The sequence below is a fragment of the Bacillus sp. 2D03 genome (assembly GCF_003946765.1).
Taxonomy (GTDB): Bacteria; Bacillota; Bacilli; order Bacillales; family Bacillaceae_G; genus Bacillus_A; species Bacillus_A cereus.
Map to the genome: position 1 here is coordinate 230686 of NZ_RPSJ01000009.1, position 47809 is coordinate 278494.

Genomic DNA, 47809 nt, shown 5'->3' on the forward strand with positions numbered 1-47809 from the left:
AGCGGAACATCTAGTGCTTCGCCAATTATTGCTGGGGCAGCGACTTTAGTACAAAGCATTGCTAAAGAAAATTTAGGACAACCATATAGACCTAGTGAACTAAGAGCAATATTAAGCAACCAGAGTACAGGAACAAAATCTAAAGATCCATATGCAGATAAAATTGGTGTTTTACCAGATTTGAAGTCTATACTAGTAAACTTAGGCTATGAACAAAGAAAACCAAACGTTGGGAATGAATTACAAGTAACAGAAAATGAACCAAATAATGAGCCGAGACAGGCAAATAAAGTTAACTTTCATACACCGGTGAAAGGAACGCTACATAATAGTGATAGAGTAGATGTATTTACTTTCCAAATTGATTCGCCGGAAAATATTAATATTTCTTTACTAAATGAACAAAATATCGGAATGACATGGGTACTTCATCATGAATCAGATTTAAATAACTATGTAGCATATGGTGAAAATGAAGGCAATGTAGTTAAAGGAACTTATAATGCAAAGCCAGGTAAATATTATTTATACGTCTATAAATATGAGAATAAAGATGGTTCATACGTATTGAACATAAAATAAGTAAAAGGAACTTCAGATGAAGTTCCTTTAAATTTTTCTAATTTAGTATATGTGAATGATTTTTTAACTTTACTTCTATGCAATATTTCATATTGATGAAATGTTATTTATTTTTTCTGAACTAGCTTATATTATATTCAATAAGTTTGATGTAAAAACAGAAAAAGAGAGGGATAATAATGAGCAATAAGAAGTTAATTTTGAAATTATTCATATGTAGTACAATATTTATCACATTTGTATTTGCTTTACATGATAAGAGAGTAGTTGCAGCTAGCTCTGTTAATGAGCTTGAAAATTTATCAAAATGGATGCAACCTATACCTGATAGTATCCCGTTAGCACGAATTTCAATTCCAGGAACACACGATAGTGGGACGTTCAAGTTGCAAAATCCGATTAAGCAAGTATGGGGAATGACGCAAGAATATGATTTTCGCTATCAAATGGACCATGGAGCTCGCATTTTTGATATAAGAGGACGTTTAACAGATGATAATACGATAGTTCTTCATCATGGGCCATTATATCTTTATGTAACACTGCATGAATTCATAAACGAAGCGAAACAATTTTTAAGAGATAACCCGAGTGAAACGATTATTATGTCTTTAAAAAAAGAGTATGAGGATATGAAAGGGGCAGAAGGTCCATTTAGTAGTACGTTTGAAAAAAATTATTTTGTTGATCCTATCTTTTTAAAAACAGAAGGAAATATAAAACTTGGAGATGCTCGTGGGAAAATTGTACTACTAAAAAGATATAGTGGTAGTAATGAATCTGGAGGATATAATAATTTTTATTGGCCAGATAATGAGACGTTTACCACAACTGTAAATCAAAATGTAAATGTAACAGTACAAGATAAATATAAAGTGAGTTATGATGAGAAAGTAAAATCTATTAAAGATACGATGAATGAAACGATGAACAATAGTGAGGATTTAAATCATCTATATATAAATTTTACAAGCTTGTCTTCTGGTGGTACAGCATGGAATAGTCCATATTACTATGCCTCTTATATAAATCCTGAAATTGCAAACTATATAAAACAAAAGAATCCTTTGAGAGTGGGCTGGGTAATTCAAGACTATATAAATGAAAAGTGGTCACCATTATTGTATCAAGAAGTTATAAGAGCGAATAAGTCATTAATAAAAGAATAAAGATGATGAGAGTAAGAAGCGATAAAATATATCGCTTCTTTTTATTTTCCAATAACCAACAATATAAATTGTACTTTTATAATAGAAAAAAATAAAAACATAAGATATAATCATACATATAAAATTTGTACCAATAAATTATAAATGTATCATTAAATTTAATTTGTTGTAATGAAATGGAGGTATATACTATGAAGTTTCCACATGATTTTTTATTCGGAGCTGCTTCAGCTTCTTATCAAGTAGAAGGTGCATGGAATGAAGATGGAAAAGGTGTTACGAATTGGGACGAGTTTTCAAAAGTTCCTGGCAAAACATACAATGGAACAAATGGTGATGTAGCTGTTGATCATTATCATCGATATAAGGAAGATGTTCGCTTAATGGCTGAGATGGGATTAGAATCGTATCGTTTTTCTATTTCTTGGGCAAGAATATTGCCGACTGGAGATGGAGAGGTAAATGAAAAAGGGATTGAATTTTATAACAACTTAATTGATGAATGTTTAAAATACGGGATTGTACCGTTTGTCACTTTATATCATTGGGATTTACCATTACCGTTAGAAAAAGATGGTGGATGGACGAATAAAAGAACAGCAGAGGCTTTCGTAAAATATGCAGAAACTTGTTTTAAGGCATTTGGTGACAGAGTTAAGCATTGGATTACTTTTAATGAGACAGTAATGTTTTGTGGACTAGGTTATTTAAAAGGTGCACATCCACCAGGAATACAAAATGATGTTCCAAAGTATTTTCAAGCGACTCATTATGTATTTTATGCACATGCGAAAACAGTTGCGGTATATAAGCAGCTGAAACAATATGGTGAGATTGGGATTACACATGTTTTCTTACCTGCTTATAGTGTGGATAACCAAAAAGAAAATATACAAGCAGCAAATCATGCGAATGAATATGAAACGTATTGGTATTATGATCCAGTTTTAAAAGGTGAGTATCCGTCTTATGTTGTACAACAATTAAAGGAAAAAGGGTGGACTCCTAATTGGACGGTTGAAGAATTAGAAATTATTAAACAAAATGCAGAAGAAAATGATTTTATTGGTTTGAATTATTATCAACCAATACGAGTAGAAAGATACGATATGGATATAAAGAGTGAGGAACATTCTCGAGAAAACTCAACGCTTGCTCCAGGTAATCCTTCTTTTGATGGTTTTTATCGAACAGTTAAAATGGATGATAAAACATATACAAAATGGGGATGGGAAATATCTCCCGAAGGTTTCTTAGAGGGATTGCATATGTTGAAAGCGCGTTACGGTGACATAAAGATGTATGTAACGGAAAATGGACTTGGTGATGAAGATCCAATCATTGACGGAGAAATTGTAGATGTTCCGAGAATTAAATTTATTGAAGCGCATTTAAAAGTAATGAAGCGTGCAATTGAAGAGGGAATTAATTTAAAAGGTTATTATGCATGGTCAGTGATTGATCTTTTAAGTTGGTTAAATGGATATAAAAAGCAATATGGCTTTATTTTTGTCGATCATAATGATAACTTAAAACGTAAGAAGAAACTTTCGTTTCATTGGTATAAACATGTGATCGAAACGAGAGGGGAAGAGTTATAACAGATAAAAGAGTATTTTAGGAGAAAGTGTATGAGTGCAAAGTATAAACAAATTGCAGATATGTTAGAGCAAAACATTCGAGATGGGCTTTTTAATGAAACGAAAAAACTACCTACAGAAGAAGCGTTGATGAATCGATTTGAAGTAAGCCGTAATACGATACGTAAAGTAATTAGTCAGCTTGTGAATAGAGGTTATATTTTTCAAGTACAAGGTAGTGGTATGTTTTTACGCGAAACTTCTGTAACAGATTACATTAATTTAGGAAGTTTACGTGGATTAACGAAAAATCTTGTTTCACAAAATATTGAAACGAAAGTGTTAGAGCTTGAAGTAATAGATGCGGACGAAGAAATAGCAAAGCGAATGCAATGCGAAGCTGGAACTAGGTTGTATTTTTTGAAGCGCTTAAGAATTGTAGATGCTAAGCCGTTCTCTATTGAAGTAAGTTATTTCAAAAAGGATATTATTCCATATTTGAACGAAGAAATAGCATTAAGCTCTGTATACAGTTATTTCATTGAAGATTTACGATTAAATATTGGTTTTGCTGATAAAGTTATTAGTTGTGAAAAAGTAAATAAAGAAAATGCACAGCTTTTAGAATTAAATGAAGGTGATCCGGCGCTTCTTATTGAAAATACAGTGTATCTTGTAAATGGAACAATTTTCGAGTTATCTCAGTCGATGTTTCATTATGAAAAGACTAAACTTTTAAATCGAATTAATTTTAAATGAAAAATTATCGTGTGAAAAAAGCAACTGATCCTAAGTGATCAGTTGCTTTTTATTTTTAAAGTGGATGAGCAAAAAAACACGAAAGTGGTTGGTCCGCTTTTTACAAACATCTATTATGATAAGAGAAGAAAGGTAGTATGTTATCAACGTTTTAAAGAGGAAGGTTTTTATGTAAGTTCTTTAATTAAAATGGATGGGGCTTAGAGAGGTGAAAAGACAATGAGTTTTGCAATTTCACTAGTCGTTATTATTGTAATTGTATCGCTATTTGGGACTGTACTAGTTGCAAGAAACGTGGAGGATAATTATGGTAAGTCTACAAAAAGAAATGTGAAAAACTTATCTGCAATCTATATTCTTCTTCTTTTTGTTCTACTGCTTGGGGTAACATGGTATGCGGTAATGATCTGATAGTTTGTAAAAGAACTGAAATGAGAGTATGAAGTTGGAATTTTAGAAGGTATCGAGTAATCAGAAAAAGAGCCATTTTGGATATATCTATTTGCGGATAAGAAGATGTGACTAATTAATACTATTTTTAGAGTAAATACTGTTAGTAATAAATTGAGATTAGTTTGTTTTGAGAGGGAGCAACTATATGGAATGGAAACCAAATCGTGCAGATAAGACACCTGTATATAAACAAATCGCGGATTATATTGAAAGAGGCATTTCTTCAGGAGAATTACCTTCTGATAGTAAGTTACCTTCTGAGCGTATGTTAGCAAAGGAATTACAGGTGAACCGGAGTACAATAGTAGCTGCGTATGAAGAATTAAAATCACTTGGAGTAGTAGAACGACAAAAGGGAAGCGGAACACGGGTCAATACGGACATATGGGGTGTCTTACATAAACGAATACCGAACTGGGGTAGGTACGTGGAGGATGGATCGTTCTTACCTAACGTACCACTCGTTCAACAAATTCGAACGGAAACACAAAAAGATGATTTAATTAATTTAGCAAGCGGTGAACTGTCACCAGAATTAATTCCAAGTGATAGATTTCGAACAATTTTGTCGGAGAAAACATTTATGGAAAACCTCGGTTATGACCATCCACTTGGAAATGAGATGTTGAGAAAAACAATTGCAGCACATGTTCAGCAATATAAACAAATTGAAGCAGATTCAAGCTCTATTCTTATTACGTCAGGAGCACAACAGGCGCTTAATCTTATCGTTCAATGTTTATTAAAACCTGGTGATGCGATTGCGATTGAAGATCCTTCGTATTGTTTTTCGCTCCCAATGTTTAAATCGGCCGGTTTAAACATATTTCATTTACCTGTTGATAAGGATGGAATGAATCCAGATGACTTAATCGATTTGCACAAAAAGCATCGCATTCGTATGGTGTTTTTGAATCCAGATTATCAAAATCCAACGGGTACTGTGCTTTCATTAGCGAGACGTAAAAAAATTTTAGAACTGTCTTCTGAGTTCGGTATACCAATTGTAGAAGATGATCCGTATAGTTTAATTTCTTTTAATGGAGAAGTGAACCCGACATTAAAATCAATGGACCAAAATGGAAATGTTCTTTATATAAGTTCATTATCAAAAATTGTTGCATCAGGATTACGTATTGGATGGATAATTGGTCCTACACGCGTAATTGAGCGTTTAGCAGATGCAAAGCAACAAGTTGATTTTGGCCATAGTGTATTTACGCAGTGGGTAGCAAATCAATTTTTAGAATCAAAGGATTTCCATACACATATTACGATACTTCGTGGACAATTGAAGCAAAGAAGAGATGAATTAATTGCAGAGCTTGAAGGAACATTGGGAGAACGAGTTGAATGTTTCGTGCCAGAGGGTGGAATACATGTATGGTGTAAAGTGAAAGGAAAGTTTGATGAATATCACTTATTAGGTGAATCTATACAGAATGGTGTCGCATTTGTTCCGGGCAGTGTTTTAGGTTCGAAAAATGAATATATACGATTTACGTTTGGTAGAGCGAATATAGAACAAATTCAACTTGGAATTAAACGGTTTGCCGACACGCTAAATGAGATTTCATAATATGGATGTGTGATAGTGAAATGAGGGAAAGAAATGAAGTACGTGACGCTTTTACTTCAAGTAGGCGTGCTATATGTATTTAGCCTAGTGGGTACGTGGATTCAAGGAGTATTCCATCTATCAATGCCAGGAAGTTTAATAGGGATGTTAATACTGTTCCTGCTCCTTTCCACTCGCGTTTTACCGTTAAAATGGTTTGAGTTAGGTGCGGAAAAGTTAATCGTATTTTTACCGTTATTTTTAATCCCTTCGACAACAGGGCTCATGGAATACGGGTCTTTTCTTTTCAGTAAGGGGAGTATTATATTCCTTTTAGTAGTTGCAAGTACTGTAGTAACTTTGATTGTTTCAGGGTATATAAGTCAATTATTAGTCACATCAAAAAAATAAAATCGACAAGGTGCACGATTCAAATGGTTTTAATTATTATTACTGTAGCAATTTATTTCTTGGCGACAAAGCTATATAAAAAATTTACGTTTGCATTTACGTTACCAGTGTTAACAGTTACAGCAAGTATGATTTGCTTATTTCTAATTTTGGGTATTTCTCATCATGAGTATAGAGAGAATGGAGGGGATATTCTCTCCGGCTTATTGAGTCCTGCAATTGTAGCGTTAGCGATACCTCTATTTAAAGAGCGAAAAATACTTATGAAAAACTTTTTGTCGATACTTATTGGCGTAGCGGTAGGTATAGTGGCTTTAACCGGTATGAATGTAGTGATTGGTGAGATGTTAAATATAAATAAGGAACTCATAGTAACGACACTGCCGCAATTAGCAACGATGCCAATTGCCATTTCATTATCGGATCAAATTGGTGGTATTCCATCTATGACTTCTAGTTTTGTAGTTGTTGCAGGAATAACAGGTGCTATGATCGGACCAACAGTACTTAAGTTTTTCCGTATAACAAGTACGATTGGAAAAGGAGTTGGAATGGGCTGTGCATCACATATTATCGGTGTGAGTCGTTTAGTGAAAGAAGGCGAGAAAGAGGCGACAATCGGTTCGGTAACGATGATTGTAACTGGAATACTCATTAGTATACTAATACCGTATGGAACGAAATTTATTTTTTAAATGTAATGGAGATGATAACAATGACAACATGGTTTATAGGTACATTATTTGTTTTTGGAGCTATTAAAGTATTAGTTTCTAGCATGCCCACTTCTGTTGTAGAATCAATTATTAGTAGATTTGAATTGCATCAAAAGCTTGAGGCGGAAAATACTTCTATATCGATAGATGGAAAAAATATAGAGGGAGAAATGAAACTACAAGTTATTCATGAATTTAATGAGGCTTTGTTTTTAGATAAACATTATTTCCCGCCGCACGGAGAAGGAACACCGATCGTTATTAACACGAAGAAAGGGAATAAAGAGATTAGATTTTCGCTATATAGCTATGAGGAACATGTTGATGTCATTAAGCAATATAAGAAGAAAGTCGTTGCCTATCGTTTACGCTCTAAAAGCCTTCAAACATTGGCACCATTAGTAATAACGGAAGAGTATGCTTAAGAAGAGACCTATAATGGTCTCTTTATTTTTTTATCCAATTATATACGTTCCAAATAAAAGAATGAAAAATCATATAACCAAATAAAGAATATGTATGGTTCCAATTCGCACTATGTACAAATAAACCTAAACTTTCAGCAATCTGTTCAAAAAGGCTAGCACAAATACCGATTGAAATAATAAATAAAATTCTAGAAACTTTAGATAATTTTTTTGAAATGTGTATAAAGATAACTGTTAAAATCGGCAGTACGAACAATGTAAAAGCTATATTCACCGAAAATGTGGATGAGAAGGGCCTAGCCGGAAAAGAATATATTTGTTTATGAACAAAAAAGGCATCTAAGCAAGTTCCAATAATAGAAGAGAGAAAGATTGTAACTACTAATGCTAGAAACTCATTCTTCTTCTCGGAGGAGGACATTTTTCTTTGCGAGAATGGCGAGTTCAATTTTTTCGAGTGTTTTGCAGTAGTCTTCTGTAATTTGTCCATTTATATTTTCCTCCTTATCAACTAAGTAATTTACAACTTGCCAATCGGTAAACCAATCTTCACTGTCAACTGCTTCATGCTTCATATCTCGCCATGCATAGATGAGTGCAGGGCTGTATATGCGATAAGCGCCATTTCGTAACTGGCATTTCTTTATTCGGCGCTTATAAAACTCACGGGAAAAAGATTCATTTACACTTGAAAATAAATGGGGCCAGTAATCTTTCCTAGATCCTGTATGTGGATGTTGTTGAGCCCAGCTTATTATTTGAGATAAAACATGTGTATCTCGAAATAATAATGAGTACAATCTTTTTCCAATTAATATCCGTTCATGTAAGGAAGTGAAATGTTTCATTGTATCACCAAATAGTAATACTTTTTGTTTCTTATCATTTTCGTAGAATGGGAAAAGGATATGATTAAACTGAAAGAAATCAAAGAGTTTAAATCCAATACTATTTAGTACAGTCTTTTTAAATTGTACATTTTGAATCACTCTTTTTTCTAAGTAGTTTTGTTCATTAATAATAGTTGCAATTGCTAAAGTTTTTTTGTTACCTGTTTTCCAAAAATGGTTCCACATCGTTTCCATAAATGTAGAAACATTTAGGTGAGGGAGAAGGTGAAATAACTTTTGTGATCTCTTTACACTTTGTTCGTAAAGTAAAAATTGAGGGTATACATCTTGGAAAATAAGCCAATTCCCTCTTTCTAAAAAAGAAAAAAATATGAATTGATCTTTCTCTGATAAAATTCTCGTATATAAATCGCCCTTTAAATCAGTCATATTCCAACCGCCGTTACGTGATACCATATGCCCAAGCAGTGCCCAATGTATTTCTGGATATTGAATGTAAAATTGGTAGTATGCGCGTGTTCTTGTAACATTATTTTTATTTAGCTGTTCTGTTTGTATTTTTATTTTGTTGATGATGAGTTGTTCTTCTTTCGTTAATTTATACATGGTGCCAGAAGGAATAAGTTTGCTTTTTTGTTTCAATTCATTTTTTACGTCGAATAGGGAGAGAGGCAGTGCTTTGGAAGGTCCGTTATATGTATGATTTGAATTGCTTCGGTCCATTCCGTTACCTCCCTTTTTCATAAATTTAAACATGATTATTGGCTATGAATCATTCTATTTATTTTATTACGAGTATAAGAAATAAATGAGCGGTGTTTTTTACAAGGAATTTATTTATCATGAAAACCGTATAGAAAATCTTACTGTTGTGAGATGAAATGAAAAACAGAAACTACGTTTAATAGTTTCTGTTTTTTTATTTTGTCAATTAAATGTAACAAACGACGATTATGATTTGAATCAATTGAAAATAATTCAATAAATATTATTTAAATTGAGATGTTTCGTAGGAGGAAAAAGAATGTTAAATAAAATAATTTTAATTACTGGTGGGACAGGTTCGTGGGGGCATGAACTTATAAAACAACTGTTAGAAAAATCACCGAAAGAAATTAGAATTTTTTCAAGAAATGAAACGGTTCAGTTTGAAATGCAGCAACAGTTTATAAATGATGATAGGTTAAAATTTATTATTGGAGATATTCGTGATAAAGATCAACTAGTCTATGCTTGCCAAGGTGTACATTATGTGTTCCATCTGGCAGCTTTAAAACATGTTCCAGTATGTGAGTATTATCCTTATGAAGCTATAAAAACAAATATACATGGTACGCAAAATGTAATTGAAGCCTCTATACAGATGCAAGTTGAAAAAGTTATATATGTTTCAACGGATAAAGCAGCTGATCCATCAAATACGTATGGGATGACAAAAGCAATTGGTGAAAAATTAATGGTTCATGCGAATATACAAACGAAGAAAACAAAATTCATTTGTGTTCGTGGTGGAAATGTTTTAGGAACGAGTGGAAGTGTAGTACCACTTTTTAAACAACAAATTAAAAAATCTTCAGAAGTAGGGATTACCGATGCGAATATGACTAGATTTTTCTTAACAGTTGAGGATGCTGTTGGATTGTTATTTAAAGCCGTATCTCAAGGTAGAGGCGGGGAAATCTTTGTTATGAAAATGCCGGCATGTAAAATAACAGATTTAGCAGAAGTATTAATTGAATATTCTGGAAAAGAAAAAGTTAAGGTAAAAGAGGTAGGGATAAGACCGGGTGAAAAATTAAGTGAAATGCTTCTATCTGAGGTAGAGAGTAAAACAAGTATAAGTTTTGATCAAAATTATTTTGTGGTACTACCGACTATTCCTATAGAAGGACTTCAAGAATATTATTCTAGCTATCCTCTAGTGGATGTGAAGAGTTTTAGTTCTCAACAAGACTTACTTGAAAAACATGAGGTGAAACAAATGCTATTAAAAGGAGGATTTTTGCGATGAAAAAAAATGCGATCCTTTTAATAACTGGTGCAAATGGTTTCACAGGACGCCATGCTTGCCACTATTTTTTAGAGCAGGGCTTTCATGTAATTCCTATGTTTCAAAATCGTGCACATAGAGAAAAAATTAAAAATGGTATTACTTGTAATTTAACTAATAAGAGCGAAGTAATGAAGGTAATGAAACAAATAAAGCCAGACTACGTATTGCATTTAGCAGGAAGGAATTCGGTCATAGAATCTTGGACAGCTGCCCTTGAATATATAGAGATTAATGTAATAGGAACGTTATATTTATTAGAAGCAATTAAGCAAGAAGCCTCGCATTGTAGAACATTAGTTATAGGATCTGCTTTGCAAGCAAATAGTATGAACGAAATAAAAATTTCGAATCCATATAGTTTAAGTAAAACGATGCAAGTCATTATTGCAGAGGCTTGGGGAGGATTAATGGATTCAAATATTATCATTGCAAAGCCCTCAAATTTAATTGGTCCAGGGGTATCGAATGGTATTTGTTCGATTCTCGCAAAGAAAATGATAGATATAGAATCAGGTAGAAGTAAGGCTATTATCGAAGTAAACAGTTTGAAAGATAGTAGAGATTTTCTAGATGTACGTGATGCGGTCAAAGCGTATCATGTGTTATTACGAGATGGAATAAATGGAAAACAATATAATATCGGATCAGGAGTAAAACGATCTTTATTAGATGTACTAGAACAATATAAAGAATTAACACAGCTAAATTTTTTTATAGAGGAAACAGAGAAAAGTGGGAGCGACTCAAATGAGAGTTTAGCAACAGAGGAAATAAAAAAGTTAGGTTGGATCCCAGAAATTGAATTTCATCAATCATTAAAAGATGTACTTGAGTATGCGAAGTGTAGTGACATCTGCATGCAATGAAAAACAAAAAAGGGTGTAAGAAATATATGAATGGTTATGAAGTAATAGATAATCAAAATACGCTATTTCTTTCAATTGTTGATACGCTGGACTGGAGAGATGAAGAAGCGCATGTATTGCTTATTTATGAGGCAATACATAAATATCAAGCGTATGTAGAAGAAAAAAGGGTCAATCGAATAAAGTCAGCATTAGAGACGGAAACTAGGTATGTGATTCAAATCTTTGCTCAATATGAGTGTAGTGAGTATGGAAATGATTTTTATGAACTCATTAACGATCTTTTAAAAGATATAGAGGTGGAGTTAAAGATTTATATAAAAAATAATAAGTTCATTTACATTTAAAAGGTAAATATAAAGCTAGATTTTTAATAATAAAGGTGGGTATAAGTTATGAGCAAAACGATTCTTTTTACTGGGGGCGGTACAGCCGGACACGTTATGATTAATATTGTATTAATTCCTAAATTTATAGAGAAAGGATGGAGAGTCGAGTATATTGGATCTAAAAATGGAATTGAAAAATCATTAGTGCAAAATGTTAAATACAATAGTGTTTCAACGGGAAAGCTTAGGAGATATTGGGATTGGGAGAATTTTAAAGATCCTTTTAAAATTATACGCGGTTGTTTACAAAGTTATAATTTAATTAAGAAAACAAAGCCTGACGTTATCTTTTCAGCAGGAGGATTTGTTTCAGTTCCTGTAGCTATAGGAGCATGGTTAAATCGTGTGCCTATAATTATACGTGAACCAGATAGCACATTAGGGCTTGCCAATAAAATAGCATTACCTTTTGCTACAAAGCTATGCACAACATTTCCTCAGACAGGAGAAAATGTAAATAATGAGAAGAAGGTTTATGTAGGACCAATTGTAAGGGAAGAAATTGAGAAGGGTAACGTATTACGAGGAAGAAGATATTGTGAATTTCAGCAAGATAAACCAGTATTATTAATTATGGGTGGGAGTCAAGGTGCTAAGTGGATAAATGATATGGTAAGGGAATGTTTAGATACAATACTATTAAACTTTAATATTATTCATATATGTGGTAAAGGGAAGGTAGACCCATCTATTGGCAAGGAGGGGTATATGCAATTTGAATATATAGGCGATGAGTTGCCGCATATACTAAATATGGCAAGTGTTGTAGTTTCAAGAGCGGGTTCTACTGCTATTTCTGAATTGTTATTTTTGAAGAAACCGATGTTGCTTATCCCGTTAACTAACAGTTCCAGTAGAGGAGATCAAGTTTTAAATGCTGAATATTTTTCACAGCAAGGATATGCGGAAGTTATACTCCAAGATAGAGTAAGTACGAATACATTTATACATGCAGTAAATAAGTTGTATACAAATAAGGATAAATATATTCAAAACATGAATGGATATAAGAAAACAAATGATGAGGGGATTCATCAATTAATAGATATAATAAATGAAGTGGTGAAGTAATAGAAATGTAAATAGTAAAAAGGAAAGAAGGTATCTTCTTTCCTTTTTACTATATTTGTTCCAATTCATTATTATTTATTCCAATTAGCTATGTACTATCGGTGAATGCCATTTTCTAATAGCTCAGTAAATGCATGAATATGAATAGGTTTACTGTAATAATAACCTTGAATAAACTGACATTTATTTTTTTGAAGGAAATTTACGTGCTCTTTCGTTTCTACACCTTCAGCAATGACAGACATTCCTAATGTATTTGCTAATGTGATGATCGTTTTAATAATTTCCATTCCATCATCACATGTTTCAGACATTGTAATAAATTCTCTCGGGATTTTTAACGTATCAATTGGATACAAAGGTAAGTAGGCTAGCGAAGAATAACCTGTACCAAAATCGTCGATAGAAATGTGAATCCCTAAACTTTTTAGTGTACGCAGTTTTATCAATGTTTCTCGCTCATCCATCATTGCAATTCGCTCTGTTAATTCAAGATCAAGAGAGCTTGCTGGTAAACCTGTATTTGTTAAAGTAGAAGAAATAGATTTTACAAAATCCTCTTGTTCAAATTCCTTAGCAGATAAATTCACACCTATTTTTAAATGTGAATATCCGAGTGCGTGCCAACGTTTCATTTGCTTGCAAGCCTGCTCTAATGTCCATTTACCTATTGAAATAATTTGTAGTGTTTCTTCTGCAATCGGAATAAACTCGTATGGAGAAATAATACCTAATTCAGGATGATTCCACCTAATTAAAGCTTCTGCACCGATAATTTTATTAGATTCACTATCAACTTGAGGTTGATACAAAAGGAACAATTCTTCATTTTGTAGTGCGTTTGGTAAATCTTTTTCTAATCGCAATCGTCTTTCAATTTTTTTAGCGATTACATCGTCATAAATAGATACAGAGTTAAGTTCTTTTGCTTTTGCATCATACATTGCAACATTAGCGTTTTTTAGAAGTGTAGCGGTATCGATTCCGGAATGTGGATAAATAGCGATGCCGATACTCAGTGATAAAGTTAATTTATGCTCATGTATGATAAATGACTTTTTCATGCATTTAAATAATTGGTTACATAATTGGAATAAGTAATCTTCGTCAGTATAGTTTTCAATTATGATTGTAAATTCATCGCCACCGATTCTTGAAAGATGAGTATGTGATGGAAGACATGATTGGAATCGCTTTGCTACTTCTTCTAATATGTAATCTCCTGATGAATGTCCAAGTGTATCGTTAATTGCTTTAAAGCGATCTAAATCTAAATATAATAATGCAAACTCGCTTTCTGTTATTTTAGCATTTTTTATAACTCTCTTTAATTTCTTATGGAAAAAGGCACGGTTCCCAATTTTCGTTACAGTGTCATGGAATGCTAAATATTTTATTTCTTCTTGCTGTTTTTTTAGTGCAGTAATATCTTTCACCATAATATAGCTTCCTGAAATTTGTCCGTCTATTATAATAGGAATGATTGTAACGTATAAAAAATAAGTAAAGCCATCTTTATATTGAGAACTAAGTTGTAAGAATGCCGATTCTTGTTGTTTCACTTTTTCTAATGCCATTGCTAGCTTATGCTTATCTTCATCTAAAATGATCGAAAAACAAGTTTCACCTAGTAACTCATCTGTTGGTGCCCCAAGTAGTACACTCCCAGCCTTATTTACATTTAAGAATATTCCATTTAAATCAATGGTGAAGATAGGGTCAGGATGATATTCATATAATGATTTAAACTTTTGCTGTTTTTGAGAAAGAGCCTCTGATTTATGAACTAAATCAGACGTCCGTAAAGTAACTTTTTCTTCTAGTTGGGCATTAAATGCCTGCAAACGTTTTGTTAAGGAATTGTTTTGCATACGTACGATAGAATGACGAATGAGTACGAAAATAAAAGTAATACAATTTCCTGTAATGAGAGTTGAAGATGATGTTTGTTCTTTTAATGTAAACCCGATTAGTATTGCAACAGCAAGATAGGGAAATACAACTAAAGCTTTTTTTCCTATTATAGGGTTTACAAGGAAATAATTTTTATGGCTATTATGATCTTCTGAAATAGAGCCAGCTATTGCAATAAGTAATATAGGTATTCTATATAAAAGACGTAATAATATTATCGTTTCAGTTGATAAGTGGTTATTTAAGTAAAAATAAATATAGTTAAAAGTTGCAGAACTTATTAATACAAAAATAAAGATATAAATTTTCCGTTTGGAATTAAAAATTGTTGGACGGAAAAAGAGACTAACACCTAGTAGTAGAAATAATAAATCTGCAATTGGGTATAAAAATGAAAGGAAAACATCTCCTAGTGAAAGAGCGAATATATTTAAATTTGGTTGATTAAATAAATACCATTCTAATGTAAATATGGAAGTAAGCACTATGCATATATCACAAATAAAGAACGCTTTTTCCCATTTATTGCATTCCTTTAAGATTTTATAGCAGAAAGCGATAAGACAGAAAAATAGAAAAAACATATAAAATACATCAGAAACCGTAAAACGATGTATTGGAATTTCGAAGAAGCTATCTTGATATGTATATACTATTTTCCCTAATAAAAAACTACCAATTGCTATTGTAATACATATCCAAAACGGATTTGAACTGACTTTTTTAGAATATATAGAGTAAATCAGTGATACAAATGTAATGGCTTCAACGACAAGTGAAGCGAAGCGTACATCTGAATTTGAAAAATGAGTAGGGAACAGATAGAAAAATATAAAATAGATTGAATAGCATATTAATGTTCCGATTAATATACATAATTGTAAATTTTTATTTAATTTCAATGAAATCACCTTCTTTAATTATGCACTATGTTCGTTATATCTATACATAATAATATTATTTAAGAATTGTATCAGATTTCCTTATAAAAATCATGTTTATAAGGAAAGTGTTAAAGAGTGTAAGTATTCTTAAGGTTTAAAAAATATTGCGGTTGATAGTATAGACTGCATCAAGACTTTAAATAGAAATTGTATATTTAGTCATCCTTTGAATTGTAAAGTTTTTTTAGTGATTTGTAAGTGGAGATGCAAAATTGCATATAAAATGATGAGTATCCTTTTTTGGGGAGCTTTTTATTTTTTAATCTGAAAATTAACATTTGTGAAAATGTTGAGAAAGGATATAAAATAAGAACGTGTATTCTTACAGAGTGGAATAGTATTGCCACTAAATAGGGAGGCTTTTTTATGATATATCGAATTAAAGATGCAGAAATATACTATGAAATTGTGGGAGAGGGTAAACCGGTCATTATCATACATGGCTGCGCCCCTGACCATAGGTTAATGATGAAATGTATGGAATCAGTATTTCAGAAATATGAAGGTTATAAGCGAATATATATTGATTTACCTGGAATGGGAAAATCGAATGCTCCAAATTGGATAAATAGTTCAGATCGTATAGTAGAAGTGCTTATCACATTTATTGAGGAAATCATTTCTACTGAAAAATTTTTATTGGTAGGAGAATCATATGGAGGCTATTTAGCTAAAGGTATACTTGCAAAGATGTTTGAGAGAGTTAGCGGATTACTATTAGTATGTCCTGTTGTTGTAGCGGAGCCAGAAAAAAGGATTCTTCCAGATAAACAGGTAATTGTACAAGATGAGGAATTTTTAAATACGCTCACTTCCACAGAAAGAGAGGAATTTTGTGAGTTAGCTGTAATAGCAAATGAATATACATATAAGCGATTTAAAGAAGAAATTAAGCCTGGGTTAGATGTTGCTAATGATGAATTTATTGAAAGGTTGCAAAAGAATTACTCTCTTACTATGGATTTTCAGCGTGAAAAATATGAAAATCCCGTTCTTTTACTGACTGGAAGACAAGATATATCAGTAGGTTATCAAAATATTATAGAAATTATTGAAGAATATCCAAGGGCAACATTAGCAGTGTTAGATATGGCAGGGCATAATTTGCAAATTGAGCAGCCTGAATTATTTGAGAGTTTAGTAGGAGAATGGATTAGACGAACAAATCAGCACAGTTTATAAAGTATTTTAGTATTACGCCTAAGTGTTGAAATGGGATAAATGAACGTGATTTATTAACTTATCTCGCTATTTTCCTGTAAAAGCCCGATTAGTAAGGGCTAATTAAAGTTTCACTTTATAAAAAATTTTAAGGAGAAATTATGAGCACATATATTTATATGGTTAGACATGGTGAATCACCAAAACTAGAAGGAAATGAAAGAATGCGCGGGTTAACTGAGAGGGGACATATGGATGCCCGTAGAGTAACTGACATATTAAAAGCGGAGAGGATTGATACTTTTATTTCAAGTCCTTATAATCGGGCTATGCTAACGATAGAGGAGTCAGCTAATTTCCATGAAAAAGAAATAGTAGTATATGAAAATCTTAAAGAGTGTATGTTTTCAAGTGAGGATCAGGTTATATCAGACAAAGAGGTGTATCCACTTGTACAGAAGATGTTCTCTAATCCGGACTTTGCACGAACGGAAGGAGAGTCATATGCAGATTGCCAGAGAAGAGTAGTGAAAGTATTAAAAGAAATCTTAATGGATTTTCAAGGATGCAAAATTGTAATTGGTACACATGGGCTTGTCATGACATTAATGATGAACTATTTTGATAAACAATATGGTTTTGAATTTTTAATGAATACGTCAAAACCGGATATATATAAGATGGAGTTTAAAGAAGAACAATTAATGAATGTAGAGAGATTATGGAAAGAGGAATAAAATTAGTTGCATGGATTTTGTTGTAAAAGTTACTTTTATAGCAAAGTCTTTTTTTTGAATAGAAAGCATCTTTATCAACTATTTTTAGAATGTTAAATCAATAAGTAATTATTCAGTCTTTGAATAAATTATGGAGAAATTGGTTTAGGGAAACAATTTTAAATGTGTCAAAACTCCAAACGTTGGATTTATATTCAATAGGAGAAAAAGATGTAGAATTTTGTCTTACAGTCCCCGTTTACTTTTCATTTCATTACATATAGGCTTTGTGGTGTAAGGGAGACATTGCCTTTACGCAAAATCTATAAGGAGGTCATTGTAATGAAACAGATTAAAAAGTTTGCGGGAGTTGCTTTAGCGGGGACGATTGGATTAAGTGGACTACTGTTTTTAGAACCAAGTGTAAGCGTTGCGGAAGCACAGCAAGTGAAAGTAGAAAATTTCAATACAATTGATGTAACGATGAATCTAAATGAATTGTATGTATTAAGTGGCAGAAGTATTGATATTCTTTCTGGAGATAAAGAAGCAATTCAGTTAAATAAATACACAATTAGTTTTAATAAACCTGGGAAGTATGTGATTAAAGTAAATGGCTGTATTTATGATGATGTATATACTTTTATTGTAAATGAGTAGTATATATTCTTAAATTGCGAGATAAAAACAGAAACACCCTATTTACGGTGAGAGTCGTAAATAGGGTGGATTTATTTGTATTAAGCTGTACTTTAAAGATGTTCACTAATTTTCTTTTTGCCATGTAAAGTATGTAAAAGTGTTTGAAACATCTTAAATGATTGCTGAAAGATTGGACTTTGAATAAAGGTGTACAGAAAAGTTACGATGAAAACAGGACCTCCTAGCATAAATCCAATAACTAGTACAATACATTCTACTATGATTCTAGCACGGCTAATAGAAAGTCCTGTTTTGTCTGAAATAGTAAGCATGAATCCATCACGGGGTCCAGCGCCAATCCCAGCTGCAACGTACATACCTCCACCGATACCTGTAATGGCAATACCAGAAAATAAAATGAGTAAGTTTATCCATAAATAATTACTAGCTTCTGGAAGCATGTTTGATTGTAAGAAAAAGTTCATAATGGGACCGATAAGTAGTGCATTCAAAAATGTCCCCACATTTATATATTTTCGATCTACTAGTAAAGATATTAGAACGAGACATAACCCACATATGACACTCCACGTACCGATGGTCCATCCAAACTTTTGGTAGAGAGCCATCTTTAAAACTTCCCAGGGGTGCAAGCCGAGAAATTTAACTTTGACTGCGAGAGCGTTTCCAAGGCCAAAGAAAATTAATCCTAAGAAAAAAAGAAAATAGCGAAAGAGAGTTAGCCTCATCTTTAAAACCTCCCATATTTTATAATTATGTATGTTACCTGTTACGGTCTTAATGTACAAATATTATGTCTTTTTATCATGCGTTTAAAAGTGTTAACAATGTAAATGAAATATACATCTTCACAGTCAAAAAAGTTAAAATATTTCGTTTTAAGGATTATAATGGAGGGAGAAACATAAAAGGGAGTGAATGAACTTGAAACAAGAACTTATTGAAAGATTTACGAGATATGTAAAAATTGATACGCAATCAAATGAAGAAAGCCATACAGTACCAACAACACCAGGACAAATTGAGTTTGGTAAGTTATTAGTGGAAGAGCTAAAAGAAATTGGTTTAACAGAAGTAACGATGGATGATAATGGCTATGTAATGGCAACACTTCCAGCTAATACGGACAAGGATGTTCCTGTAATTGGATTTTTAGCCCATTTAGATACAGCAACAGACTTTACAGGGAAAAACGTCAAACCACAAATTCATGAAAATTTTGATGGTAATGCAATTACGTTAAATGAAGAGCTAAATGTTGTGTTAACACCAGAGCAGTTCCCGGAATTACCATCATATAAAGGACATACCATTATTACAACTGATGGTACAACACTTCTAGGAGCAGATGATAAAGCTGGTCTTACAGAAATTATGGTTGCAATGAACCATTTAATACATAATCCGCAAATTAAGCACGGGAAAATAAGAGTAGCATTTACACCGGATGAAGAAATTGGTCGTGGGCCAGCGCATTTTGATGTAGAAGCGTTTGGTGCATCATTCGCTTATACGATGGATGGAGGTCCATTAGGTGGTTTAGAGTATGAAAGTTTTAATGCTGCAGGTGCTAAGTTAACGTTTAACGGAACGAATACACATCCTGGAACAGCGAAAAATAAAATGCGCAATGCTACTAAACTGGCTATGGAGTTTAACGGGTATTTACCAGTAGAAGAGGCGCCAGAATATACAGAAGGCTATGAAGGATTCTATCATTTACTTTCTTTAAATGGTGATGTTGAGCAAAGTAAAGCGTATTATATTATTCGAGACTTTGATCGTGAAAATTTTGAGGCGCGTAAAAATAACGTTAAAAATATTGTGAAGACTATGCAAGAAAAGTATGGCGAAGATGCAGTCGTTTTAGAAATGAACGATCAATACTATAACATGCTTGAAAAAATTGAACCGGTAAGAGAAATTGTTGATATTGCATATGAAGCAATGAAAAGTTTAGACATTGAACCAAATATTCATCCGATTCGCGGAGGCACAGATGGATCACAATTATCATATATGGGATTACCGACGCCGAACATTTTCACTGGTGGTGAAAATTATCACGGTAAATTTGAATATGTTTCGGTAGATACTATGGAAAAAGCCGTTCAAGTTATTGTGGAAATTGCAAGACGTTTTGAGGAGCAAGCTTAAAAAAGAACCAAGTAGTACGAATGTGCTACTTGGTTTTTTTAATATAGTACTCGCCACAAATAAAAAGTCGCATAAGACTCCCAATTAGCCCAGTTTGCCGCGAAACCTTTTATTTCATTTTTAGTCGGTTTATTTTCGGAACCTGTTATAAATTTAATTGCATTATGGAGACCAACATCATCAATTGGAAAAGCTGAAGGAAATCTTAAACAACGCATTAAAACATAGTTGGCAGTCCATGGTCCTATACCATGGATAGCGGTTAATTGTTTCTCAGCAACCTTTACATCTTGTGTTTGCAGTAAATCCTCTTTTGATAGTTTTCTCTCTGTAATAAGCTTCGCAATACCGATTAAATATTCACATTTTCTAGTCGTCATTTTTAATTGTTGGAGATCTTCTACATGTAGATTTGCAATTGTTTCAGGTGATGGGAATATCCAATGCTTTCTACCGTCCCATTCTACATAACTGCCAAATTGCTCAACTAATCTTCTTTTTAGCGTATAAGCATATGTTAAGTTAATTTGTTGACCGATAATTCCCCAGGAAAGTGCCTCAAATAAGTCTGGAATACCTAAATTACGAAGGCCATAATATTGTTCAATTGGTCCTTGAAGGAGTAAATCATGTTTAGCTAATGTATAAAAGGGAGCTAAATCAGTAGTTAAATCAAACCATTCTTTTACATAGTTAGCTACAGCATCGCTTACCCATCTTTCATGAGTATATAACTCTCCTAAAAAACGTATTTGAATATTGCCATCAGTATTCAAACTAATTTCAACTAAAGGATTTACATCTTGAACAGGGATAACTTTATAAATTTTATTGTCTTCAATATGAAACATACATTCATTGTTAGAACGTGATAGATAACGTAAATTTTCTTGGAAACAAAATTCTTTTGGAACTGCTATAGATAATGCGCTATTATATTCTGCTGTCATATGAATTCCACCTATAACTTTTCTAATGTAAGCAATTTTTTCTTCATTTCTAATCCACCCCTAAATCCGGTTAGTTTCCCATTCTTCCCAATAACACGGTGACAAGGAATAGTAATAAGGAGAGGGTTAGCAGCAATAGCAGAAGCAACGGCGCGCACAGCTTTAGGTTTTTGAATTTTTTCAGCAATTTCTGTATAAGAATATGTCTTTCCATAAGGAATTTCACGTACCGTATTCCAAACAGATAATTGAAAATTAGTTCCATAAGCATCGATAGGAAATGTAAAAGTTTCTCGCTTGTTTTCTAAATACTCGATAACTTCTTGCGTATATATTTGCAAGTAATCTGGACTATGAATCAATATATGTTGGGGCAGTTTTTTTCTAGCCCATATATTTAATTCTTCAAAATTTTCGTCTTGTGATCCAATGAAACATAGTCCATTTTCAGTTGCAGCAATATGAAATCGCCAATTTTTATGTGTAAGTAGCGTCCAATATATATAATTATTTTTGTAGGAATTCATTATCGTATCCCTCTTTCATTTCGTTCTTTTTTCGATATTCAGTAGGAGTAAATCCGGTTTTCTTTTTAAATAAAGTTGCGAAATACTCTGGGTTTTCTATCCCGACAGCAGTACTAATTTCTTTAATAGATTGATTTGTGTGTAAAAGGTATTTGGTTGCTTTAAGAACCCTGAATTGTTGTATATATTCTATAGGAGTTAGCCCTATTATTCTTTTGAAAGTACGCTGTAAATGAAAAGGGCTACCGTGACACATTTCCGCAAGCATGTCGAGAGTTAAGGATTCGTCATAATGCTTTTCGATATAGTCTTTAATTTGTTCTACCCACTCTTCATTAGGTAAAGTGATCCCATTTGGCTTACAACGTTTGCACGGGCGAAAGTTTTCGCTTAATGCTTGCTCTGCATGATGAAAAATTCGTACATTGTTTCTATTCGGTATTCTTGATTTGCATGATGGCCTGCAAAAAATTCCAGTTGATTTCACAGCATAAAAGAATTTGCTATCATAGGAAGAATCATTATGAATAATTGCTTGCCAATACTCATTTGTTAATATAACTCCTTCATTATGCAAAGAACATCACCTCTGAAATTAGTATAACCTGAATAAAGTGCGTATGTATGTATTCATAAATGTAAGAGCAAGATTACAAAGGTGAAAATATGATTGTTTTTCTATTTTGTGATAGCATGAAATTTGGAAATAAACATCAAGAGGAGGGCTAAAAGTGAAGTTAATTTCATGGAATGTAAATGGTTTGCGAGCAGTTATCGCAAAAGGTGGATTCTTGGAATATCTCGAGGAATCAAGTGCTGATATATTTTGTCTACAAGAGATTAAATTACAAGAAGGGCAAATTGATTTAAATCTAGAGGGATATTATACATACTGGAATTATGCTGTGAAAAAAGGATATTCAGGAACTGCTATTTTTTCGAAAAAAGAACCGCTTTCAGTTACATATGGTTTAGACATTGAAGAGCATGATCAAGAAGGGCGACTTATTACTTTAGAATTCGAAGATTTTTATATGATAACGTTATATACACCAAATTCAAAACGTGGATTAGAACGATTAGATTACAGAATGAAATGGGAAGATGATTTCAGGTCCTATATCAAACGATTAGATGAGAAAAAACCAGTTATTTTTTGTGGAGACTTAAATGTTGCTCATAAAGAAATCGATTTGAAAAATCCAAAAAGTAATCGTAAAAATCCTGGATTCTCTGATGAGGAGCGAGAGAAATTTTCATGTATTTTAGAAGAAGGATTTACTGATACATATCGTTACCTTTATCCTGATCAAGAAAGTGCATACTCGTGGTGGTCGTATCGTATGGGCGCGAGAGCGAAAAATATCGGATGGCGTTTAGATTATTTTGTTGTTTCGGAAAGAATGAAAGACCAAATAACAGAAGCGAAAATTAATAGTGAAGTGATGGGATCAGACCATTGTCCAGTTGAATTGCATATAAATTTCTAAAAAAAGAAGTATCTCCCTAATATTAGGGAGATACTTCTTTTTTTAATTCAGTTTGTTAAAATTTTTCAAATCATTCTTGAAATAATTTCATATTAAATATATACTTAGTAACGATAATCATTATCAGTGAAAAAGATTATCAAGTGATGAAGGCGTAAAAGAATTATAGTCTAGGGGAAGTGAACGTGAATGAGTTCTGGATAAAATTATTAATCTAATGAAATATATATATGGGATAAGATTCATATAGTTAAATTCTATTGAGAATATAGTTTGAAAATTTGAGAGGAGACATATAAAGATGAACAAGAAATTATTTACTTTAGGGATGGTTACAGTTTTAAGTGTAGGTTTAGCGGCATGTAATAGTGCGGATAAAACTTCAGGCGAGCAAAAACAACAGACAAAAGCTACGGAAACGAAAAAAGATGAAAAACGAAAAATTACATATTTAGGTAAAGAATATACAGTGCCAGCAAAAGTAGATAAAATTGCGACAGCTAGTTTAGAGTCAATGGAAGATGCGGCAGTACTTGGAATTAAACCAGTTGGTGCCATTACTGTAGGTGGTAAACTACCAAAGTACCTGGAAAAAGAGTTAGAAGGTGCGAAATCTGTTGGTGAGAAAATGCAACCCAATTTCGAAACATTACTACAATTAAAACCAGATGTGATTACATCAAGTACGAAATTCCCAGCAGAAACAGCTGAAAAGTTTACGAAAGTAGCTCCTACATTCCCGGTATCACACGTTTCAACAAATTGGGAAGATAACTTAAAGTTAATGGGAGAATTAACTGGTAAAAAAGATAAAGCAGAAAAAATTATTAAAGACTACAATTCAGACGCTGAAAAAGCAAAAGCAAAACTAGGAGATAAGTTAAAAGATAAAAAAGTACTTGTCATTAGACTAAGAGCAAACGAATTATTCCTATATCCAGAAGGAGTATACTTCAACCCTGTAATTTATAAAGATCTTGGACTAACTGCTCCAGAACAATTGAAAACTGTAAAAGCACAAGAGAAAATTTCATTTGAAAAACTTGCTGAACTTAACCCAGATTATATTTTCTTACAATATGAGGCAAGTGAAAATAAAAATCCAAAAGTGTTAGAAGAAATTGAAAGTAATCCAATTTGGCAAAGTATGAATGCTGCGAAGGAAAAGAAAGTATTTGTAAACGTTGTAGATCCAATGGCACAAGGTGGTACTGCTTGGAGTAAAACTGCCTTCTTAAAAGAAGCAGTGAAAAATTTATCTAAATAATACAATAAGTAAGGTGCGTTGAATGATATGCAGAAAACAAATGCAGTACCAGTAACTATATTATGTATAGCACCCATACTCATCTTATTTACAGTTATACTTTCGATTTTGTATGGGGCGAAAAGTATTGATGCTGAAACAGTGTGGAACGCATTATTTCATTTTGATTCAAGTGATGTAAATCATAATATTATTATTACTTCACGTTTACCAAGGGTAGTTGCAGCTCTTTTAGTCGGAGCATTTCTAGCCATATCAGGAGCACTTATGCAGGGGATGACAAGAAACTATCTTGCATCCCCTTCTATTATGGGTGTGACGGATGGTGCTGCCTTTCTTATTACACTTTGTATGATTTTTCTTCCAGGAATGTCATCAATTGGTATGGTTGTATGTTCAATGATTGGTTCTGCACTCGGAGCCGGTATCGTGTTTGGTTTTGGTTCGCTCCTTCAAAATGGCTTATCACCAGTTAGGTTAGCAATTATCGGAACAGTTATTGGAACATTTTTAAGCAGTGTATCGGCTGCCATGGCTTCGTATTTCCAAATTTCTCAAAATGTTAGTTTTTGGTTTAATGCAAAGTTAGATCAAGTAGATCCTAATATAATTAAAATTACGATACCGTTTGGGATAATTGGAATAATTTTAGCATTGTTAATATCAAAATCTATTACCATTCTTTCATTAGGCGAAGAGGTTTCTATTAATTTAGGACAGCGTACAAAACTAGTTAAAGCGATGGCAATTTTATCGGTAATTTTTTTAACAGGAACAGCAGTTGCTTTAGTAGGAAAAGTTGGTTTTGTAGGTTTAATTATTCCGCACATTACCCGCTTTATAATTGGAGTAGATTATAAATGGATATTGCCATGTGCAGGCGTTATTGGTGGGGTTTTCTTAGCGTTATGTGATGTTTTAAGTAGATTTGTAAATTATCCATTTGAAACGCCAATTGGAGTCGTAACATCTTTAATTGGAATTCCTTTCTTCCTTTATTTAATCCGTACAAGAGGAGGAGAGAGACATGCTTAAAAGTTCAAGTCAACGTTTCGGAATGACGATGGGGATTATTATATTTTTAATACTATGTGCTATTTATATTAGTTTAACAAATGGTACGTTCGACATTACGATTACAGATGTGTTTAAAACACTTTTTAGAATTGATCCAGTACCAGAACATGATTTAGTTATTTTTGAGTTTCGTCTTCCACGTATCGTAATTGCTGGATTAGTAGGATTAGGCCTTGGTGTTGCGGGTGCCGTTATTCAAGGGATTACGAGAAATGGATTGGCAGACCCAGGTATTTTAGGAGTAAATGCCGGTGCGGGAACAGCGATCGTCATTTTTATGTTTTTCTTTCAAGGACAATTAAAAAGCACAGACTGGGTTTCTATTATGATGATGCCAATGTTTGGTTTAGTCGGCGGATTAGGTGCTGCTATTATCATCTATCTTTTTTCTTGGAAAAACGGTAAGTTAGATTCGCAGCGACTTTTATTAACAGGGATTGCAATTGGATCAGGATTTGGGGCCTTTTCTATGTACTTATCACTCAAAATGAAGTCAACTGATTTCGAGATGGCTGCAGTGTGGGTTTCTGGAAGCATATATAGTGCGAACTGGAAGTATATTGTGGCTATGTTACCATGGCTTATTATTTTAATTCCACTTATACAAAAGAAAGCATATTTACTAGATTTATTTCAATTGGAAGAAACGAGTATTACAAGTTTAGGTGTTTCAGTAGAAAGAGAGAAATCGATTTTATTATTAAGCAGTATCGGGCTTGTGAGTGCATGTGTTGCTGTTTCAGGGAGTATCGGTTTTATTGGCTTAATGGCACCGCATATAGCGAAAAGACTTGTCGGTATTCAACATAAGTATATAATTCCCACGTGCGGCGTAATCGGAATGTTTCTTGTAGTTGCCTCAGACTTTATTGCAAAAACAGTTTTCACACCTGTAGAGTTACCAGTTGGAATCGTTATTTCTATTGTCGGTGTACCGTATTTCTTATATTTACTTTATAAGGCGAAAGCGTAAGAGGAGGAATAAAAGTGAGTATTTTAAGTGCAAAAAATTTAGAAACAAGTTATGAAAAGCTTACAGTGTTTCGCGATTTAAATGTGGAAATACAAGAAGGAAAAGTAACGACAATTATAGGTCCGAACGGTTGCGGTAAATCAACATTGTTAAAAACAATGGGAAGAATTTTAAAACAAAAAAGCGGAAAAGTATATTTACAAGGGCAAGATTTACATACAATTTCAACGAAAGAAATTGCGAAGCAGTTAGCTTTACTCCCGCAAACTCCAATTGCACCAGGTGAACTTAAAGTGGAAGAATTAATTTCTTATGGACGCTATCCACATCGAAATAACGTAAATAAGTTAACGACAAAAGATAAAGAAATGATTGATTGGGCATTAAATATAACGAAAACTTCTGAATTTCGAACGAGACAAATTGCAAATTTATCAGGTGGTCAAAGACAAAAGGTATGGCTAGCGATGGCATTAGCACAAGAGACAGAAGTGTTGCTATTAGATGAGCCAACTACATACCTTGATATGTCTCATCAATTAGATGTATTACAAATTGTGGAGAAGTTAAATAAAGAACATAATTGTACGGTTGTTATGGTATTACATGATATTAACCATGCAGCAAGGTTTTCAGATGAAATTATTGCAATGAAGGAAGGAGAAATTGTTACAACTGGTAGCCCAGAAGAAATCATTACAAATGAAGTGTTAAAAGAAGTATTTCATATTGATGCACGTGTCATGATAGATCCGTATAACGGGGCTCCTGTTTGTTTCGGTTATGATAGCGTTGTATCTCAAGAAGAAAAAATCGAAATATATGTAACAAGTTAAAAAGGGGGGGATAGGGTGAATACTACAGTTGAAAAACAGCAGATTATAACATCTAATACAGAACAGTGGAAAATGTATTCAAAATTAGAAGGTAAGGAATATCAAATTCATATTTCAAAGCCGAGGCAACCAGCACCGGATTCAGGATATCCTGTCATTTATGTATTAGATGGCAATGCCTTTTTTCAAACATTTCATGAAGCAGTTAAAATACAATCAGTAAGAGCGGAAAAAACCGGTGTTTCACCAGCTGTTATAGTAGGATTGGGTTATCCAATTGAAGGCGCATTTTCAGGGGAAGAAAGATGTTATGATTTTACGCCTAGCGTAATTTCAAAAGATGCCCCTTTAAAACCAGACGGTAAACCGTGGCCTAAAACAGGAGGAGCACATAATTTCTTTACTTTTATTGAAGAAGAACTGAAACCACAAATTGAAAAGAATTTTGAGATCGATAAAAGTAAGCAAACGTTATTTGGACATTCTTTAGGTGGACTATTTGCTCTTTATATACTATTTACAAACTTAAATGCTTTTCAAAATTATTTTATTAGTAGTCCATCTATATGGTGGAATAACCAATCCGTACTTGAAAAAGAAGAGAACCTTATACATGAATTAAACAATGCTAAGTTTGAAACAGGAGTGTTCCTTACAGTTGGGTCACTAGAACGAGAGCATATGGTTGTAGGCGCAAATGAATTATCAGAGCGCCTTCTCCAAGTAAACCATGATAAACTTAAATTTAAGTTTTATGAAGCTGAAGGGGAGAATCATGCATCTGTTGTGCCGACTTCTTTAAGTAAAGGATTGAGATTTATTAGTTACGTATAGGAAAAAAGGTTATGGATGAAACATTCCATAACCTTTTTTGATATGTAGAATTGTCCTTTTTGAAAGTTTTGTTTCAACTTTTCGTCTAAAGAGACAAAAAGTTGTCACAAAACGGTCACAATTAGCATAAACATAAAATAGACGAAATGAACTTATTTCCAAAAAGGCTTGGTTTATTCCGATCATGATTTGTAGAGCTGAAAAAGTATGGATTAAAAGTTCACTATATTCCCAAGGAGGTAGATCGTATGAAAACTATTCTTGCTATCGCTGGACTTATTTGGGTTTTATCGCATGGCATCCCAATTTATGAAGGAGAACAAATTCGCAGTGCTCTGAATAAAAATTTTAATGAATATCATATCATTGATCGGCAAGATAATGTTGTAACAGTTCGAGTAAATGACTGTTTTCATACGGTAACCGTTGAAGGAACTTCAGTAGTGAATGATACAAAAGTATGCGATCAGCAATAATCATATATGGAAAGAAAAAATTCTTGGATTAAATAGCTGAAAATTAAGTTTTTAATATTATAGACAAAGAATAAGCGGGGGCGGGTAATCCCCGCTTATTCTTGTTTCTTTTTATTGAACTTTGATGAGAGATATAATGATTTTTTTGACAAAAAGAAAGGGTATACTGAAAATTGAGATTAAGAAGCTAATGAGTTGTTAAGAATAATCATAAAGCGGAAATATACTCATATGGGGTATCATACATAGATAATTAATGCTATAATTGGTATACTCGTAAAAGCAATTGTTTTATTGGATGAAGAGAAACTTTAAGAAGGTGATAATATGGGTCATAAAGAGCATGAAGCGGTAACACATAGATCAGAAAAAGAAAAAGAACAAATTATAAATAGATTAAAGAGGATTGAAGGACAGGTCCGCGGTATTCAAAATATGATTGAAAATGATCGCTATTGTGTGGATATTTTAGTGCAAATTTCAGCGATTAATGCAGCGATGAAAAAAGTAGGAATGGGTGTATTAAAAAACCATACAAGTCATTGTGTTTCAGGTGCTATTAAAGATGGCAATGGTGACGAAGCAATTGAAGAATTAATGACTGTATTTGAACGTTTTTCAAAAGCGTAAAAACAAGCTAGTATGTCACTGGCTTGTTTTTTTTGTTTACCTTCATAATAAGATTTCGGGGTATTGATGTGAAAAAGTGTGTGTAAAATAAACTTTTAGAAAATAATTGAAAAATCATGATACAAAACCATTGATTACCTTAGGGGGGTATGGTAAGATGTAATTGTGATTAACAAATAATGAAGAAACAAGAGGAGGATTTTAAATGGAACAGTTAACATTACAAGTTGAAGGTATGTCTTGTGGACATTGTGTAAATGCTATCGAAAGCAGTGTGAAAGAGCTAAACGGTGTTGAACAAGTGAAGGTTCAATTAGCAGAAGGAACTGTTGAAGTTACTATCGACTCGTCTGCCGTAACATTAAAAGATATCGTTGCTGTAATCGAAGACCAAGGATACGATGTTCAGTAATTATTTTTAGATATGGAAATAAATCGTACTTTAAACGAAGTACGATTTATTTTGCTAATAATTATACCTCATAAGGGTATATAGAGGTGAGAGACATGAATGAACAAAAAGAGGCCAATCTTCAAATATCAGGAATGACATGTGCGGCATGTGCAAATAGAATTGAAAAAGGTCTAAAAAAAGTAGAAGGTGTTCATGAGGCAAATGTAAATTTTGCGCTTGAAAAAACAAAAATAATGTACGATCCAACTAAAACAAATCTGCAACAATTTAAAGAAAAAGTTGAATCGTTAGGATATGGAATTGTAAGTGATAAAGCTGAATTTACTGTTTCAGGAATGACATGTGCAGCATGTGCAAATAGAGTTGAAAAGCGTTTAAATAAGTTAGATGGTGTGAACAAAGCGACAGTAAATTTTGCTTTAGAATCAGCTACAGTAGACTTTAATCATGATGAAGTTAATGTAAATGAAATGAAGAGCGCGATTACGAAGCTAGGATATAAATTAGAAGTGAAACCAGATGATCAAGATGCATCAACTGATCATCGATTACAAGAAATTGAAAGACAAAAGAAGAAGTTTATTATTTCGTTTATTTTATCTTTCCCATTATTGTGGGCAATGGTTAGTCATTTCTCATTTACGTCGTTTATTTATTTACCAGATATGTTAATGAACCCTTGGGTGCAACTAGCACTTGCAACTCCTGTTCAATTTATCATTGGTGGGCAGTTTTATGTTGGGGCTTATAAAGCGTTACGTAATAAAAGTGCGAATATGGATGTTCTCGTGGCGCTTGGAACGTCGGCCGCTTATTTTTATAGTGTATATTTAAGTATTCAATCTATTGGTTCTTCGGAACATATGACAGATTTATATTTTGAAACGAGTGCGGTACTTATTACATTAATTATTTTAGGTAAATTATTTGAAGCGAAAGCAAAAGGGCGCTCATCAGAAGCAATTAAAAAATTGATGGGTTTACAAGCGAAGACAGCTACAGTTGTGCGAGGTGGAACAGAAATAAAAATTTTGATTGAAGAAGTAGTAGCTGGTGATATCGTCTATGTAAAGCCTGGTGAAAAAATACCAGTAGATGGTGAGATTGTCGAAGGAAAGTCAGCGATTGATGAATCGATGTTAACGGGTGAAAGTATTCCTGTTGATAAGTCAATTGGGGATGTAGTAATAGGTTCTACAATAAATAAAAATGGATTTTTAAAAGTGAAAGCAACTAAGGTAGGAAGAGATACTGCATTAGCTCAAATTATTAAAGTAGTAGAAGAGGCACAGGGTTCAAAAGCTCCTATTCAAAGGGTAGCAGATCAAATTTCAGGTATTTTCGTACCGGTTGTAGTTGTGATTGCGATTATCACATTTGCAGTATGGATGATATTTGTTACACCTGGTGATTTTGGCGGAGCACTTGAGAAAATGATAGCAGTACTTGTTATCGCTTGTCCATGTGCATTAGGTCTTGCAACGCCTACATCTATTATGGCAGGATCAGGAAGATCAGCAGAGTATGGTATTTTATTTAAAGGTGGAGAGCATTTAGAAGCAACGCACAGATTAGATACGGTTATTTTAGATAAAACGGGTACAGTGACAAATGGGAAGCCGGTGTTAACAGATGTAATTGTAGCAGATGGATTCAATGAAAATGAACTGCTTAGATTAGTAGGGGCAGCAGAAAGAAATTCTGAACATCCACTTGCAGAAGCGATTGTAGAAGGAATTAAAGAAAAGAAAATTGATATCCCAAGTTCAGAAACGTTTGAAGCGATTCCGGGATTTGGTATCGAATCAGTTGTAGAAGGAAAACACTTATTAATTGGTACACGTCGATTAATGAAGAAATTCAATATTGATATTGAAGAAGTTTCTAAATCAATGGAAGCGCTAGAACGAGAAGGAAAAACAGCAATGCTTATTGCAATCGATAAAGAATATGCTGGTATATTTGCCGTTGCAGATACTGTGAAAGATACTTCAAAAGCAGCTATCGCAAGACTGAAAAAAATGGGTCTAGACGTTGTGATGATTACAGGAGATAATACACAAACTGCTCAGGCAATTGCAAAGCAAGTTGGTATTGATCACGTAATTGCAGAAGTATTGCCAGAAGGAAAAGCAGAAGAAGTGAAAAAACTGCAAGCAAATGGTAAGAAAGTAGCGATGGTTGGAGACGGGATAAATGATGCTCCTGCTCTTGCTACAGCGAACATTGGTATGGCAATTGGAACGGGAACGGATGTAGCGATGGAAGCAGCGGATATAACGTTAATCCGCGGTGACTTAAATAGTATTGCTGATGCGATCTTTATGAGTAAAATGACGATAAGAAATATTAAACAAAATTTATTCTGGGCATTAGCTTATAACGCGTTAGGAATTCCAATTGCGGCATTAGGTTTTTTAGCCCCTTGGGTTGCTGGAGCAGCGATGGCATTTAGTTCTGTATCCGTTGTATTAAATGCATTACGATTACAAAGAGTTAAATTAAAACCTTAAAAAGCTACATTAAGTAATTGAATAGAATTAAAAAACAATACTTGAATAAGTATTGTTTTTTTGTTCGTATAGAAATTAAAACGATATAATAAAGCAGAAATATAGAATCGTATGTAGTAGAAAAGTTAAGAGGTAGTTTCGTAAGGAGACTTATATATGTTAAAAGATATTATAATTAGAACATTCCAGAAAGAAGATTTAGATCAAGTATTACAATTGTTCTATGAAACAGTTCATACGGTTAATGCAAAAGATTATAATGAGTTACAGGTACAGGCGTGGGCACCGGAGCGACTAGATAGAGAAAATTGGTTACAGTCTTTAGAAAAGAATATTAGCTATGTAGCGGATCATAAAGGTGTGATAGTCGGGTTTGGGGATTATAACGATGATCGTTACGTAGATTGTTTATTTACGCATAAAGATTATCAAGGGAAAAGAGTCGCTTCATACATACTACAGAAGTTAGAAAAAGAAGCAGTGAATTTGGGACATAGGGAGATATATACAGAGGCGAGCATTACCGCAAAACCTTTTTTTGAAAGTAAAGATTTTATTTGCATAAAAGAACAAAAGAAACAACATAATGGTCAGATTTTTATTAATTATGTTATGAAAAAAATATCCTTCTCATAAATGAGAAGGATATTTTTCATTATTTTACAGCTTCTTTTAGTTCTTTACCAGCTTTGAAAGCAGGTACTTTAGAAGCTGCGATTTGCATTTCTTCACCAGTTTGTGGGTTACGGCCTGTACGAGCAGCTCTTTCGCGAACTTCGAATGTACCGAATCCGATAAGTTGTACTTTTTCACCAGCAGCTAAAGTGTTAGTGATTGATTCTACTACAGTTTGTACAACTACAGTAGCTTCTTTTTGAGAAATCTCAGCATTTTGTGCTACGTTTTTAATTAATTCTGTTTTGTTCATGTTTTTCACCTCATATGTAAATAATGCTATTTAAGTTGTTATTATAACGTATAAAACATTCGAGAACAAGTGTACGTACATATATTCGCAAAAAAAATGAAATTTGTAATATTTTTTAGGGCACTTTATAGACATTCCATTTAAGCGGACAGAGATTTGTTCTTCATTTCAGTCTTCTCTTGATGAGCAGGTAGTTTCTTATTATAAGATATGAAGTAAGGTAGTGCTACAAATAACATACCTCCTACTAAATTTCCAAAGAAAACAAAAATAAAGTTTGGAAAATATTCAGCCCAAGTGAAATGACCGGCAAAAATCGCGGCTGGGATGACAAACATATTGGCTACAACGTGTTGAAATCCAATCGCAACAAAAGTCATAACCGGGAACCAAATACCGATAATCTTTCCGATAAATTCTTTACTTCCCATACTGAGCCAAACAGCTAAACAAACGAGCCAATTACATCCGATTGCAGAAATAAATGCTTGCAATGGCGTATCTTGTAGTTTCGCTTGAGCGATAGAAATAGTTTTCGCTAAAAAAGCTCCCTCAGTTAAGCCAACGATATGACCGAAAAAGTAGGCTACAAATACAGCCCCTATGAAATTGCTAAATGTAACAATAACTAAATTTCGTATGAAATAAAATAAAGTAATTTTCTTTTGGAGCCAGGCCATAGAAACTGTCATCATGTTACCGGTTACTAGTTCACCGCCTGCAAGAATAACGAGAATAAGACCAATAGGAAATACAGCAGCGCCTAGAAAACTAGAAAATGATCCCCAATATTTTGGCATTGTCCCAATAACATGAATATCGAGTAAATACCCTAATGCGATAAAAGCACCACCAAAAAAACCAAGAATTAGCATAGGGAGCAATGATAAATGAGCTTTTTTCCTTCCTGAATTCGCAGCAAGTTCCGTAATTTCTTCTGGTGTAAATACAGACATGAATAACCCCTCCGTAATAAAATGATGGAATGAATAGAAAAAATTTCGAAAATCTATGTATTATAAAAATATGTTATGACTTCTGTATAAAATTGTCAAAGTGAATAGAGAGGGAATTACATATTGATAACATTGTTCATGTTGTCACATGAATGTAACAATAAGGATTTAAAGTGTTTCTAGAGGTGAAAACATGAATACGAATCATGTAAAAAAAGAACGAAAAAAATCAATCATAAAGATATGTATTATTAGTTTTATAAGTATATTAATGATACCAGTAAGTTTGTATTATTATGCGACAGAAATAGAAAGAAAATTAGTAACAGTTACGTGGAATGAAATAGAAGCTTCTGCAATTCCTAAAGAATTTAATAATAAAAAAATATTACAGTTTTCAGATGTACATTTAGGGCCAGAGTTTACACTGAAGCAACTTGAACATTTAGTGGAGAAGATGAATGAATTACATCCAGATATAGTAGTTTTTACCGGAGATTTAATAGATAAATTTGGGTCTTATAGTGCGGAAAGAGAAGAAGCGAAGGCTATTTTGCAGAAAATTCACGCTCCCTTAGGGAAATATGCTGTGTTTGGGAATCATGATAGGGGCGGGGGCGGTAGTCTATTTTACAAAAAATATATGGAGGAAGCTGGTTTTTCTGTATTAGTAAATGAAGTGCAGAAAATTAAAGTGGAAAACGGCAAATATATTACAATATCAGGTTTGGATGATTTTCTATTAGGGAAGCCGAAAATAGATTTAACTTTAAAAAACTTGAAACAAAATGATTTCAACATGTTATTAGTACATGAGCCGGATGTTGTAACCAAAATAAATCGTTACCCAGTTGATCTTCAACTGTCAGGACATAGTCACGGAGGACAAGTCCAAATCCCTTTTGTAGGTCCGTTAATTACTACCAAACTAGCTGAGAGCTATGTTGAAGGTATGTATGAAGTAGAGGGGAAGAGTAAGCAGTTATATTTATATGTAAATCGTGGTATTGGGACTACTAGGATGCCTGTTAGATTTTGTAGTGTACCTGAACTTTCAGTTTTTGTGTTGAAGCAAAAGAGTGACTAGAATATTTAACAATATGATTCGGAGGAACGTGCGATGTTGGTCGATGGAAAACAGTTTCTTAAAACTTTAGATGTGACAAAGTAATTTTCATAAATAAAAAACAACAATAGGACCTATAAAGGAACCTATTGCTGTTTTTATCCTATATGGATTGCCCATAAATGTTCGTTGATGAGGGCTAATTATAGTTTTACTTTGTTATTTTTGCAAGGAAAGACCATCAAAATATGTTCTATAGTTATTTGAGAATTCGAAGTTGTTTTTTGCATCCCAATTAATAGACCAAGACATTAGGCCGCGGAATGCAGGATAGCCACTCTGATTAGAAAGTTTATACTTTCCTCCGAACGGAACTCCTTTAATGATATAATTTAAAGCTTTTTTCATTTCAGTTGGCGAAATGTATCCACCACTTGGAGCTGCCGCTGGTGCTGCTGGAAGCCCAATCATGACTTGATCTGAACGAAGAGCTGGGAAAATGTTATTTGCATTACCACCTACAGGAAAACCATGTAAGAGCATATCTGCCATAGCGACCTCGTAGTCTGCAGTACCTTGATTGTAGTTATTACCGTCCATTCCAATCCCGCTACCAGCGTTGTAGTGTTGAACGTGAATGTATGTTAGTTTATCTTTCACTCCGTAAATAATTGGTAAATATGCACCCCATATGCTTCCATATGCGCTATATCCGCCTTGAACATAAGCTGTTTCAGGGGCCATGCTTAATAGAAAATCTGGACCATAATGATCTGAGATTGTTCGAATAGCTGAAATAAGATTTACGATTTGAGGGGTAGTTGGGTTTTTGAAGTTAGTGTCATTTCCGTTTAAGTAAATACCTGATTCAAGGTCAATATCTATTCCGTCAAAACCGTATTTATCGATCAGAGATTGTATGGAATTAATAAAACGATCCTTAGCGGCATTGTCAGGAAGTAAAACGACCCCATTTTGTCCACCTATTGAAAGAACTACTTTCTTTCCTTTACTTTTTAAATAAGAAATATCTGATTTGAATTCTGCATCTGTACCATACACAGGAGAAAATTCAACAGTGGAACGATCATCACCAGTTTCACCAAAAGATACATTGATTACATCCCATTTTGGTGAAACGTCTTTTAATTTAATAATGCCAGTACCGTTATCAAAGTTATGCCAGTATCCAACGAGTAATTTTGAACCTAAATTGTTTGCTGCTTGTGCTTGGAAAGGGGATAGCGATAGAAGTAAGAACATTACTAAAATACAACAAAAAAATTTGAACTTGTTTAACATATCAACACTCCTATACAAAAAGTTGTCTAGATGTATAATCTTGTTTATTCAATGATATCTGAAAATTCTTTCTTTTGTAAGGAGAATATAATTTTCTCAACAATTGTGTATGGGAAAGTATTAAACCTAATGTAATAATTTTTGAAGGAGGTTGAATTATAATTGTTAAATTCAGAATATTTTGATATATTTTAAAGTATAGGACAAAATCTTTCGCACAGTACTCTTACATAAATTTCAAAATTTAGTTTGGAAGGGGATGTACAAGATTTGGATAAAAATCTAAAGAAAGACCTCAAAATACGCCACATTACAATGATTTCAATTGGCGGCGTAATAGGGGCTGGTTTGTTTGTTGGAAGTGGTGCAGTTGTACATTCGGCAGGACCAGGTTCTATCGTTTCATATGCATTAGCAGGACTTCTAGTCATTTTCGTCATGAGAATGCTAGGAGAAATGGCAGCTGTTAATCCGACAAGTGGTTCATTTGCAACGTATGCAAGAGAAGCGATTGGTCCTTGGGCGGGTTATACAATAGGCTGGTTATACTGGTTTTTTTGGGTAATTGTTATTGCAATAGAAGCCACAGCAGGTGCTGGTATTATCCAATATTGGATTCCACAAATACCGCTTTGGTTATTAAGTTTAATATTAACAATTTTATTAACGCTGACGAACGTTTTTTCGGTGAAATCATTTGGAGAGTTTGAATATTGGTTTTCTTTTATTAAAGTAATAAGTATTGTTTTGTTCCTTTGTCTAGGTCTTGCTGTTATTTTAGGATTTGTTCCAGGAACAGAAGCACCCGGCACTTCGAATTTAATTGGACAAGGTGGATTTATGCCAAACGGTATAAGTTCGGTACTGCTTGGAATTACTGTCGTTATATTTTCATTTATGGGATCAGAGATTGTAGCAGTAGCCGCAGGTGAATCTGCAGAACCTGTAAAAGCAGTAAAAACAGCAACAAACAGTGTGATTTGGCGTATTCTTGTATTTTTTATTGGGTCTATAGCGGTAGTTGTTACGCTACTGCCATGGAATTCAGCAAACATATTAAAAAGTCCATTTGTAGCTGTACTGGAACATATAGGAATACCAGCTGCGGCACAAATTATGAATTTTATCGTTTTAACAGCTGTACTCTCTTGTTTAAATTCGGGTTTATATACAAACTCAAGAATGCTTTTTTCGATGGCAGAAAGAGGAGATGCTCCAAAGGCGTTTTTGAAATTGAACAGTAGTGGTGTTCCAGTTCGGGCCGTTTTATTCGGAACGTTCTTCGCTTATATTGGCGTTGTTTTTAGTTATATTTCTCCAGATAAAGTCTTTTTGTTTTTAGTGAATGCATCTGGCGGGATTGCGTTACTAGTTTATCTCGTTATTGCAGTTTCGCATTTAAAGATGCGTAAAAAAATGGGAAAAGTAGAACAACAAAATTTGAAAGTGAAAATGTGGCTTTTTCCGTATGTAACGTATGTTACAATTGCTGCTATCATAGCAGTTTTAGTTGCGATGTTCGCAATTGATACTTTACGTTCACAAGCACTTTTAACAATGTTTGTTACTGTTCTTATCATACTTTCTTATTTTATTTTTAATAGAAATAAAAATAGCACAATTTTGAAGCCTAAAAGTAAGAATGAGGAATCCGTTCGATTCTAATTTTCTTATTTTCGGAGAGAGTTACACCAATCATTACTATAAAAGAATCATATATAATCATAGAAAAAAGTAATTACTATTGTCATAGTGAATATAAACTTTTTTCTTGACTTTTTATACGAAGGCGAGCAAAATGGTAAAAAAGGAAGGGGGGATGATGATGGAAGAGTACGTATTAGAGCTGTATAACCTGTTATATACGACAGAATGGCAAGATATTGTTTCGTTTCTAGGAATCGTATTTTGCATGAAAATTGTAATTGTATATATGGAAGAGCAAGGTATGTTCTATTCCTTCTCATCCCCGTTCGATATGCAGCGCGAGCCGTTGCTAAACTATGCCAATGTGAATTACGAACAAATTCCTTTTGTTATTTTCTTTATGATTCGATTTATTACAGCAATTGTAAGGAAAAAGGAAAGTGACGATGAAGAGTGCCACTCAACTTGTAATATAGCGAATGTTTTTTAAGCTAAATACAAGGAGGAGATTTATATGTGGTTTCGATTTCTTATGATTGGTTTCTTTTCATTAACAGCAATTTCTTTAATGGGATATCAAGTGTCTGAAATTTTTCAAGCATATAGCGATACATTTTTTAACAAAAACTAATCTCGTTGCTATTTGAATAATAAAGCGATAAAATCCTTCTTAAGAAGTTTTATTAAGAAGGATTTTTTTCTTTGTCTTATCTTGCTGTGTCAAACTATTGTCACATTTACACTGTGAATAGTATGTTAAAATAGTGAGGTTACGTATACATATTTGAAGGAAGAGGGAGTGACCATTTTGGTGGATCAATCAACAAATCAGAAAAGCTATGCTCCTATTGTGATAACGCTTTCTGTAATTGTAAATGCGATTATTTTATTTTTGTTCTTTGGACCTGTTGGCTATGAAGGAGAATTACATTTTGATGTAACAATTTTACCAATGTTAAATGCAATTTTTAATAGCTTTACGTTCGTATTCTTATTAGCAGCTCTATACTCTATTATTAAGAAGAATGTGAAAATGCACCGTGGTTTCATCCTGGCAGCATTTACAACGACGTTGCTATTTTGTGTTTCTTATTTATCGTATCATTACTTAGCGCCAGCAACACATTTTGGCGGAGAAGGATTCATTAAATATGTGTATTTCATCATTTTAATTACACATATTATCCTGGCAGCAATTATTGTACCGCTTGCATTGTTTGCACTTGTATTTGGTTTTACAAATCAATTAACACGTCATCGTAAAATTGTACGTTGGACGATGCCGATTTGGTTATATGTAAGTTTATCTGGTGTTATAGTTTACTTAATGATCTCACCTTATTATCAATAAAAAATCTCAGCCTGTAGGCTGGGATTTTTTTGTTAGGCAAATATTTTTGTGAAATGAAAAAAATATGGTATACAAAAGTATAGTTACTTTTCATATAGAAGGGATGGTAAAGGAATATGCAAAATTTTGTATTTCGTAATCCAACGAAACTTATTTTCGGTAAAGGGCAATTAGAACAGTTGAAAACTGAAATTCCACAGTTCGGTAAAAAAGTTCTTCTCGTATACGGAGGAGGCAGTATTAAAAGAAACGGTATTTATGATAATGTAATTTCTATTTTAAAAGATATAAATGCAGAAGTATTTGAATTGACAGGCGTTGAACCGAATCCTCGTGTATCGACTGTAAAGAAAGGGATTCAGATTTGTAAAGAGAATGGTGTTGAATTTATTTTAGCAGTTGGCGGAGGAAGTGTAATCGACTGTACGAAGGCAATTGCTGCTGGTAGTAAGTACGATGGAGATGTATGGGATATTGTAACGAAAAAAGCTTTTGCTAGTGAGGCATTACCATTTGGTACTGTACTTACTCTTGCAGCAACAGGATCTGAAATGAATGCAGGCTCGGTAATTACAAACTGGGAAACGAATGAAAAGTATGGATGGGGTAGCCCGGTTACTTTCCCGCAGTTTTCAATTTTAGATCCAGTTCATACTGCGTCTGTGCCGAGGGATCAAACAATTTACGGTATGGTAGATATTATGTCGCACGTATTAGAGCAATATTTCCACAACGGAACGAATACAGAACTACAAGATCGTTATTGTGAATCTGTTTTAAAAACAGTAATTGAGACAGCTCCTAAGCTTTTAAGTGATTTAGAAAATTATGAGCATAGAGAAACTATTTTATATTGTGGTACTATGGCGTTAAACGGCATTTTAGCGATGGGAGTTAAAGGGGACTGGGCAACTCATAATATTGAGCATGCAGTTTCTGCTGTTCATGATATACCGCATGGAGGCGGCTTAGCAATTCTATTCCCTAACTGGATGAAGCATGTCGTAGATGAAAATGTAAGTCGTTTTAAACAGTTTGCTATTCGCGTATTCAATGTAGAAACAGATGGAAAGACTGAGCGAGAAATTGCGTTAGAAGGAATTCAGGCGTTACGTCAATTTTGGACTTCAATTGAGGCACCAGTAACATTATCTGATTATGCTATTGGAGAAAATGAAATTGATTTAATGGCGGATAAAGCAATGGCTTATGGTGAATTTGGTAACTTTAAAAAATTAAATAAAGACGATGTTTTAAGTATATATAAAGCTTCTTTATAAGTGAATTTAGAAAAGAAACCTATTTGATTGTTTAATCGAATAGGTTTCTTTTTGCTGTTTATAAATGTTTATGGTTGTTTTTGATTGTTTTTAATTTTTTTTGATTGTTTATGGTTGATTTTTGTGACCGTTTTCATTATACTGTAATCAAAGAAGAGGTGAATAAAATGTTAACTCCTGAACGTCATCAAATGATATTGCAACTTGTAAAAGAACAGAAAGTTGTAAAATTACAGCAATTAGTTGAAAGAACAGAAAGCTCTGAGTCGACAATTCGCCGTGATTTAGCACAATTGGAAAAGCAAAGGTTATTAAAAAGAGTTCATGGTGGTGCCGCTGTTTTAACAGGAAAAGGGCAAGAACCAACGATGGTTGAAAAATCATCCAAAAACATTCAAATAAAACAACAAATTGCTAATTATGCGGCTAGCGTTATTGAACAAGGTGATTGTATTTATTTAGATGCAGGAAGTACAACATTTGAAATGATTCCATTTTTAATAAATAAAGATGTGACTGTCGTTACGAATGGACTTATGCATATTGAAGCTTTAGTTGAAAATAATATTCGTGCGTATTTACTAGGTGGAATGATGAAGAGTAGGACGAAAGCTTTAATCGGTGCTATGGCACAGGAAAGTATGCAGAAGTATCGTTTTGATAAATGTTTTTTAGGTGCAAATGGTGTACATGAACAGCTTGGCTTTACAACGCCAGATCCAGAAGAAGCGCTCTTAAAACAAATGGCATTAACATTAGCAAACGAAGGATATTTCTTAATTGATGAAAGTAAGTTTTCAGAAGTTGCATTTGCGAAAATTGCAAATGTTGAAGAAGCAAATATTATTACAAACCATTTAGAAATTGATTTAGAAAAATATAAAAGACAAACCAATGTAATTGAGGCTGATAAACAATGATCTATACAGTTACTTTAAACCCATCTATTGATTATGTAGTACAAGTTAATTCCTTTGATTTAGGCGCAGTCAATCGAGCAGAGAAAGATATGAAGTTTCCTGGAGGAAAAGGGATTAATGTTTCTCGCGTTCTCCATCGTTTAGGTGTGGAAAATGTAGCACTTGGATTTACTGGTGGATTCACCGGTCAATTTATTAAAGGTGTATTACAGGCGGAAGGCGTAATGACAAACTTCATCCAAGTAGACGGAGATTCCCGAATTAATGTGAAAATAAAAGGGCAAGAAGAGACAGAATTAAATGGGCAAGGTCCTAATGTGACAAATGAGCAATTTGAACAATTAATGAAACAAATCGAAAGTATGAAGCAGGGAGATTGCGTTGTGCTAGCTGGAAGTGTACCTGCATCTATCCCAACTACCTTTTATGAATCAATCGCAGCGCTCGGAGCTGAAAAAGGTATTCGAGTAGTAGTCGATGCAAGCGGAAGTGCACTGCAGCATGTAATTAAAAATAAGCCATTTTTAATTAAGCCAAACCATCATGAACTTGGTGAGTTGTTTGGAGTGGAGCTTTCAACAGTAGAGGACGTTTTACCTTATGGGAGAAAATTAATTGAACAAGGTATAAAACACGTTATCGTATCGATGGCTGGAGAGGGAGCTTTATTATTTACGGCAGAAGGTATATATGAAGCGACTGTTCCAAAAGGTGTTGTAATTAATTCAGTTGGGGCCGGAGATTCTCTTGTTGCAGGGTTTGTAGGCAAATATGAACAGACAAAAGATATTGAAAAGGCATTTCAATACGGCGTTGCAACAGGGAGTGCAACAGCATTTTCAGCTGATTTATGTAAGAAGGAAAAAGTAGAAGAATTATTGTCGCAAGTAATTGTAGCTAAGCGATAGGGGGAAGCAACATATGAAAATTACAGAACTATTAAAAAGGGATACAGTCATTATGGATTTGACAGCTTCAAATAAAGAAGCTGTCATAGATGAATTAGTTGAGAAATTAAATGGGGCAAATCGTTTAAATAGTAAAATGGGATTTAAAGAAGCTATTTTAAAGCGGGAGTCCCAAAGTACGACTGGAATAGGGGAAGGTATTGCAATACCTCATGCGAAGACAAAGGCTGTTAAACAACCATCGATTTGTTTTGGTAGAAGTGTAAGCGGTATCAATTATGAGTCGCTCGACGGACAGCCTGCACACTTATTCTTTATGATTGCTGCAAGTGAAGGAGCGAATAATACTCATTTAGAAACGTTGTCTCGTTTATCGACATTATTAATGGATGAAGGGTTTCGCAAGCAACTATTAGAAGCGAAGGATGAAAGTGAGCTTCTTCAACTATTTGATGAAAAAGAGAATGAAAAAGAAGAAGAGATTGAAGTCGCCAAACCAGAAGGAAATGAACCGTACGTATTGGCAGTTACGGCTTGCCCAACTGGAATCGCTCACACGTATATGGCCGCAGATAGCTTGAAAGCAAAAGCAGCAGAGCTAGGAATCGCAATTAAAGTTGAAACGAACGGATCAACAGGTATAAAAAACGGTTTAACAAAAGAAGACATTGAACGAGCAACAGCTATTATCGTAGCAGCAGATAAACAAGTAGAAATGAACCGTTTTGCTGGGAAGCATGTCATTCAAGTACCAGTCGCTGATGGGATTAGAAAAACGGAAACACTTCTTAATCGAGCTGTAAAGCAAGATGCACCAATCTTTAAAGGTGTAAAAGAAGATGGAAAGGCAGAAAGTACGGAAAAAGAAAAAGGATTAGGAATTTATAAGCATTTAATGAATGGCGTAAGTAATATGCTTCCATTCGTTGTTGGCGGCGGGATTTTAATAGCGCTAGCGTTTTCGTTTGGTGGTATAAAGGCGGAAGGTCCTTTAGCTGAATTGTTTATGTCAATTGGTGGGGGAAAAACAGGTGCGTTTTTATTCCTTGTACCAATTTTAGCTGGATTTATTGCAAGTTCTATTGCTGATCGTCCTGGTTTTATGCCTGGTGTTGTAGGTGGATTTTTAGCGGCGAATGCGAATGCTGGCTTTTTAGGTGGATTAATTGCTGGTTTCTTAGCTGGATATGTTGTTTTAGGGTTGAAAAGATTATTTTCAGGACTACCAGTACAATTAGAAGGAATTAAACCTGTTTTGTTATATCCAGTCTTTGGATTATTGATTACAGGAGTTGTAATGCAAAAAGCAGTGATTCCGCCTGTAGTAGCATTAAATGAAATGTTGACAGGGTGGTTAAATGGTTTAAACGGTACGAATGCTATATTACTAGGTCTTATTTTAGGTGGTATGATGGCAATTGATATGGGTGGTCCAATTAATAAAGCGGCATTTACGTTTGGTATTGCTGCAATAGAAGCACAGAATTTTGGAGTGCACTCAGCAGTTATGGCTGGTGGTATGGTACCGCCACTTGCGATTGCATTTGCAACTACATTCTTTAAATCAAAGTTTACAGAAGCGGAACGTAAATCTGGTTTAACAAATTATATTATGGGAGCATCGTTCATTACAGAAGGTGCGATTCCGTTTGCAGCTGCAGATCCGGTTCGAGTAATCGTAAGTTGTGTTGTTGGTTCAAGTATTGCAGGTGCGTTATCTATGTTATTCCAAATTACATTACCAGCACCGCATGGTGGATTATTTGTAATAGCGTTAGTAAATAAACCGTTACTATATATTTTCTCTATATTAATTGGAACGATTGTCTCGGCTATTATGCTAGGTGTTTGGAAAAAGAAAGTTCAATAACAAGTGAAAAGAGAGCAGCTTTAGTAGCTGCTCTCTTTTTATTACAAAAAAATAGGTTAACAATTAAATATTAATGTTTTTTGGTAAAAGATGTAATAAAACCTGAATTTTTTGTAACAAAAAAGTAACACTGTAATTTTTTCTGGAAAAAAGTTCTTGTGCTCGTATATGAAAAATATATGAACACCATTGGAGATTGTATTAGAAATACATTTTATTAATATGGAAATTTATGTTACAACTCGTTAATCGTATATTACGAATGCTTTGTAATTGTGTGATTTCTAAAATTTCTAAAAATCTGTTGCTATAATGAAAATACGAAAACAAAGCAAATGGAGGCTATTCATGAAAAAATTATTAGGTATAGCAACAGCAGCAGTTTTTGGTCTTGGGATTTTTGTGGGTTCTGCTAAAGCGGAAACAATTGTAACAACAGACGTATTAAATGTTAGAGAAAACCCAAATGTAGAGTCAAAGCTTGTAGGTAAAGTGTTAAGTGGGAATACACTAGATGTTATAAATACAGAAAATGGATGGACAAAAATTAAGTTGAACGGCAAGGAAGCGTTTGTAAGTGCCGAGTTTACAAAGAGCACATATTATGTAACGGCGGGCGTATTAAATATTCGTGCTGGAGCGAATACTGATTCTGAAATTTTAGGTAAACTTAATAAAGATGATGTGATTGAAACGACGAATCAAGTTCAAAATGAATGGTTACAATTCGACTACAATGGAAAAGTCGGATATGTTCACGTGCCATATTTAACAGGAACGGCACCTGTAATCGAAAAGAAAGAGGTTGTAGCTCAAGAAGAAGCGCCAGCTAGAACCAATACGCCGGTTAAAAATAATACAGTAGTTAAGAATAAAGAGTCTGTTAAGAGTAACGATTCTATTAAGAATGTAGAATCAAGTAAACCTGTGGTAAAAGAAAAACCGGCTGCAAAACCAGTTGCAAAATCTACTGAAACAAGTGCGCCTACTGGTGGTCGTGAAATTACAGTAGAAGCGACGGCATATACAGCAGATCCGAGTGAGAATGGTTCGTATGGTGGTCGTGTATTAACTGCGATGGGGCATGATTTAACAGCAAATCCAAATATGAAAGTAATTGCTGTTGATCCGAAAGTAATTCCGCTTGGATCAAAAGTATGGGTAGAAGGATATGGAGAAGCGATTGCTGGAGACACTGGTGGTGCGATTAAAGGAAACCGTATTGATGTATTAGTCGGTTCAGATGGTAGTGCTAATAGCTGGGGGCGCAAATCTGTAAAAGTGAAAGTTATACAATAGGTTATCGATATTAATATAAAAAGCGGTTGCTTGAATTTATGTAAGCAGCCGCTTTTTATGGATTATTGAAATGGATAAATAGTTTTACCTGTAATAATTTTATATGCACTGCAAAATTGCGTTTGTATATATTCTGTATTTTTATTTTCTGGATGCAATGTTGTTTCATGGAGAGTAGAATGAAAAGCCCGTAGTAAACAATTTAGGGCGAAGTATAATTCCTCTTGTGAACAATTTTGTTCTTTTGTAGAAGTAGCCAAAATGAGGTCTTTTGTCAAAGATGAAAAATTGATGGTGGATTGTTTCATAGTTAACTCATCCTCTCGAAACTATTTTTATCATGTATATGCAGAATTGGACAAACTATGTTCTTTTTTCTATATAATTTCATGTACCGAAATGAAAGAACTTGCAATCATGCCGTTAAAATTGGTAAGATTGGGTATAATCAATAGATGGAGTATATTACATAAAGAGAGTTGAATGATATGGTAGAAGTGCAACGCGAAAAAGTTGCTGTCATCATTGGACCAACTGCTGTTGGAAAGACGAAGTTAAGTATCGATCTTGCCAAAGCGTTGAACGGTGAAATTATTAGTGGTGATTCCATGCAGATCTATCGAGCGATGGATATTGGAACTGCAAAGGTAACAAAAGCAGAGATGGACGGAATTCCACATTATATGGTCGATATAAAAAATCCGGAAGATTCATTTTCTGTCGCGGAATTTCAAGAACGTGTTCGCAAGCATATTCGAGAAATTACAGAACGTGGTAAATTACCAATTATAGTTGGTGGGACCGGTCTTTATATACAATCTGTTTTATTCGATTATCAGTTTACAGATGATGCTGGTGATGTGATATACCGAGAGCAAATGGAAAAGTTAGCTTTAGAACGCGGTGTGGAATATGTACATAAAAAATTGCAAGAAGTAGATCCAGAAAGTGCGGAGCGTATTCATGCAAATAATGTACGACGTGTCATTCGGGCGTTAGAAATTTTCCACACAACGGGTGAAAAAATGAGTGACCAAATTGAGAAACAAGAAAAAGAGTTACTCTATGATGTTTCATTAATTGGCTTGACAATGGATCGAGAAATGCTATACGATCGCATTAACTTACGAGTGGATTTGATGATGGAACAAGGCCTATTAGAGGAAGTAGAAGGGCTGTATAATAGAGGGATACGAGATTGTCAATCTATTCAAGCGATTGGATATAAAGAAATCTATGATTATTTTGAGAATCGAGTCTCTTTAGAAGATGCGGTATCACAATTAAAGACGAATTCGCGTCGTTATGCAAAGCGTCAATTAACGTGGTTCCGTAATAAAATGGATGTCACGTGGTTTGATGTTACAAACGGTGAAAAAACGTCAGAAATTTTACGATACATAGAAGGAAAGTTACAAGTAAAGTCGAATAATAGTAAGTAGAGAAAAAGAGGAGGATTCGACATGAAGCAATCAATCAATATTCAAGATCAGTTTTTAAATCAACTCCGTAAAGAAAATACGTTTGTTACGCTGTACTTATTAAATGGTTTCCAGCTTCGTGGACTAATTAAAGGATTTGATAATTTTACAGTCCTGCTGGAAACAGAAGGTAAGCAACAGCTTATTTATAAACATGCAATTTCTACATTTGTACCACAAAAAAATGTTTCAATTGAATTAGAATAGTAATGAATTATTGTACATAACAAAAAAAGAGCGAGTTTTGAAGTGACCCCTAAAAGTTAGACACGGTTATTTCATTAGGCAGCTTGATAAAAGTGAGTCCGGTATTGTACCGGGCTCATTTTTAATTTTGCCTTAATCCGTTTCGTATTATAATAATCTATATAT

The 47809-nt window shown here is 33.8% G+C and carries 51 protein-coding genes (1 of these 51 cut by a window edge); 39 read left to right on the plus strand and 12 right to left on the minus strand.

The features are described from left to right. The 9 genes from EBQ15_RS20885 to EBQ15_RS20925 form a co-directional block, all read left to right on the plus strand. Window positions 1-582 carry the end of a S8 family peptidase gene (locus EBQ15_RS20885; protein ID WP_000689189.1) on the plus strand. 1260 nt of this gene lie to the left of the window's left edge, so 582 of the gene's 1842 nt are visible here — the last part of the coding sequence; its start codon lies beyond the left edge, outside the window; its stop codon occupies window positions 580-582. 179 nt (window positions 583-761) lie between these two features. Beyond that, window positions 762-1751: a phosphatidylinositol diacylglycerol-lyase gene (plcA, locus tag EBQ15_RS20890; RefSeq protein ID WP_000066294.1), complete on the plus strand. Its 990-nt coding sequence runs from the start codon at window positions 762-764 to the stop codon at window positions 1749-1751. A 191-nt stretch (window positions 1752-1942) separates the two neighbouring features. Continuing rightward, complete coding sequence (locus EBQ15_RS20895; RefSeq protein ID WP_000671637.1) at window positions 1943-3352, plus strand: glycoside hydrolase family 1 protein; 1410 nt, start codon at window positions 1943-1945, stop codon at window positions 3350-3352. A gap of 30 nt (window positions 3353-3382) precedes the next feature. Continuing rightward, on the plus strand, window positions 3383-4090 hold the full coding sequence (locus tag EBQ15_RS20900) for a GntR family transcriptional regulator (RefSeq protein ID WP_001274901.1): 708 nt from the start codon (window positions 3383-3385) through the stop codon (window positions 4088-4090). Window positions 4091-4309: 219 nt separating this feature from the next. Beyond that, window positions 4310-4501: a hypothetical protein gene (locus EBQ15_RS20905; RefSeq protein ID WP_000006452.1), complete on the plus strand. Its 192-nt coding sequence runs from the start codon at window positions 4310-4312 to the stop codon at window positions 4499-4501. A 187-nt stretch (window positions 4502-4688) separates the two neighbouring features. Next, window positions 4689-6122 carry a MocR-like pyridoxine biosynthesis transcription factor PdxR gene (gene pdxR, locus EBQ15_RS20910; protein WP_000454983.1) on the plus strand — a complete coding sequence of 478 codons (1434 nt, stop codon included), beginning with the start codon at window positions 4689-4691 and terminating at the stop codon, window positions 6120-6122. Window positions 6123-6155: 33 nt separating this feature from the next. Further along, on the plus strand, window positions 6156-6512 hold the full coding sequence (locus tag EBQ15_RS20915) for a CidA/LrgA family holin-like protein (protein WP_000878489.1): 357 nt from the start codon (window positions 6156-6158) through the stop codon (window positions 6510-6512). Between the two features lie 23 nt (window positions 6513-6535). Then, window positions 6536-7207, plus strand: a complete 672-nt coding sequence (locus EBQ15_RS20920) for an LrgB family protein (protein ID WP_000242948.1) — start codon at window positions 6536-6538, stop codon at window positions 7205-7207. Window positions 7208-7227: 20 nt separating this feature from the next. After that, window positions 7228-7653, plus strand: coding sequence for a YfmQ family protein (locus tag EBQ15_RS20925; RefSeq protein WP_016118507.1), 426 nt, complete (start codon window positions 7228-7230; stop codon window positions 7651-7653). A 22-nt stretch (window positions 7654-7675) separates the two neighbouring features. On the opposite strand, the gene EBQ15_RS20930 is transcribed toward EBQ15_RS20925, so the two are convergent. Together EBQ15_RS20930 and EBQ15_RS20935 are read right to left on the minus strand one after the other, a co-directional pair. Then, on the minus strand, window positions 7676-8077 hold the full coding sequence (locus EBQ15_RS20930) for a CBO0543 family protein (protein ID WP_033683151.1): 402 nt from the start codon (window positions 8075-8077) through the stop codon (window positions 7676-7678). Then, entirely contained in the window at window positions 8052-9230 is a 1179-nt protein-coding gene (locus EBQ15_RS20935) for a DUF2515 domain-containing protein (protein WP_000376169.1), read from the minus strand. The genes EBQ15_RS20930 and EBQ15_RS20935 overlap by 26 nt, the downstream gene beginning before the upstream one ends. A gap of 301 nt (window positions 9231-9531) precedes the next feature. Between EBQ15_RS20935 and EBQ15_RS20940 the strand changes: the two genes are divergently transcribed. The 4 genes from EBQ15_RS20940 to EBQ15_RS20955 are packed head-to-tail and all read left to right on the plus strand — an operon-like array spanning window position 9532 to window position 12886. After that, window positions 9532-10518 carry a UDP-N-acetylglucosamine 4,6-dehydratase family protein gene (locus tag EBQ15_RS20940; RefSeq protein ID WP_000932588.1) on the plus strand — a complete coding sequence of 329 codons (987 nt, stop codon included), beginning with the start codon at window positions 9532-9534 and terminating at the stop codon, window positions 10516-10518. Then, window positions 10515-11426, plus strand: a complete 912-nt coding sequence (locus EBQ15_RS20945; RefSeq protein WP_000739017.1) for an SDR family oxidoreductase — start codon at window positions 10515-10517, stop codon at window positions 11424-11426. Before EBQ15_RS20940 ends, EBQ15_RS20945 begins: the two co-directional genes overlap by 4 nt. Beyond that, the gene (locus EBQ15_RS20950; RefSeq protein ID WP_002098140.1) at window positions 11423-11773 is read left to right on the plus strand and encodes a DUF6572 domain-containing protein; all 351 of its coding nucleotides are present in this window, start codon (window positions 11423-11425) and stop codon (window positions 11771-11773) included. The genes EBQ15_RS20945 and EBQ15_RS20950 overlap by 4 nt, the downstream gene beginning before the upstream one ends. A gap of 48 nt (window positions 11774-11821) precedes the next feature. Next, a complete protein-coding gene (locus EBQ15_RS20955; protein ID WP_000047558.1) occupies window positions 11822-12886 on the plus strand; it encodes an undecaprenyldiphospho-muramoylpentapeptide beta-N-acetylglucosaminyltransferase in 1065 nt (354 codons plus the stop codon). A 95-nt stretch (window positions 12887-12981) separates the two neighbouring features. Here the strand turns inward: EBQ15_RS20955 and EBQ15_RS20960 are convergent, their stop codons facing one another. After that, window positions 12982-15702, minus strand: a complete 2721-nt coding sequence (locus EBQ15_RS20960; protein WP_000773536.1) for a bifunctional diguanylate cyclase/phosphodiesterase — start codon at window positions 15700-15702, stop codon at window positions 12982-12984. A gap of 408 nt (window positions 15703-16110) precedes the next feature. On the opposite strand from EBQ15_RS20960, the gene EBQ15_RS20965 reads away from it, so the two are divergent. From EBQ15_RS20965 to EBQ15_RS20975, 3 genes are all read left to right on the plus strand, one after another. Then, entirely contained in the window at window positions 16111-16926 is an 816-nt protein-coding gene (locus EBQ15_RS20965; RefSeq protein ID WP_000640332.1) for an alpha/beta fold hydrolase, read from the plus strand. Between the two features lie 140 nt (window positions 16927-17066). Beyond that, window positions 17067-17642: a histidine phosphatase family protein gene (locus EBQ15_RS20970; protein WP_000109178.1), complete on the plus strand. Its 576-nt coding sequence runs from the start codon at window positions 17067-17069 to the stop codon at window positions 17640-17642. 321 nt (window positions 17643-17963) lie between these two features. Then, on the plus strand, window positions 17964-18281 hold the full coding sequence (locus tag EBQ15_RS20975; RefSeq protein WP_000809495.1) for a hypothetical protein: 318 nt from the start codon (window positions 17964-17966) through the stop codon (window positions 18279-18281). A gap of 92 nt (window positions 18282-18373) precedes the next feature. Here EBQ15_RS20975 and EBQ15_RS20980 read toward each other — a convergent pair whose 3' ends face one another. Continuing rightward, window positions 18374-19012: a YczE/YyaS/YitT family protein gene (locus EBQ15_RS20980; protein WP_001241252.1), complete on the minus strand. Its 639-nt coding sequence runs from the start codon at window positions 19010-19012 to the stop codon at window positions 18374-18376. A gap of 196 nt (window positions 19013-19208) precedes the next feature. On the opposite strand from EBQ15_RS20980, the gene pepT reads away from it, so the two are divergent. Continuing rightward, entirely contained in the window at window positions 19209-20441 is a 1233-nt protein-coding gene (gene pepT, locus EBQ15_RS20985; RefSeq protein WP_000807014.1) for a peptidase T, read from the plus strand. 38 nt (window positions 20442-20479) lie between these two features. On the opposite strand, the gene EBQ15_RS20990 is transcribed toward pepT, so the two are convergent. The 3 genes from EBQ15_RS20990 to EBQ15_RS21000 are packed head-to-tail and all read right to left on the minus strand — an operon-like array spanning window position 20480 to window position 22495. Then, a complete protein-coding gene (locus EBQ15_RS20990) occupies window positions 20480-21391 on the minus strand; it encodes a DNA-3-methyladenine glycosylase 2 (protein ID WP_000123499.1) in 912 nt (303 codons plus the stop codon). Window positions 21392-21402: 11 nt separating this feature from the next. After that, window positions 21403-21918 carry a methylated-DNA--[protein]-cysteine S-methyltransferase gene (locus EBQ15_RS20995; protein WP_001089837.1) on the minus strand — a complete coding sequence of 172 codons (516 nt, stop codon included), beginning with the start codon at window positions 21916-21918 and terminating at the stop codon, window positions 21403-21405. After that, window positions 21899-22495, minus strand: coding sequence for a bifunctional transcriptional activator/DNA repair enzyme AdaA (locus EBQ15_RS21000; RefSeq protein ID WP_000551300.1), 597 nt, complete (start codon window positions 22493-22495; stop codon window positions 21899-21901). Before EBQ15_RS21000 ends, EBQ15_RS20995 begins: the two co-directional genes overlap by 20 nt. Window positions 22496-22649: 154 nt before the next feature. Here EBQ15_RS21000 and EBQ15_RS21005 point away from each other — a divergent pair, with 154 nt between their 5' ends. The 11 genes from EBQ15_RS21005 to EBQ15_RS21055 all read left to right on the plus strand — a co-directional run bounded on the left by EBQ15_RS21005 (window position 22650) and on the right by EBQ15_RS21055 (window position 33065). Beyond that, window positions 22650-23408, plus strand: coding sequence for an exodeoxyribonuclease III (locus EBQ15_RS21005; protein ID WP_000767617.1), 759 nt, complete (start codon window positions 22650-22652; stop codon window positions 23406-23408). 301 nt (window positions 23409-23709) lie between these two features. Beyond that, window positions 23710-24675, plus strand: a complete 966-nt coding sequence (locus EBQ15_RS21010) for an iron-hydroxamate ABC transporter substrate-binding protein (RefSeq protein ID WP_001035506.1) — start codon at window positions 23710-23712, stop codon at window positions 24673-24675. A gap of 27 nt (window positions 24676-24702) precedes the next feature. Continuing rightward, window positions 24703-25710 carry a FecCD family ABC transporter permease gene (locus tag EBQ15_RS21015; protein ID WP_001173050.1) on the plus strand — a complete coding sequence of 336 codons (1008 nt, stop codon included), beginning with the start codon at window positions 24703-24705 and terminating at the stop codon, window positions 25708-25710. Next, entirely contained in the window at window positions 25703-26725 is a 1023-nt protein-coding gene (locus tag EBQ15_RS21020; protein WP_000920451.1) for a FecCD family ABC transporter permease, read from the plus strand. Before EBQ15_RS21015 ends, EBQ15_RS21020 begins: the two co-directional genes overlap by 8 nt. Before the next feature lie 14 nt (window positions 26726-26739). Then, complete coding sequence (locus EBQ15_RS21025; RefSeq protein WP_000025773.1) at window positions 26740-27561, plus strand: ABC transporter ATP-binding protein; 822 nt, start codon at window positions 26740-26742, stop codon at window positions 27559-27561. A gap of 15 nt (window positions 27562-27576) precedes the next feature. After that, the gene (locus tag EBQ15_RS21030; RefSeq protein ID WP_001098703.1) at window positions 27577-28395 is read left to right on the plus strand and encodes an alpha/beta hydrolase; all 819 of its coding nucleotides are present in this window, start codon (window positions 27577-27579) and stop codon (window positions 28393-28395) included. Window positions 28396-28643: 248 nt separating this feature from the next. Further along, a complete protein-coding gene (locus EBQ15_RS21035; RefSeq protein WP_000849103.1) occupies window positions 28644-28871 on the plus strand; it encodes a hypothetical protein in 228 nt (75 codons plus the stop codon). A gap of 327 nt (window positions 28872-29198) precedes the next feature. Next, complete coding sequence (locus EBQ15_RS21040; protein WP_000509876.1) at window positions 29199-29501, plus strand: metal-sensing transcriptional repressor; 303 nt, start codon at window positions 29199-29201, stop codon at window positions 29499-29501. 205 nt (window positions 29502-29706) lie between these two features. Next, window positions 29707-29913 carry a copper chaperone CopZ gene (gene copZ, locus EBQ15_RS21045; protein WP_000436973.1) on the plus strand — a complete coding sequence of 69 codons (207 nt, stop codon included), beginning with the start codon at window positions 29707-29709 and terminating at the stop codon, window positions 29911-29913. A 95-nt stretch (window positions 29914-30008) separates the two neighbouring features. Beyond that, entirely contained in the window at window positions 30009-32429 is a 2421-nt protein-coding gene (locus tag EBQ15_RS21050; protein ID WP_001005323.1) for a heavy metal translocating P-type ATPase, read from the plus strand. A 156-nt stretch (window positions 32430-32585) separates the two neighbouring features. Continuing rightward, window positions 32586-33065, plus strand: coding sequence for a GNAT family N-acetyltransferase (locus tag EBQ15_RS21055; protein WP_000910161.1), 480 nt, complete (start codon window positions 32586-32588; stop codon window positions 33063-33065). Between the two features lie 19 nt (window positions 33066-33084). On the opposite strand, the gene EBQ15_RS21060 is transcribed toward EBQ15_RS21055, so the two are convergent. Both EBQ15_RS21060 and EBQ15_RS21065 read right to left on the minus strand, forming a co-directional pair. Continuing rightward, window positions 33085-33357, minus strand: coding sequence for an HU family DNA-binding protein (locus tag EBQ15_RS21060; protein WP_001043904.1), 273 nt, complete (start codon window positions 33355-33357; stop codon window positions 33085-33087). A gap of 140 nt (window positions 33358-33497) precedes the next feature. Beyond that, window positions 33498-34313 carry a formate/nitrite transporter family protein gene (locus EBQ15_RS21065; RefSeq protein ID WP_000110537.1) on the minus strand — a complete coding sequence of 272 codons (816 nt, stop codon included), beginning with the start codon at window positions 34311-34313 and terminating at the stop codon, window positions 33498-33500. A 193-nt stretch (window positions 34314-34506) separates the two neighbouring features. On the opposite strand from EBQ15_RS21065, the gene EBQ15_RS21070 reads away from it, so the two are divergent. Then, window positions 34507-35400 carry a metallophosphoesterase gene (locus EBQ15_RS21070; RefSeq protein ID WP_001095329.1) on the plus strand — a complete coding sequence of 298 codons (894 nt, stop codon included), beginning with the start codon at window positions 34507-34509 and terminating at the stop codon, window positions 35398-35400. Between the two features lie 198 nt (window positions 35401-35598). Here EBQ15_RS21070 and EBQ15_RS21075 read toward each other — a convergent pair whose 3' ends face one another. Then, window positions 35599-36681, minus strand: a complete 1083-nt coding sequence (locus EBQ15_RS21075) for a chitinase (RefSeq protein WP_125653119.1) — start codon at window positions 36679-36681, stop codon at window positions 35599-35601. Between the two features lie 270 nt (window positions 36682-36951). Here EBQ15_RS21075 and gabP point away from each other — a divergent pair, with 270 nt between their 5' ends. From gabP to entD, 8 genes are all read left to right on the plus strand, one after another. Continuing rightward, window positions 36952-38346 carry a GABA permease gene (gabP, locus tag EBQ15_RS21085; RefSeq protein ID WP_000360107.1) on the plus strand — a complete coding sequence of 465 codons (1395 nt, stop codon included), beginning with the start codon at window positions 36952-36954 and terminating at the stop codon, window positions 38344-38346. Between the two features lie 133 nt (window positions 38347-38479). Further along, window positions 38480-38818: a hypothetical protein gene (locus tag EBQ15_RS21090; RefSeq protein WP_002000550.1), complete on the plus strand. Its 339-nt coding sequence runs from the start codon at window positions 38480-38482 to the stop codon at window positions 38816-38818. A gap of 318 nt (window positions 38819-39136) precedes the next feature. Continuing rightward, a complete protein-coding gene (locus tag EBQ15_RS21095; protein ID WP_000228314.1) occupies window positions 39137-39679 on the plus strand; it encodes a DUF420 domain-containing protein in 543 nt (180 codons plus the stop codon). A 116-nt stretch (window positions 39680-39795) separates the two neighbouring features. Continuing rightward, a complete protein-coding gene (locus EBQ15_RS21100) occupies window positions 39796-40959 on the plus strand; it encodes an iron-containing alcohol dehydrogenase (protein WP_001179088.1) in 1164 nt (387 codons plus the stop codon). 167 nt (window positions 40960-41126) lie between these two features. Further along, a complete protein-coding gene (locus EBQ15_RS21105; protein WP_000957286.1) occupies window positions 41127-41879 on the plus strand; it encodes a DeoR/GlpR family DNA-binding transcription regulator in 753 nt (250 codons plus the stop codon). Then, window positions 41876-42787 carry a 1-phosphofructokinase gene (gene pfkB / locus EBQ15_RS21110; RefSeq protein ID WP_000640834.1) on the plus strand — a complete coding sequence of 304 codons (912 nt, stop codon included), beginning with the start codon at window positions 41876-41878 and terminating at the stop codon, window positions 42785-42787. The genes EBQ15_RS21105 and pfkB overlap by 4 nt, the downstream gene beginning before the upstream one ends. A gap of 13 nt (window positions 42788-42800) precedes the next feature. Next, window positions 42801-44657, plus strand: a complete 1857-nt coding sequence (locus EBQ15_RS21115) for a PTS fructose transporter subunit IIABC (RefSeq protein ID WP_000704602.1) — start codon at window positions 42801-42803, stop codon at window positions 44655-44657. A gap of 348 nt (window positions 44658-45005) precedes the next feature. Then, entirely contained in the window at window positions 45006-45956 is a 951-nt protein-coding gene (gene entD / locus EBQ15_RS21120) for a cell wall-binding protein EntD (protein WP_000734641.1), read from the plus strand. Window positions 45957-46018: 62 nt separating this feature from the next. Here the strand turns inward: entD and EBQ15_RS21125 are convergent, their stop codons facing one another. Next, window positions 46019-46264 carry a hypothetical protein gene (locus tag EBQ15_RS21125; RefSeq protein WP_000814429.1) on the minus strand — a complete coding sequence of 82 codons (246 nt, stop codon included), beginning with the start codon at window positions 46262-46264 and terminating at the stop codon, window positions 46019-46021. Between the two features lie 180 nt (window positions 46265-46444). On the opposite strand from EBQ15_RS21125, the gene miaA reads away from it, so the two are divergent. Then, window positions 46445-47398: a tRNA (adenosine(37)-N6)-dimethylallyltransferase MiaA gene (miaA, locus tag EBQ15_RS21130; protein WP_000230557.1), complete on the plus strand. Its 954-nt coding sequence runs from the start codon at window positions 46445-46447 to the stop codon at window positions 47396-47398. 21 nt (window positions 47399-47419) lie between these two features. Then, the gene (gene hfq, locus EBQ15_RS21135) at window positions 47420-47644 is read left to right on the plus strand and encodes an RNA chaperone Hfq (RefSeq protein WP_000813896.1); all 225 of its coding nucleotides are present in this window, start codon (window positions 47420-47422) and stop codon (window positions 47642-47644) included. Window positions 47645-47718: 74 nt separating this feature from the next. Here hfq and EBQ15_RS21140 read toward each other — a convergent pair. Next, window positions 47719-47809 (minus strand): IS3 family transposase (locus tag EBQ15_RS21140; protein WP_130953558.1); only part of this gene is annotated, 91 nt, incomplete at its 5' end.

What these genes read in the sequence shown, in the direction of transcription:
- EBQ15_RS21035 (WP_000849103.1), top strand. Translation starts at nt 28,644, where the DNA reads ATGAAAACTATTCTTGCTATCGCTGGACTTATTTGGGTTTTATCGCAT.
- plcA (WP_000066294.1), top strand. Translation starts at nt 762, where the DNA reads ATGAGCAATAAGAAGTTAATTTTGAAATTATTCATATGTAGTACAATA.
- EBQ15_RS21055 (WP_000910161.1), top strand. Translation starts at nt 32,586, where the DNA reads ATGTTAAAAGATATTATAATTAGAACATTCCAGAAAGAAGATTTAGAT.
- copZ (WP_000436973.1), top strand. Translation starts at nt 29,707, where the DNA reads ATGGAACAGTTAACATTACAAGTTGAAGGTATGTCTTGTGGACATTGT.
- EBQ15_RS21040 (WP_000509876.1), top strand. Translation starts at nt 29,199, where the DNA reads ATGGGTCATAAAGAGCATGAAGCGGTAACACATAGATCAGAAAAAGAA.
- EBQ15_RS20895 (WP_000671637.1), top strand. Translation starts at nt 1,943, where the DNA reads ATGAAGTTTCCACATGATTTTTTATTCGGAGCTGCTTCAGCTTCTTAT.
- miaA (WP_000230557.1), top strand. Translation starts at nt 46,445, where the DNA reads ATGGTAGAAGTGCAACGCGAAAAAGTTGCTGTCATCATTGGACCAACT.
- pfkB (WP_000640834.1), top strand. Translation starts at nt 41,876, where the DNA reads ATGATCTATACAGTTACTTTAAACCCATCTATTGATTATGTAGTACAA.
- EBQ15_RS21090 (WP_002000550.1), top strand. Translation starts at nt 38,480, where the DNA reads ATGGTAAAAAAGGAAGGGGGGATGATGATGGAAGAGTACGTATTAGAG.
- EBQ15_RS20935 (WP_000376169.1), bottom strand. Translation starts at nt 9,230, where the DNA reads ATGGACCGAAGCAATTCAAATCATACATATAACGGACCTTCCAAAGCA.
- EBQ15_RS20900 (WP_001274901.1), top strand. Translation starts at nt 3,383, where the DNA reads ATGAGTGCAAAGTATAAACAAATTGCAGATATGTTAGAGCAAAACATT.
- EBQ15_RS20980 (WP_001241252.1), bottom strand. Translation starts at nt 19,012, where the DNA reads ATGAGGCTAACTCTCTTTCGCTATTTTCTTTTTTTCTTAGGATTAATT.
- EBQ15_RS21050 (WP_001005323.1), top strand. Translation starts at nt 30,009, where the DNA reads ATGAATGAACAAAAAGAGGCCAATCTTCAAATATCAGGAATGACATGT.
- EBQ15_RS20970 (WP_000109178.1), top strand. Translation starts at nt 17,067, where the DNA reads ATGAGCACATATATTTATATGGTTAGACATGGTGAATCACCAAAACTA.
- EBQ15_RS21115 (WP_000704602.1), top strand. Translation starts at nt 42,801, where the DNA reads ATGAAAATTACAGAACTATTAAAAAGGGATACAGTCATTATGGATTTG.
- EBQ15_RS20945 (WP_000739017.1), top strand. Translation starts at nt 10,515, where the DNA reads ATGAAAAAAAATGCGATCCTTTTAATAACTGGTGCAAATGGTTTCACA.
- entD (WP_000734641.1), top strand. Translation starts at nt 45,006, where the DNA reads ATGAAAAAATTATTAGGTATAGCAACAGCAGCAGTTTTTGGTCTTGGG.
- EBQ15_RS20995 (WP_001089837.1), bottom strand. Translation starts at nt 21,918, where the DNA reads ATGAATTCCTACAAAAATAATTATATATATTGGACGCTACTTACACAT.
- EBQ15_RS21105 (WP_000957286.1), top strand. Translation starts at nt 41,127, where the DNA reads ATGTTAACTCCTGAACGTCATCAAATGATATTGCAACTTGTAAAAGAA.
- EBQ15_RS21070 (WP_001095329.1), top strand. Translation starts at nt 34,507, where the DNA reads ATGAATACGAATCATGTAAAAAAAGAACGAAAAAAATCAATCATAAAG.
- EBQ15_RS21075 (WP_125653119.1), bottom strand. Translation starts at nt 36,681, where the DNA reads ATGTTAAACAAGTTCAAATTTTTTTGTTGTATTTTAGTAATGTTCTTA.
- hfq (WP_000813896.1), top strand. Translation starts at nt 47,420, where the DNA reads ATGAAGCAATCAATCAATATTCAAGATCAGTTTTTAAATCAACTCCGT.
- EBQ15_RS20925 (WP_016118507.1), top strand. Translation starts at nt 7,228, where the DNA reads ATGACAACATGGTTTATAGGTACATTATTTGTTTTTGGAGCTATTAAA.
- EBQ15_RS21100 (WP_001179088.1), top strand. Translation starts at nt 39,796, where the DNA reads ATGCAAAATTTTGTATTTCGTAATCCAACGAAACTTATTTTCGGTAAA.
- EBQ15_RS21010 (WP_001035506.1), top strand. Translation starts at nt 23,710, where the DNA reads ATGAACAAGAAATTATTTACTTTAGGGATGGTTACAGTTTTAAGTGTA.
- EBQ15_RS20955 (WP_000047558.1), top strand. Translation starts at nt 11,822, where the DNA reads ATGAGCAAAACGATTCTTTTTACTGGGGGCGGTACAGCCGGACACGTT.
- EBQ15_RS20940 (WP_000932588.1), top strand. Translation starts at nt 9,532, where the DNA reads ATGTTAAATAAAATAATTTTAATTACTGGTGGGACAGGTTCGTGGGGG.
- EBQ15_RS21015 (WP_001173050.1), top strand. Translation starts at nt 24,703, where the DNA reads ATGCAGAAAACAAATGCAGTACCAGTAACTATATTATGTATAGCACCC.
- EBQ15_RS20965 (WP_000640332.1), top strand. Translation starts at nt 16,111, where the DNA reads ATGATATATCGAATTAAAGATGCAGAAATATACTATGAAATTGTGGGA.
- EBQ15_RS20950 (WP_002098140.1), top strand. Translation starts at nt 11,423, where the DNA reads ATGAAAAACAAAAAAGGGTGTAAGAAATATATGAATGGTTATGAAGTA.
- EBQ15_RS21020 (WP_000920451.1), top strand. Translation starts at nt 25,703, where the DNA reads ATGCTTAAAAGTTCAAGTCAACGTTTCGGAATGACGATGGGGATTATT.
- EBQ15_RS21125 (WP_000814429.1), bottom strand. Translation starts at nt 46,264, where the DNA reads ATGAAACAATCCACCATCAATTTTTCATCTTTGACAAAAGACCTCATT.
- EBQ15_RS20975 (WP_000809495.1), top strand. Translation starts at nt 17,964, where the DNA reads ATGAAACAGATTAAAAAGTTTGCGGGAGTTGCTTTAGCGGGGACGATT.
- EBQ15_RS20920 (WP_000242948.1), top strand. Translation starts at nt 6,536, where the DNA reads ATGGTTTTAATTATTATTACTGTAGCAATTTATTTCTTGGCGACAAAG.
- EBQ15_RS21060 (WP_001043904.1), bottom strand. Translation starts at nt 33,357, where the DNA reads ATGAACAAAACAGAATTAATTAAAAACGTAGCACAAAATGCTGAGATT.
- pdxR (WP_000454983.1), top strand. Translation starts at nt 4,689, where the DNA reads ATGGAATGGAAACCAAATCGTGCAGATAAGACACCTGTATATAAACAA.
- EBQ15_RS20915 (WP_000878489.1), top strand. Translation starts at nt 6,156, where the DNA reads ATGAAGTACGTGACGCTTTTACTTCAAGTAGGCGTGCTATATGTATTT.
- EBQ15_RS20905 (WP_000006452.1), top strand. Translation starts at nt 4,310, where the DNA reads ATGAGTTTTGCAATTTCACTAGTCGTTATTATTGTAATTGTATCGCTA.
- EBQ15_RS21065 (WP_000110537.1), bottom strand. Translation starts at nt 34,313, where the DNA reads ATGTCTGTATTTACACCAGAAGAAATTACGGAACTTGCTGCGAATTCA.
- EBQ15_RS20930 (WP_033683151.1), bottom strand. Translation starts at nt 8,077, where the DNA reads ATGTCCTCCTCCGAGAAGAAGAATGAGTTTCTAGCATTAGTAGTTACA.
- EBQ15_RS20990 (WP_000123499.1), bottom strand. Translation starts at nt 21,391, where the DNA reads ATGACAGCAGAATATAATAGCGCATTATCTATAGCAGTTCCAAAAGAA.